53 protein-coding genes (1 of these 53 cut by a window edge) are annotated in these 57,671 nt (G+C 40.9%); 32 read left to right on the top strand and 21 right to left on the bottom strand.

Features of this window, described 5'->3' with window-relative positions; genetic code table 11:
* Positions 1-299 precede the first annotated feature (299 nt).
* Complete coding sequence (locus HPC67_RS02665) at positions 300-1,793, top strand: peptide MFS transporter (protein ID WP_217585879.1); 1,494 nt, start codon at positions 300-302, stop codon at positions 1,791-1,793.
* A 313-nt stretch (positions 1,794-2,106) separates the two neighbouring features.
* On the opposite strand, the gene HPC67_RS02660 is transcribed toward HPC67_RS02665, so the two are convergent.
* A complete protein-coding gene (locus HPC67_RS02660) occupies positions 2,107-3,687 on the bottom strand; it encodes an MFS transporter (protein WP_217585878.1) in 1,581 nt (526 codons plus the stop codon).
* Between the two features lie 426 nt (positions 3,688-4,113).
* Between HPC67_RS02660 and HPC67_RS02655 the strand changes: the two genes are divergently transcribed.
* The 3 genes from HPC67_RS02655 to HPC67_RS02645 all read left to right on the top strand — a co-directional run bounded on the left by HPC67_RS02655 (position 4,114) and on the right by HPC67_RS02645 (position 10,552).
* A complete protein-coding gene (locus tag HPC67_RS02655; RefSeq protein ID WP_217585877.1) occupies positions 4,114-5,454 on the top strand; it encodes a hemolysin family protein in 1,341 nt (446 codons plus the stop codon).
* A gap of 53 nt (positions 5,455-5,507) precedes the next feature.
* Positions 5,508-8,144, top strand: a complete 2,637-nt coding sequence (locus tag HPC67_RS02650; RefSeq protein ID WP_217585876.1) for a cation-translocating P-type ATPase — start codon at positions 5,508-5,510, stop codon at positions 8,142-8,144.
* A gap of 194 nt (positions 8,145-8,338) precedes the next feature.
* Positions 8,339-10,552: a YhgE/Pip domain-containing protein gene (locus tag HPC67_RS02645; RefSeq protein WP_217585875.1), complete on the top strand. Its 2,214-nt coding sequence runs from the start codon at positions 8,339-8,341 to the stop codon at positions 10,550-10,552.
* A 310-nt stretch (positions 10,553-10,862) separates the two neighbouring features.
* On the opposite strand, the gene pepT is transcribed toward HPC67_RS02645, so the two are convergent.
* A complete protein-coding gene (pepT, locus tag HPC67_RS02640; RefSeq protein WP_217585874.1) occupies positions 10,863-12,092 on the bottom strand; it encodes a peptidase T in 1,230 nt (409 codons plus the stop codon).
* Between the two features lie 172 nt (positions 12,093-12,264).
* Between pepT and HPC67_RS02635 the strand changes: the two genes are divergently transcribed.
* The 4 genes from HPC67_RS02635 (at position 12,265) to HPC67_RS02620 (ending at position 15,006) form a co-directional block, all read left to right on the top strand.
* Positions 12,265-12,969 carry a hypothetical protein gene (locus tag HPC67_RS02635; RefSeq protein ID WP_217585873.1) on the top strand — a complete coding sequence of 235 codons (705 nt, stop codon included), beginning with the start codon at positions 12,265-12,267 and terminating at the stop codon, positions 12,967-12,969.
* 175 nt (positions 12,970-13,144) lie between these two features.
* On the top strand, positions 13,145-13,774 hold the full coding sequence (locus tag HPC67_RS02630; protein ID WP_217585872.1) for a ribonuclease H1 domain-containing protein: 630 nt from the start codon (positions 13,145-13,147) through the stop codon (positions 13,772-13,774).
* 183 nt (positions 13,775-13,957) lie between these two features.
* Positions 13,958-14,494 carry a GNAT family N-acetyltransferase gene (locus HPC67_RS02625; protein ID WP_217586243.1) on the top strand — a complete coding sequence of 179 codons (537 nt, stop codon included), beginning with the start codon at positions 13,958-13,960 and terminating at the stop codon, positions 14,492-14,494.
* Between the two features lie 50 nt (positions 14,495-14,544).
* Entirely contained in the window at positions 14,545-15,006 is a 462-nt protein-coding gene (locus tag HPC67_RS02620) for a DUF4279 domain-containing protein (RefSeq protein ID WP_217585871.1), read from the top strand.
* A gap of 502 nt (positions 15,007-15,508) precedes the next feature.
* Here HPC67_RS02620 and splB read toward each other — a convergent pair.
* Together splB and HPC67_RS02610 are read right to left on the bottom strand one after the other, a co-directional pair.
* Complete coding sequence (splB, locus tag HPC67_RS02615; RefSeq protein ID WP_217585870.1) at positions 15,509-16,537, bottom strand: spore photoproduct lyase; 1,029 nt, start codon at positions 16,535-16,537, stop codon at positions 15,509-15,511.
* Positions 16,530-16,790, bottom strand: coding sequence for a transcriptional regulator SplA domain-containing protein (locus HPC67_RS02610; protein WP_217585869.1), 261 nt, complete (start codon positions 16,788-16,790; stop codon positions 16,530-16,532). Before HPC67_RS02610 ends, splB begins: the two co-directional genes overlap by 8 nt.
* Before the next feature lie 186 nt (positions 16,791-16,976).
* On the opposite strand from HPC67_RS02610, the gene HPC67_RS02605 reads away from it, so the two are divergent.
* On the top strand, positions 16,977-17,570 hold the full coding sequence (locus HPC67_RS02605) for a sugar O-acetyltransferase (protein ID WP_217585868.1): 594 nt from the start codon (positions 16,977-16,979) through the stop codon (positions 17,568-17,570).
* A gap of 76 nt (positions 17,571-17,646) precedes the next feature.
* On the opposite strand, the gene HPC67_RS02600 is transcribed toward HPC67_RS02605, so the two are convergent.
* The 5 genes from HPC67_RS02600 to HPC67_RS02580 all read right to left on the bottom strand — a co-directional run bounded on the left by HPC67_RS02600 (position 17,647) and on the right by HPC67_RS02580 (position 22,906).
* The gene (locus tag HPC67_RS02600; RefSeq protein ID WP_217585867.1) at positions 17,647-18,000 is read right to left on the bottom strand and encodes a DUF779 domain-containing protein; all 354 of its coding nucleotides are present in this window, start codon (positions 17,998-18,000) and stop codon (positions 17,647-17,649) included.
* 59 nt (positions 18,001-18,059) lie between these two features.
* Positions 18,060-19,580 (bottom strand): acetaldehyde dehydrogenase ExaC, encoded by a 1,521-nt coding sequence (gene exaC, locus HPC67_RS02595; RefSeq protein ID WP_217585866.1) that lies wholly within the window; start codon positions 19,578-19,580, stop codon positions 18,060-18,062.
* Between the two features lie 347 nt (positions 19,581-19,927).
* Complete coding sequence (locus HPC67_RS02590) at positions 19,928-21,052, bottom strand: M20 peptidase aminoacylase family protein (RefSeq protein WP_217585865.1); 1,125 nt, start codon at positions 21,050-21,052, stop codon at positions 19,928-19,930.
* 41 nt (positions 21,053-21,093) lie between these two features.
* Entirely contained in the window at positions 21,094-21,795 is a 702-nt protein-coding gene (locus HPC67_RS02585) for a GNAT family N-acetyltransferase (RefSeq protein WP_246569588.1), read from the bottom strand.
* Position 21,796: 1 nt separating this feature from the next.
* A complete protein-coding gene (locus HPC67_RS02580; protein ID WP_217585864.1) occupies positions 21,797-22,906 on the bottom strand; it encodes a mandelate racemase/muconate lactonizing enzyme family protein in 1,110 nt (369 codons plus the stop codon).
* 220 nt (positions 22,907-23,126) lie between these two features.
* On the opposite strand from HPC67_RS02580, the gene HPC67_RS02575 reads away from it, so the two are divergent.
* Complete coding sequence (locus HPC67_RS02575; protein WP_343327792.1) at positions 23,127-23,405, top strand: NUDIX hydrolase; 279 nt, start codon at positions 23,127-23,129, stop codon at positions 23,403-23,405.
* A gap of 162 nt (positions 23,406-23,567) precedes the next feature.
* Positions 23,568-24,029, top strand: coding sequence for a GNAT family N-acetyltransferase (locus tag HPC67_RS02570; protein WP_246569671.1), 462 nt, complete (start codon positions 23,568-23,570; stop codon positions 24,027-24,029).
* Between the two features lie 300 nt (positions 24,030-24,329).
* On the opposite strand, the gene HPC67_RS02565 is transcribed toward HPC67_RS02570, so the two are convergent.
* Positions 24,330-25,922 (bottom strand): esterase/lipase family protein, encoded by a 1,593-nt coding sequence (locus tag HPC67_RS02565; RefSeq protein WP_246569586.1) that lies wholly within the window; start codon positions 25,920-25,922, stop codon positions 24,330-24,332.
* A 267-nt stretch (positions 25,923-26,189) separates the two neighbouring features.
* Here HPC67_RS02565 and HPC67_RS02560 point away from each other — a divergent pair, with 267 nt between their 5' ends.
* The 10 genes from HPC67_RS02560 to HPC67_RS02515 all read left to right on the top strand — a co-directional run bounded on the left by HPC67_RS02560 (position 26,190) and on the right by HPC67_RS02515 (position 36,877).
* On the top strand, positions 26,190-26,723 hold the full coding sequence (locus tag HPC67_RS02560) for a hypothetical protein (RefSeq protein WP_217585863.1): 534 nt from the start codon (positions 26,190-26,192) through the stop codon (positions 26,721-26,723).
* Between the two features lie 262 nt (positions 26,724-26,985).
* On the top strand, positions 26,986-27,285 hold the full coding sequence (locus HPC67_RS02555; protein ID WP_217585862.1) for a hypothetical protein: 300 nt from the start codon (positions 26,986-26,988) through the stop codon (positions 27,283-27,285).
* A gap of 307 nt (positions 27,286-27,592) precedes the next feature.
* Positions 27,593-28,924, top strand: a complete 1,332-nt coding sequence (locus HPC67_RS02550) for a sodium/glutamate symporter (RefSeq protein ID WP_217585861.1) — start codon at positions 27,593-27,595, stop codon at positions 28,922-28,924.
* A 250-nt stretch (positions 28,925-29,174) separates the two neighbouring features.
* Positions 29,175-29,867, top strand: coding sequence for a response regulator transcription factor (locus tag HPC67_RS02545; protein ID WP_217585860.1), 693 nt, complete (start codon positions 29,175-29,177; stop codon positions 29,865-29,867).
* The gene (locus HPC67_RS02540; RefSeq protein ID WP_217585859.1) at positions 29,864-30,868 is read left to right on the top strand and encodes a sensor histidine kinase; all 1,005 of its coding nucleotides are present in this window, start codon (positions 29,864-29,866) and stop codon (positions 30,866-30,868) included. The genes HPC67_RS02545 and HPC67_RS02540 overlap by 4 nt, the downstream gene beginning before the upstream one ends.
* Positions 30,869-30,961: 93 nt before the next feature.
* On the top strand, positions 30,962-31,723 hold the full coding sequence (locus tag HPC67_RS02535) for an ABC transporter ATP-binding protein (RefSeq protein WP_217585858.1): 762 nt from the start codon (positions 30,962-30,964) through the stop codon (positions 31,721-31,723).
* Complete coding sequence (locus HPC67_RS02530) at positions 31,713-33,665, top strand: ABC transporter permease (RefSeq protein ID WP_217585857.1); 1,953 nt, start codon at positions 31,713-31,715, stop codon at positions 33,663-33,665. Before HPC67_RS02535 ends, HPC67_RS02530 begins: the two co-directional genes overlap by 11 nt.
* Positions 33,666-34,063: 398 nt before the next feature.
* On the top strand, positions 34,064-34,939 hold the full coding sequence (locus HPC67_RS02525; RefSeq protein WP_217585856.1) for a DMT family transporter: 876 nt from the start codon (positions 34,064-34,066) through the stop codon (positions 34,937-34,939).
* Between the two features lie 151 nt (positions 34,940-35,090).
* Complete coding sequence (locus HPC67_RS02520) at positions 35,091-35,609, top strand: hypothetical protein (protein WP_217585855.1); 519 nt, start codon at positions 35,091-35,093, stop codon at positions 35,607-35,609.
* Between the two features lie 170 nt (positions 35,610-35,779).
* A complete protein-coding gene (locus HPC67_RS02515) occupies positions 35,780-36,877 on the top strand; it encodes a nitric oxide synthase oxygenase (RefSeq protein WP_217585854.1) in 1,098 nt (365 codons plus the stop codon).
* 347 nt (positions 36,878-37,224) lie between these two features.
* Here HPC67_RS02515 and HPC67_RS02510 read toward each other — a convergent pair whose 3' ends face one another.
* The 4 genes from HPC67_RS02510 to HPC67_RS02495 all read right to left on the bottom strand — a co-directional run bounded on the left by HPC67_RS02510 (position 37,225) and on the right by HPC67_RS02495 (position 39,895).
* Positions 37,225-37,914, bottom strand: a complete 690-nt coding sequence (locus HPC67_RS02510) for an LrgB family protein (protein ID WP_217585853.1) — start codon at positions 37,912-37,914, stop codon at positions 37,225-37,227.
* Complete coding sequence (locus tag HPC67_RS02505) at positions 37,915-38,289, bottom strand: CidA/LrgA family holin-like protein (protein ID WP_217585852.1); 375 nt, start codon at positions 38,287-38,289, stop codon at positions 37,915-37,917.
* Between the two features lie 92 nt (positions 38,290-38,381).
* Positions 38,382-39,311, bottom strand: a complete 930-nt coding sequence (locus tag HPC67_RS02500) for a nucleoside hydrolase (RefSeq protein ID WP_217585851.1) — start codon at positions 39,309-39,311, stop codon at positions 38,382-38,384.
* 152 nt (positions 39,312-39,463) lie between these two features.
* The gene (locus HPC67_RS02495) at positions 39,464-39,895 is read right to left on the bottom strand and encodes a hypothetical protein (protein ID WP_217585850.1); all 432 of its coding nucleotides are present in this window, start codon (positions 39,893-39,895) and stop codon (positions 39,464-39,466) included.
* Positions 39,896-40,183: 288 nt separating this feature from the next.
* Here HPC67_RS02495 and codB point away from each other — a divergent pair, with 288 nt between their 5' ends.
* Both codB and HPC67_RS02485 read left to right on the top strand, forming a co-directional pair.
* Positions 40,184-41,461, top strand: coding sequence for a cytosine permease (gene codB, locus HPC67_RS02490; protein WP_217585849.1), 1,278 nt, complete (start codon positions 40,184-40,186; stop codon positions 41,459-41,461).
* The gene (locus HPC67_RS02485) at positions 41,462-42,727 is read left to right on the top strand and encodes a cytosine deaminase (RefSeq protein WP_217585848.1); all 1,266 of its coding nucleotides are present in this window, start codon (positions 41,462-41,464) and stop codon (positions 42,725-42,727) included. It abuts the gene before it with no gap.
* A 69-nt stretch (positions 42,728-42,796) separates the two neighbouring features.
* Here HPC67_RS02485 and HPC67_RS02480 read toward each other — a convergent pair whose 3' ends face one another.
* Genes HPC67_RS02480 through HPC67_RS02470 form a run of 3 tightly spaced genes read right to left on the bottom strand, consistent with a single transcriptional unit; the run spans position 42,797 to position 45,175 of the window.
* Positions 42,797-44,197, bottom strand: coding sequence for a nucleoside recognition domain-containing protein (locus HPC67_RS02480; protein WP_217585847.1), 1,401 nt, complete (start codon positions 44,195-44,197; stop codon positions 42,797-42,799).
* Positions 44,187-44,918 (bottom strand): FeoB small GTPase domain-containing protein, encoded by a 732-nt coding sequence (locus tag HPC67_RS02475; protein WP_217585846.1) that lies wholly within the window; start codon positions 44,916-44,918, stop codon positions 44,187-44,189. Before HPC67_RS02475 ends, HPC67_RS02480 begins: the two co-directional genes overlap by 11 nt.
* Positions 44,915-45,175 carry a FeoA family protein gene (locus HPC67_RS02470; protein WP_217585845.1) on the bottom strand — a complete coding sequence of 87 codons (261 nt, stop codon included), beginning with the start codon at positions 45,173-45,175 and terminating at the stop codon, positions 44,915-44,917. Before HPC67_RS02470 ends, HPC67_RS02475 begins: the two co-directional genes overlap by 4 nt.
* Before the next feature lie 316 nt (positions 45,176-45,491).
* On the opposite strand from HPC67_RS02470, the gene HPC67_RS02465 reads away from it, so the two are divergent.
* Positions 45,492-46,148, top strand: a complete 657-nt coding sequence (locus HPC67_RS02465) for a uridine kinase family protein (RefSeq protein ID WP_217585844.1) — start codon at positions 45,492-45,494, stop codon at positions 46,146-46,148.
* Between the two features lie 75 nt (positions 46,149-46,223).
* Here HPC67_RS02465 and HPC67_RS02460 read toward each other — a convergent pair whose 3' ends face one another.
* Entirely contained in the window at positions 46,224-47,180 is a 957-nt protein-coding gene (locus tag HPC67_RS02460; RefSeq protein ID WP_217585843.1) for an acetamidase/formamidase family protein, read from the bottom strand.
* Positions 47,181-47,423: 243 nt separating this feature from the next.
* Complete coding sequence (locus tag HPC67_RS02455) at positions 47,424-48,308, bottom strand: fructose bisphosphate aldolase (protein WP_217585842.1); 885 nt, start codon at positions 48,306-48,308, stop codon at positions 47,424-47,426.
* A gap of 472 nt (positions 48,309-48,780) precedes the next feature.
* Here HPC67_RS02455 and HPC67_RS02450 point away from each other — a divergent pair, with 472 nt between their 5' ends.
* The 5 genes from HPC67_RS02450 to HPC67_RS02430 all read left to right on the top strand — a co-directional run bounded on the left by HPC67_RS02450 (position 48,781) and on the right by HPC67_RS02430 (position 53,485).
* The gene (locus tag HPC67_RS02450) at positions 48,781-50,457 is read left to right on the top strand and encodes a SulP family inorganic anion transporter (RefSeq protein WP_217585841.1); all 1,677 of its coding nucleotides are present in this window, start codon (positions 48,781-48,783) and stop codon (positions 50,455-50,457) included.
* Positions 50,458-50,462: 5 nt separating this feature from the next.
* Positions 50,463-51,011, top strand: coding sequence for a carbonic anhydrase (locus HPC67_RS02445; RefSeq protein ID WP_217585840.1), 549 nt, complete (start codon positions 50,463-50,465; stop codon positions 51,009-51,011).
* 182 nt (positions 51,012-51,193) lie between these two features.
* Positions 51,194-51,763, top strand: a complete 570-nt coding sequence (locus HPC67_RS02440; RefSeq protein WP_217585839.1) for a sulfurtransferase TusA family protein — start codon at positions 51,194-51,196, stop codon at positions 51,761-51,763.
* A gap of 102 nt (positions 51,764-51,865) precedes the next feature.
* Positions 51,866-52,261 carry a DsrE/DsrF/DrsH-like family protein gene (locus HPC67_RS02435; protein ID WP_217585838.1) on the top strand — a complete coding sequence of 132 codons (396 nt, stop codon included), beginning with the start codon at positions 51,866-51,868 and terminating at the stop codon, positions 52,259-52,261.
* A 99-nt stretch (positions 52,262-52,360) separates the two neighbouring features.
* A complete protein-coding gene (locus tag HPC67_RS02430; protein WP_246569584.1) occupies positions 52,361-53,485 on the top strand; it encodes an MBL fold metallo-hydrolase in 1,125 nt (374 codons plus the stop codon).
* Between the two features lie 159 nt (positions 53,486-53,644).
* Here HPC67_RS02430 and HPC67_RS02425 read toward each other — a convergent pair whose 3' ends face one another.
* On the bottom strand, positions 53,645-53,842 hold the full coding sequence (locus HPC67_RS02425) for a YjzC family protein (RefSeq protein WP_217585837.1): 198 nt from the start codon (positions 53,840-53,842) through the stop codon (positions 53,645-53,647).
* Positions 53,843-53,980: 138 nt separating this feature from the next.
* On the opposite strand from HPC67_RS02425, the gene HPC67_RS02420 reads away from it, so the two are divergent.
* The 3 genes from HPC67_RS02420 to HPC67_RS02410 all read left to right on the top strand — a co-directional run bounded on the left by HPC67_RS02420 (position 53,981) and on the right by HPC67_RS02410 (position 57,363).
* Positions 53,981-55,168, top strand: a complete 1,188-nt coding sequence (locus tag HPC67_RS02420) for a phosphoenolpyruvate hydrolase family protein (protein WP_217585836.1) — start codon at positions 53,981-53,983, stop codon at positions 55,166-55,168.
* Between the two features lie 139 nt (positions 55,169-55,307).
* Positions 55,308-56,537: a Tm-1-like ATP-binding domain-containing protein gene (locus HPC67_RS02415; protein WP_217585835.1), complete on the top strand. Its 1,230-nt coding sequence runs from the start codon at positions 55,308-55,310 to the stop codon at positions 56,535-56,537.
* A 1-nt stretch (position 56,538) separates the two neighbouring features.
* The gene (locus HPC67_RS02410) at positions 56,539-57,363 is read left to right on the top strand and encodes a phosphoenolpyruvate hydrolase family protein (protein ID WP_217585834.1); all 825 of its coding nucleotides are present in this window, start codon (positions 56,539-56,541) and stop codon (positions 57,361-57,363) included.
* 102 nt (positions 57,364-57,465) lie between these two features.
* Here the strand turns inward: HPC67_RS02410 and HPC67_RS02405 are convergent, their stop codons facing one another.
* Positions 57,466-57,671 carry the final stretch of a vanadium-dependent haloperoxidase gene (locus HPC67_RS02405; RefSeq protein ID WP_246569582.1) on the bottom strand. It continues 679 nt past the right edge of the window, so 206 of the gene's 885 nt are visible here — the last part of the coding sequence; its start codon lies off the right edge, out of view; the stop codon is at positions 57,466-57,468.

Below are 57,671 nucleotides of genomic sequence, written 5' to 3'. Positions count from 1 at the left end.
TTATTTTCTAAACATTAAAACAGACAAATAACATTATAGCATATTGAATGTGGTTTTAAATGCGACTAAAGTCGGAAAAGTTAGCTGTACATAAAGTGACTCATGTATAGCTTTGTATAGTTTTTTTATAAGGATATGTCTTTTATACGAAAAACATCACAAGTTCTTATTGTTTTCATATGTATTTCATAAATAATGTGCATTAAATAGTGGAAAAATCTATTAATTGACATTATAAAAAATGAAGAATAGAATTGTCATAGATTTTCATGAAACTACATCCAGAGGAGACGTGTTCAATGACTAGCATGAGCAAAGACAAAATCGTGAACAGCGTCCCGCAGACAGGTTTCTTTGGACACCCTAAAGGATTGTTTACGTTATTCTTTACTGAGTTCTGGGAACGATTCTCTTATTACGGGATGCGCGCACTACTACTTTATTTTATGTATACCGAAGTTTCCTCAGGGGGACTTGGCATTGAAGATGGCACTGCAAAGTCTATCATGGCCATCTACGGGTCTCTCGTTTATATGTCAGGTATTATTGGTGGGTGGATCGCTGACCGCTTACTTGGCGCACAACGAACCGTGTTTCATGGTGGGGTACTCATCATGCTCGGGCATATTATTCTAGCTTTGCCAGCAGGAAAAACAGCACTATTTATATCGATGTTTCTTATTGTAATAGGGACAGGTTTATTAAAGCCTAATGTTTCTAATATTGTCGGGGATATGTACAGCCCGCAAGATAATCGCCGTGATTCTGGTTTCAGTATTTTTTATATGGGCATTAATATGGGCGCATTTATTGCACCATTTATTGTCGGAACGATTGGACAGGAATACAATTACCATCTTGGTTTTGGTACGGCTGCGATCGGTATGTTCCTCGGTTTAGTGATGTTTCTCATTACACAGAAAAAAAGCCTTGGCTTAGCTGGTACGTATGTGCCTAATCCACTCGCTCAAGATGAAAAAAAGAAAGTATTTGGCCGTTTTGCACTGGGAACTGTAGTTATTATGTTACTTGCAGCGATTACAGTTCCAACAGGTATTTTGACAATCAATCGCTTTACCTATCTCGTTAGTATTTTAGGTATTGTCATTCCGGCTTTATATTTTATTGTCATGTACAGAAGTCCGAAAACGAATGAAGATGAGAAATCAAGATTACTCGCTTATATTCCGCTTTTTGTTGCTGCTATGGTATTTTGGGCAATTGCGGAACAAGGGTCTATTATTTTGGCAGAATATGCGGATAAGCGTACGGACTTAAGTGTCTTTGGTATGACACTGCAGTCTTCATGGTTTCAATCATTGAATCCATTGTTTATTATTGCACTGGCACCTATTTTTGCTGGTATGTGGGTGAAATTAGGTGATCGTCAACCGTCAACATCTAAGAAGTTTTCTTATGGTCTGTTTTTTGCGGGACTATCATTTGTTGTTATGATCATTCCTGCATGGCTCGGTGGTGTGGATACGCTCGTGAGTCCAATATGGCTCGTATTGAGCTTCTTATTCGTTGTTATTGGTGAGCTGTGCTTGTCGCCTGTTGGTTTATCAGCGACAACGAAACTGGCACCGAGTGCTTTCTCAGCTCAGACGATGAGCTTATGGTTTATGTCAAATGCTTCAGCTCAAGCGATCAATGCGCAAATAGTAAAATTGTACACACCTGATACAGAAATTCTCTACTTTGGGATTATAGGCGGTGTTTCAATTTTACTCGGTGTCATCTTATATATGTCATCACCAAAGATTCAAAGCTTCATGAGAGGTGTCAAATAGATTTGTAATCAAAGACTGGGACAAAAGAGGTTTGACTAATCGAAAAAAGCGAACAGTACGACCGCTCCGGAAATATACTACGCTTTCCGCGGGCGGCTGGTAAGCCTCCTCGTGCTAATGCACTGCGGGGTCTAACCTATGCCTTCCTCCCGCAGGAGTCTTCGTATATTTCCGGAGCTAATGTTGAGCATTGATCGTCTTTTCGATTAAACTTTATTTTATGTACCTGCTTCTTTATAGTTAGGATTCTATCCTAATGTGTAGAACAATATATTTTTTAAATTGTGTTATTTAAGAAACGAGCCGTGTGATGTTATTCGTCACGGCTCGTTTCTACATCTTGATTAAATTGCTTGCGAAAGATAAGGACGATGATGATCATTGCGCTTGCCATCGCTGCGGCAAACAGATATATCGGTTCATAGGCGCTGTGAGCGGCAGTGGAAAACGCTTCTTGTAAGGCTGCTTTCACATCCGTGGACGGAATCTGATCGATCGTCTGCTGCATATTTCCATAGCTGCTAGATGACATGATTTGCTGTAACGTTTCTGCGGGTAGGTCTGTTTGAGCAACGGCATGTGCTTCGAGCTTTTCTGGAATGAGTGTATTGAGTTTGGAGAAGCCGTTTTGGATAAATGCCCCGAATATAGCTGGTGAGAGCGTTAATCCGATCTGCCTAGAAACACTGAGCGTACCGATTGCGGATCCTTTTTGTTCTCCAGCTGCATTAGACGTTAAAACAGTTAGTGGTGCGCCGAGTACAAAGCCAAAACCAATCCCTGCAATAACAGAAAACACGATAAATGTTAGCTTTGTTGCTGTTAGCAATGCCAATCCGCCAAATCCTACAATGGATATCAATCCGGCTAGGACGATTGTTTTAACGGGCCCCATTTTATCGACAAAATACCCGCCACCCCCGGCTCCGATTCCAGATGCCAGTGCTAAAGGTGTCATCCAATAGCCTGATTTTTCGGCTGAGATGCTGAGGATCTGCTGTGCAAATGAAGGTATGAAAATGACGGCTCCAATAAACGTTCCCGACAATAAAGCGAGTACCATTGTCATCGCAAAAGTCGGTTTTCTCAATAAGCTATAAGGAAGAATGGCATCGATCGCTCGGCGCTCCTGCCGTTTTTCGACAAACAGAAATGCCGTAAATACAACAATTCCACCAATAAGAAGGGCAAAAACGAGCCATTCAAGCGGTGTGCCGGTAGTTCTGCTAGCCCCGATATTAATCGCAAACATTACAGTTAAAATCGATAAGGACAATAACGTAATACCAAGAAAATCTATTCTGGAAAGAACAGCTTGTTTTGTTTCTGTTAACGATTTCCAACCGAAGATGAGTAAGCCAATACCGATCGGAACGTTTATTAAAAATAACCAATGCCAGCTTCCAGTGACATCAATTAAAAAACTGCCAACATTTGGTCCGATAACTGATGCAATCCCATTCATGCCACCGAGCATTCCGAGCATGCGGCCTTGACGTTGTTTGTCAAACGTACTAAGGACATGTGCACTTGCAATAATGAAAATACCGCCACCACCGAATGACTGGACGAGTCGTGATATTAGAAAAAGTGTAAAGTTTGGACTTAGGGCGACACCGAGTGAACCAATTGTAAAGATTGCAATTTCGATCAGGAAGAGCTTCTTGCGACCATAGCGGTCAGCTAATTTACCAACAATCGGTGTTGTTACCGCAAGTCCTAGCGTATAAATTGTAATGCCCCAAGATCCGAGAACGGGGGTAACTTCAAATGACGTGTTAATCGTCGTTAAAGCAGCACTTATAATCCCGTTGTCGAGCGCCGCCATAAAGACGCCAATTAAGAGAATTATAAATGCTAAATTGGTATTCGTTTGTTTTCTATGTGTCGCCATTATCTTCATCTCCCTAATGAACGCTAACATCCCTTTATATTAATGGGCGATTATGAACAGAGTGTGAATGGATGATAACGTGGGTATTGTTGTTATATATGAATGCATAAATTATAAAGAATATGTTTGCCATTGATAACATACCATTCAAACGTTTGATCGTCCATTCTTCAACGTTTGTCAGTTAGGCTTTTCAAAATACCTACATTCATCTAATCTTTTTTTGACATTTCTAATGCTTGTATGAGCACCAAGAAGGTTTCAAAAAAATTTCCGAATACGAAGGAATCATAATAGGATTCTGATCTATATTGTGGCAAAATGAAGATAGAACGTATTTGAGAGTCTACGATTACGTTTGCTAGCCTTATGCTTCATTCGATAGAACCTAGTGGACTAAAGAGAGATAAAAGGACAGGTGTAGACATGGATAGTTTAGCAGTATCGATTATTATTCTGCTCATTTTAATTGTTGCGAATGGTATTTTTGCGATGACGGAAATTGGAATTGTGACGTCAAGAAAGATACGATTGGAACAAAAAATTAAAGAAGGCGATACTCGGGCTAAAAAAGCCCTTTACTTAGCTGAAAACTCTAGTGAATTGCTGTCAACGATTCAAATTGGTATTACGTTAATTGGGATCATTTCTGGTGCTTTTGGTGGGGCCGCGATTGCGGATGATTTAAGTGTTTATTTAAGTAAGATTGCTTTTATCGCACCTTGGAGCACGGAAATCAGTATGGTGCTTGTCGTAACGCTAACGACATTTTTAACGTTAGTCATCGGAGAATTAACACCGAAGCAAATCGGTTTAACCAATCCAGAAAAGGTGGCGCTCGTCGTTGCCAAACCGATGTATTTTTTCTCGAAAATTGCGAAACCGCTCATATGGGTGTTAAACCATTCAACATCACTTACCTTAAAGGGATTAGGTGTAAAAACGAGTAATGAGCCAGATGTAACGGAAGAAGAAATCCAACAAATGATAGAACAAGGTGTCCATAGTGGAAGCATTGAGGAAATTGAACATGAAATGGTTAACCAGATTTTCTTTATGGGAGATCAACGTTTAAGTGATATTTTAACTCCTCGAACGCAACTAACGTGGATAGATATTGAAAGTAGCTTTGAAGAAAACATGCGGATTATTAGTGAAAGTGATTATTCGCGCTTCCCGGTCGGAAAAGGGAGCTTAGATCATTTTTTAGGTATCATCCATACTAAAAATGTATTTTCGAAGCTGTACGCTGGGGAAGAATTTACGATAGAAGATTGTATTGAACAAACATTAATGCTGCCGGAACATGTAAAGGTATTTCAATCGCTTGAAACGTTGAAGGAATCCGGATACCATCAAGCGGTTGTCGTTGATGAATATGGTGGTGTAGAAGGATTTGTCACATTAAATGACTTTATGCGAACGATCGTTGGTGAAATACAAAGCGATGATAAAAGAGAACGCGCAACGATTATGCAACGTGATGATCGATCCTGGTTGGCGGATGGGCAAGTCGGCTTTGATCTATTTATAAGATATTTTGATTTAGAGGATTTGGTAGATGAAGCGATTATAATCGATACTTCTTTTCAAACTTTGGGAGGTTTCATGACGAATGAAATAGGTAATATCCCTAAAGAAGGGAATAGTATTGATATAGCTGGATTAAAACTAGAAATTGTTGATATGGATCATGTGCTTGTCGATAAGGTGTTAGTAAGTCGTGTTGAAGATATCGAGAAAAATGACAAAGAAAATAACGCATAACACATTACATATGAAACAAGTTTACAAAACCGAACAAGCAAGGAGCTATGAATATGGAATTTTACCAAAAGAAAACCGAAGACGTTCTTGAAGCAGTCGATTCAACTGAACAAGGTTTATCTAAACAAGAGGTCACATCACGACTTGAGCGGGACGGGTATAATGAGTTAGAGGATAAAGAAAAAGTGCCAACGTGGAAGCTGTTTTTAGATACATTTAAAGATGCAATGGTTATTGTTCTTTTAGCTGCGGCAGGTATTCAAATCCTACTTGGGGAATGGGTGGAATCACTCATTATATTCCTAGTACTGATTATAAATGCCATTATTAGTGTCGTACAAACAAGAAAGGCAGAAAGCTCGTTAGAGGCGTTACGAGATATGTCGGCCCCCGAAGCGAACGTGATGCGTGATGGTATTAAACAGACGATTGCCGCAAAAGAGCTCGTTCAAGGCGATATCGTTTACTTAGAAGCGGGCGATTATATCCCTGCTGATGGACGGGTGTTGGAAAGTGGTTCTCTTAAAGTCAATGAAGGCATGCTTACGGGTGAATCAGAAGCCGTAGAAAAATCGACAGAGTCCATTGAGGAAGAGGCTGCTTTAGGTGATCGGCGTAATATGGTCTATAGTAGCTCATTAGTCGTTTATGGACGTGGAACCATTGTCGTCACCGGCACTGGAGCGGCAACAGAGGTTGGGAAAATTGCCGAGCTGCTCTCTACGGCAGAGCAAAAAGAAACACCATTACAGCAGAAACTCAATAGCTTTAGTAAAACATTAGGCGTCGGAATTCTGATTTTATGTATCATCATTTTTGCAGTTCAAGCTGCACGTATTTGGTTAGGTGATTCTGAAACAGATACGACAACAGCTCTTTTAAATGCGCTGATGTTCTCTGTGGCTGTTGCCGTTGCAGCAATTCCAGAAGCACTACAATCGATTGTTACGATTGTGTTATCTGTTGGAACGAATAAAATGGCCAAGCAGCATGCGATCATTCGTAAATTGCCTGCTGTAGAGACGTTAGGATCAACGCGGATCATATGTACGGATAAAACAGGCACACTAACTCAAAACAAGATGACTGTTACGGATCATTTTCTACCGTTTAAAGAGGGGAAGGACCTGCCCGATCATCTAGATGATTGGCAGAAAGAAGAGCGTTTACTCGTCTATATCGCAGCGCTTTGTAATGACTCTTATATAAATCAGGATGGTCAAGAGGTTGGTGATCCAACTGAGGTTGCATTAATTCAGTTTGCAAATAATCATGGCCATCCTTATGAAGAATTGCGCCAAACATATCCCCGAGAAGCTGAATTGCCGTTCGACTCGGATCGAAAATTAATGTCAACGGTCCATACGATTAATGGCACGAAAATGCTCTTGGCAAAAGGTGGACCTGATGTCATGTTTCACCGGTCCAGTTACGTATTTGTCAATGGCGAAGAACAGCCGATGACGGATGAGTTGCTCGAGCAATTTACAGAAAAGAACGAAGCGTTTTCCGACCAAGCGCTACGTGTGCTGGCATACGGTTATAAACGTTTGGCGGACGATAAAACAGATGTTTCTCATGACGATGAATATGATTTTGTACTTGTCGGATTAACAGCAATGATTGATCCGCCGAGAGAGGCAGTCTATGGTTCAATTGCTGAAGCGAAAGCAGCAGGCATTCGAACGGTCATGATAACAGGGGATCATAAAACAACAGCTCAAGCCATTGGTCGAGATATTGGATTGATGGAAGAACACGATATCGCCATTACGGGTAAAGAGCTCGATCGTATGTCAGATCAAGAATTAGATGAAAACATCGCCAACATCGCTGTTTATGCCCGTGTATCACCGGAGAATAAAATTAGGATTGTCCGAGCTTGGCAACGAAAAGGTGCCGTTACAGCTATGACAGGTGATGGTGTCAATGATGCCCCTGCATTAAAGCAAGCGGATATAGGTATTGCCATGGGGAGCGGCACGGATGTTTCTAAAGATGCGTCAGCGATGATTTTGACGGATGATAACTTTGTGTCGATTGTTAATGCAGTACAAGTAGGCAGGACGGTATTCGATAACATTAAAAAAGCGATTGGCTACTTGTTTGCCGGTAATTTAGGGGCAATCATTGCCATCTTGTATGCGGTTGTATTTAATTTACCAAATCCATTTACGGCATTGCAGTTGTTATTTATTAATTTAGTCAATGATTCGTTGCCTGCAATTGCATTAGGTATGGAAAAGTCAGAAGCAAATGTGATGAAACGCAAGCCACGTCCGACTGATGAAGGTATCTTTGCTGGTGGCACATTGAGAACAGTCCTCTCAAGAGGCACGTTAATTGCAATTGTTGTCATCATTTCCTTCTATATTGGATTATCTCATTCAAACGAAATGGGTGTGGCAATGGCATTTACAACTTTAATTATGTCACGGACATTGCAAACCTTTGCCGCACGTTCAAATACAGAAACATCGATCAAGATTGGATTTTTCTCTAATAAATATGTGATTGGCGCAGTGGGACTCGGATTTGTTTTATACGGTATAACGATCCTTCCATTTGCCCGGGACGTATTTAATATACCTGCTAGCTTCGGCTTTACAGATTGGGCGATTGCAACAGGCTTAGCTGTTGCTGCGGTCATTTGCATGGAGCTCGTTAAAAAACTGTATCGTCGAGCATAGAGCCTCAATAGAGAACTGTCGCAGCCTCAAGCATTCAACGATTCTAAAAAAGTGATTGTCCTTCTAGTTCAAAGGAAGGGCAATCGCTCTTTTGATTTGTACAATTTTATGGCTAATTGAAGCGGAGAGGTGTATCATACGAACATGGCATAGCACATTTGTAGTAACATGATTTAAGTGAAAGAAGGTACAACATGAAACAAAGCTGGAAGATTTATCGCAACGATGTCAAAAACATTACGACGAACTGGGTAGCATGCATTATTATAGGCGGCTTAATCTTACTCCCGTCATTGTATGCTTGGTTTAATATAGAAGCATCATGGGATCCATACGGTCAAACCGATCAAATTCCTGTCGGTATCGTCAATGAAGATATAGGCACAACCGTTCAAGGTGAAGAGATTAACGCAGGAGAGCGGCTGATTGAAACGCTGAAAGAAAATGAAGCACTCAACTGGCAGTTCACCGATCGAAGTCAGGCGATGGACAAGCTGGAGTATGGTGATTATTATGCAGTGATCGTCATTCCAGACAATTTTTCGGAAAAGCTGGCAACAGTCGTCAGTGGTTCGCCTGAGAAGTCTACAATGGAATACTATGTTAATGAAAAAATCAATGCAATTGCGCCGAAAATAACGGATAAAGGCGCTAGTGTGATCGTTGAAGAGCTTAGCAGTCAATTCATTTCGACTGTTAATGGGGTTATTTTTGAACTGTTTAATGAGCTCGGGATAGAACTGGAACAACAATTGCCTGATATAAAGACATTTGAACAGTACGTGTTTACAATGGAAGAAGAACTCCCGAACGTTTACAAGCTGATTAACGGTGCACTTGATGAATCACACTCAGCACTAGATATCATTAATAGTGTGCAAATGAAAATACCCGAAGCCGAACGAGCAACCGAGGATGGATTGAAAACAATTAATGATACAACAGCTATGCTTACGAAGGCAGAGGAAAAGCTTGATGAGCTTGCCCCACAGATTGAAGCGGATTTGAAAAAGGCCCAAACTGTCGCACAGGACATTCATACATTTTTGAATGAACTCAATGATGCCGAAGTCGATTTAGGTCAAGGAGACGCTTTAAAAGGACAACTCGATGCGAATTTAACGGAAGCGATTCAATACCTGAATGATGTTGAACACGCACTAGAAAAATTAAGCGACTTAAATAATAAGGGTGAGAATGAATCTGATCAAAACGAAGTCCCTCAGGAACCGAATGCTCCTAAGGACGACGCTCAGATTATCATCGACCAAGCCGCAGAAGAAACGGCCAATTTAAAGCGAACTTTAACCGATATTCAAGCAAACGCAGCGGATTTAGACCAGTTTATTGATGATAAACAAACTGAGATCAATGAACGTATTAACCATTTGCAGACGTTATCGGCCAATGTCGATGAACGTGTCGGGGCATTTTTAACAGAATATCAAGAAACGATTGCGCCTGTTGTGCATGCAAAGCTTCAATCAGCCAAAACGACACTAACTACGGGTCGAGATATTTTGTCAGACATTCAAACAACGATTCCAGGAATCGTAGCTGTTTTGAATAAGGCAGAAGCGACATTATCTGATGGGGAAAACATGCTTGAAGGAATCGAAAGCCAATACCCGTATGTGAATGAAAAAATTAATGAACTGGCCGATCGTATTCGTGCGATTCAAGGTGAAACGGATTTAAATGAGATCATTGACTTATTACGCAATGATCCAGAAGCGGAGCGTGGATTTTTCGAAGAGCCTGTTCAGTTGAATAAAAATGAGCTGTTTCCAATTGCCAATTACGGTTCAGGGATGACGCCTTTTTACACGGTTCTTGCAATTTGGGTTGGTGGATTACTGCTTATCTCGCTATTAGCAACAGATGTTCATAACAAATCTGCTTATACGGTCAAGGAAAGATATTTCGGTAAAATGTTTACGTTTTTAACGCTCGGTTTAATGCAAACGACGATTGTCGTATTGGGCGACTTGTTTCTATTAGGTGTTGATGTTGCTGCGCCGGGGTGGTTTCTTCTGTTCGGCTTATTAATCAGCCTTGTGTTCATAACGATCATTTATACGGTTGTAACCATTTTCGGCGATGTTGGAAAAGCGGTAGCGATCGTTATGCTCGTTCTGCAAATTGCTGGAGCAGGAGGCACTTTCCCAGTCGTACTCTTACCAAAGTTTTTCCAAGCGATCAGTCCATTCCTTCCCTTTACGTATGCAATTGACTTAATGCGGGAAGCGTTAGGCGGTGTTGTTTGGGAAAGAGCCCTTCATGATATCTTGTTTTTGATATTGTTTGGATTGGTGTTTTTAGTAATAGGTACGTGGCTGAAAAAGCCAATTAACAAACATACGGATAAACTTGTCGAGAAGTCACAACAAGCAGGCGTGTTTCATTGATCGAAAGTGAATGAAGCGGTGTTGTTTATGTAATATAAGGAATAAGCAAAGAGGGTGCACGATCTTGGTGCATCTTTTTTTGTGAAATGATTGGGTCGTTATCGTTAATGACGAGTATTTAATTAAAAGGTAGTCTTACTGATGTGAGGGACGTTCCAACTGGGACTAGTCTCTCATACATGTAATCATCAGTGTTGTAATGGAGACCGTTCTTCTAAATGGAAAAGTGTGCGACGGCAGGAGGAGAGTCCTTGCCGTCACATTTACTTTACAGTGCTGCTATGAACACTGTCATTGCAAATCTCATTCTTTATTGCTTAGCAAATAATCTACATATCTCCACGATCGTCTCGGTTGCTTTTTCCATATTATCAACTGAAACATATTCATATTTGCCGTGATAATTTTCCCCACCGGTAAAGAGGTTAGGTGTTGGAAGGCCCATGTATGAAAGCTGTGACCCATCTGTACCACCTCGGACAGGTTTTATGAGTGGCTTAATGTTGAGATTTTCCATCGCTTGATGGGCGATATGTACAATGTCCATAACAGGTTCAATTTTTTCGCGCATGTTGTAATATTGGTCTGCCATGTCTAATTGTGCGCGATCTGCACCATATACGGAATTGATTTCTTCTACAAAGCGGCGTACCGTTTCTTTACGGGCTTCAAATTGGTCTCGGTCAAAGTCCCGGATTATATAGTAGACGGTTGTCTTCTCGACATCATCATTCATAGAAAGCAAATGATAGAACCCTTCATATTCCTCTGTATGCTCTGGTGATTCTTCAGCTGGAAACTTACGAATGAATTCTGCTGCCATTTTTCCGGCGTTAACCATTTTATTTTTAGCTGTGCCTGGGTGGACATTATTACCGATAAACGTCACTTTAGCAGCAGCGGCGTTGAAGCTTTCATATTGCAGCTCACCTAAAGGTCCACCGTCTACGGTATAGGCGAAATCCGCATTAAAACGTTCGACGTCAAACTTGTGAGGACCTCGTCCGATTTCTTCATCAGGTGTAAAGGCGACACGGATTTTCCCGTGAGGAATGTCAGGGTTGTTAATTAAATAAGTCATGGCCGTCATGATCTCGGCAATTCCTGCTTTATTATCAGCACCTAACAGTGTTGTTCCGTTCGTTGTCATCAACGTATGCCCTTTGTAAAGAGCGAGTTCCGGGAAGTCGTCAGGGGATAACACGACGTTAAGATCGGCATTCAAGACGATCGCTTCACCGTCATAGTTTTCCACTAATTGAGGTTTAACATCTTTTCCAGTGAAATCAGTGGCCGTGTCGACGTGCGCAAGAAAACCAATTGTCGGTATGTCTTTATCCGTATTGGCTGGTAGTGTCGCCATCACATAAGCATTGTCATCAATGGTGACATCTGTCATGCCGATTGACTTCAATTCGTCAACGAGCAAGTTTGCAAGTGTCCACTGTTTTTCTGTTGAAGGTGTTGTGTCGCTGTTCTCATCAGATTGCGTGTCGATTTTTACATAGGTTTCTAGGCGGTTCATTAACTCTTGTTTCATAATTCAGTTCCTTTCTTAATGCGTTTATATATAGTATACACCTATTAGAGCGTGATCAAAGTGAAAGAAGGTATAAATATTTTCCGTAACTTTCTATCAATATTAACGACAAATCATTATAGGAAACAAGTGGAATTTTAATATCCTACATCCGACGGTTTGGAGTGATCATATGAATAAGGGGTCGACTGTTATTATGTTAGTTGCTTTATTGTTTATCGCTGGTTGCGAAGGTACACTTCCCCAAAAAGGACATACCATTATTGACTGGGTTGATTTTGTGAAAATAAACGATATTCAATATCATGCATCCTATTCGGCAGTCATTGCGGACGAAACATTTATTGGTGAAAAGATTGGTGAAGTCGCGTTTAATGTAGACGATAACATAACGAATCCCAGCTATGACATTAAAAATGGAGATGCTGCCTATTTGGAAGAAGGTACAAATTTATATCTCGTAAAGGCCATGCCTGGTTACATTGCAGTAAAAGACCCATATAAGATCAATGGTTACAAGCTTTATCTCAATAAAGATTATGTATCGCGCGACGTGCCATTACATTTTAAAAATATAGATATGACAACAGTGACCAAAATTGAAATATATGACGGGGCAAGAGAACCGCAATTGCTAAATGCGTTATCTGATCAAGAGGACGTCTCAGCCTTGGTGGACATTCTTGCTAATGGTGAAGTAACATCTCGTTATACACCTAATACGTCTAAGGGTGATCCGGACAGGTACCAGATTATCTTCTACCATAGTATGCCAATTGCTTATTACAATACTTTATTCAATGATGGGGAAGAGTGGTATGGGTATGATTCGGACACAGCTATTTTGTCAGATGACATTAGTAAATTTGTTGAATAGCATCAGTGTAAGGATATCAGATGATCTCACCTGCAAACGCTTGGCAGACCCACCTCGATAAATTATGTACAAAAAAGGACTCACGTATTATGATAGTTAAAAGTGAATGATCGTTTGTCCGGTTAAGAATTAAAGTGCGTGATTAGCGATTAAGTAGATTGTAAGAGGTGAAGGTATGGCAAAGGTTTATGCAGTTCGTGCAGGAAGAAAAACAGGTGTGTTCAAAACATGGGCAGAGTGCGAGGCTCAAGTGAAGGGCTTTAAAGGCGCTCAGTATAAAAGCTTTTCAACAAAAGAAGAGGCCAATGACTATTTAGGAACTATTTCCAGTTCGGGCAAGCGTGGAAAAACAGAAGATGTGTCGGCACCAATAAATGTTACCACAGCTAACCCCACTCAAGAAGGCCTCGATGTATACGTTGACGGTAGTTTTTCAAAGGGACGTTACAGTTGGGCATTTGCCGTATACGAAAACGGTACACTGATTCATAGTGACGCTGGAATTGGAGATAATGAGGCAGCAGCATCGATGAATAATGTAGCTGGTGAACTAGCTGCTGCGATGAGAGCGGCAAAATGGGCCCAAGAACACGGGCAGTCAATTGTGATTCATCACGATTATCAAGGCATTTCAAGCTGGGTAGATGGCTCATGGCGCGCTAAAAACAGTATGACACAAGCTTATAAAACGTTTATGTCTCATTATCGGGATATCGTATCGTTTAATAAAGTGGCTGGCCATACAGGCGTCGAGGGAAACGAACTAGCCGATCAACTCGCGCGGGAAGCATTGGGCTTAAGTTAATTGTCAAAAGAAGTAATCGTCACTATAAGAGGCGATTACTTTTTTTGTGTTAATAGTCATGATTATATAATTAATTATTGTAAAATTTTTAAAAAAATAGTATCATATATTTTCGAATAATTATATTTACATTCTGAATCAAGAAGTGAGAATGTTATTCAGGGGGGAGTGAATAATGATTTAATGTGTCAAAAAACGATCACAACGAATAGATTAACACTTAGGTTATTTCAGCAATCCGATGCCCCGGCTGTTGCGCATCTGTGTAACAACTATAATCTTTATAAAAGTACCTTGCATCTACCGTACCCATATTCAGTAGACGATGCTTTAGCGTGGATTGAACATCACGAAGATCACTTTAACGAAAATAAATCCTATACGTTTGCGATAACAGATAAGGAAAGTGGACAGTTGTATGGCACAATAGGCCTTTCTTATAAGCAGAATTCGAATAACGGCGAATTGGGATACTGGATTGGTGAACCGTTTTGGGGTAACGGATATGCAACAGAAGCCGTTGAGGCTATCATTCAATTTGCTTTTAGCGACAAACAGTACCATAGAGTCTATGCATTTTGTTTCAATTCCAACCCGGCATCTGGGCGTGTCTTAGAAAAAGTAGGGATGACACAAGAAGGTATATTAATCGACCACGTAAAAAAAGAAAATCAATACAAGGACCTCCTCTGTTACGGCTTAATCCATCCATCATTATAATCGTTTGTAAGTGTATGTGCGTTAAAATGATTATTACGAAGAGGTGACTTATGGAAAAGACGAGCAGTTACACGTATTTCGCAATTTCAAGTCATGCAGAATTAGGTAAAACCGGCTATGTAGCATATGAAAGTGGCATTTTCAATCCAGACGACATTACGAATGCTCTTGGAATAGAACCGTTTGATACGAATAATTACGGAGATAAAAAAAGCAATGGGATGTCGTGGTTAACGTCTGGATGGTGCGCAGAAAAATCCAATAAAGATAGATTGGATGTAGAAGCCCAATGTCTTGATACAATCAAAAACCTCAAACATAAAATACCCATATTAAATGAAATAAAAAAATTATATGATGTGCATTTTGGACTCATAATTGTACCGACTATTTATAACGGTGAAACACCGATCTTGACTTTTAATAAAGAAATCGTTGAATTTTGCTATTTAACAGGGACCGAAATAGATGTAGATATGTATGTGTATCCGTTTGATGAAGAAGGTGAGTAGAAAATTGAGTGTTGGTTTTAAACTGGTGTTAATGACTGATTGTTGCAGAAAAAATCGACGAGCGCGAAAAGAATCGGCGAGCTCGGGTTAGGAATCGGCGAGTCCGGGTTAGGAATCGGCAAGTTCGGGCTAGGAATCGGCGAGCTCGGGCTAAGAATCGGCGAGTCCGCGTTAAGAATCGGTAAGCTCGGGCTAAGACTCGGCAAGCCCGGGGTAGAAATCGACGAGCTCGGGTAAAGAATCGACGATCGCGAGAAGAATCGGCAAGTCCGGGCTAAGAATCGGCAAGTTCGGGTAAAGAATCGGCGAACCCGCGAGAAGATCAACCTAAAAAAGCAACGGTCTCGTTAAATTAGCGCCCGATTCTAGATGAAACGTTAGAGGTACGCACTCATCTGAAGTTTCAGCAAAGAAATCCGCGCAAAAATACAACCAGCTTCCTCGTTATGAGAGAGCTGGTTGTATTTTTGCATGGGACAAGACTTCTTATCCCTATGTGCGTTCAAGTGAAATACTCAATTTTAGCGTCTGGGAAGTAGGTGTTAATATAGCCCCCAAGTGTGTCTTTAATGTCTTCCTGTTGCTCATTTTGGTATACATACTTCCCAATGCCGTAGCGGCCCCACTTCCATTTACGCTTTGATTCATCAAGCTCGAGCTTCGTCATCGGATAATTTTCTTGTATGACGCGTTTGGCTGGTTTTGTGAATCGGTGCTGAATAAGTTCAAACGTTAAATCCTTCGTCGCTTTTTTCGGTAGTGCGGCTTCTAGCTTTTCAAACATTTCTTTATAGCCTTCCTGCCAGCCATCATGAATATAAATCGGTGCGACAATAAAACCGAGTGGATAGCCGGCTTCAGCAACTTTTACAGCAGCTTCAATCCGTTCATGCAATCGGGATGTGCCCGGTTCAAAGTATTTAATGATATATTCATCATTAACACTGAAGCGGAACCGTGTCCGACCGTTATGCTTGGCGTCCAGTAAATGATCAACATGGGCAAATTTCGTCACAAAGCGGAGCTGACCAAAATCCGATTCACCGAAATATTCAATTGCCCGTTTTAATGTATGGGTCAGATGATCAATCCCGACGATGTCAGAGGTACAGGACGCCTCAAATCGTGTTAATTCAGGCATTCGTTCGTTCATATATTCTTCAGCTGCATCAAAGATTTCATCGACGTTGACGTAAGTCCGGATATACGGTTTACTGCCCATCGTCGTTTGCAAATAACAATAATGACAATGGCCCATACATCCGGTAGCAAACGGAATTGCATATTCGGCGGATGGCTTTGACGTGTCGAATTTTAACGTCTTACGAAGTCCGACAACGAGCGTTGATTTAGCCGTTCGGTATTTTTGAAAGTGATTGTCGCCGGGAAGATTTCTGATTTGATTGTGGGAGGTTGTTTGCCGAATTTCCACCCCCATATCTTCAAATTTATTGACAAGCTGCTTGCCAAGTGGATATTCCATTGCTTTAGGCTCGACATATACGAGCTGTGGTACAAACGGTTTAACCATAGTATGTCTCCCCAGCATCGGGTGAACCGAACGCTGCCTGATACGCCTGCTCCGCTTCTTCCTCTGTTTGATACACAGCATAGTCCTCCGTCAGTGGAAAATATGTTTCATGCATAAATAAAGAAAGCCCTGTTTGACTCTCGGGATCTTGAACGACTGCGGCTTGCTGCACATGAGCAACGCCTTGAGCATGCGGATTGCGTATAATGATATAGACGACTTCTCCAGGCTGAAATGACTGATTCATATCCATTTTTTCCATAACCTCCTCATATTTTCCTTAGTTATGTGTAAGCATTTGGAAAATATACGGGCTAAGCTAAATCCGATTTGGTCTTAATTTTCATGAAAATGTGGAAGGAGGGTGTTAAAATAAAAGCATTACGTGCATGCTTATCTTTTTTACCAAAGGGCTAATATGAATAAAGGAGATCAACCAATGACAGAAAAAGAGAAGATGATACAAGGAAAACCGTATAAAGCAAATGATGAACAATTGTTTCAAGAACGCCAGTATGCTAAGGAAGTTCTTTATACGTGGAATGCTTTACCTCCAACAGAATTAACGAAGCGTCATGACGTATTGAAAGATTTATTGGGACACGTTGAAGACAATTTTTTCATTGAACCACCGTTTCGCTGCGATTATGGCTACAACATATCTGTAGGCGACAACTTTTACGCAAACTACAATTGTACAATATTAGATTGTGCTCCGGTTACAATCGGCAACAACGTGATGTTGGCACCGAATGTGTGTTTATTTACGGCCGGTCACCCGATCCATGCTGCACCAAGAATTGAAGGGTGGGAACATGCATGTCCGATCACTATCGGAGATAATGTCTGGATCGGTGGTGGTGCGATTATAAATCCCGGTGTATCAATTGGCGACAATACTGTTATCGGTGCAGGAAGTGTTGTCACAAAAGACATTCCTGCTAATGTTGTAGCTGTTGGGAATCCGTGCCGTGTTATGAGAGATATTACAGATGACGATCGGACGACGTATTTTCGTAGCCTTACTTTTTAAAGCTGTTTAGATACACGTTCAAAAAAAAACATCCCTCAGCGCTCTGGGAGATGTTTTTTACTAAAGACGACAGATATTATCTTAATTGCGCGCGCTCTTCTTCTGTAAATACGCGAGACCTTGTTAAAAAACGCTTACCTTCAGGGCCTTCAAGTGAGAACATGCCACCTCGTCCGTTAACCGCATCAATAATGAGCTGGGTGTGCTTCCAATAGTTATATTGGTCTTTGGACATGTAAAAAGGGGTGTCACCAATCTCACCAAGCAGGACGTCTGATTCACCAACGCGAAATTCCCCTCGTGGGTAACACATAGGTGAACTGCCATCACAGCACCCACCTGACTGATGGAACATTAATGGACCATGTGTCTCTATTAAGGTGTTAATCAGCTTCAACGCCTCATCGGTAGCTGTTACACGTTTGACCATTTGTCACATCCTTTTCACGCTTTTTTACACAATATGCGAAACGAAACACATTATTTCCTTTAAAATAGTCCGGCTGCATGTTCACTGTAACTCACTAAAAGGTTTTTCGTCTGCTGATAATGATTGAGCATCATCAAGTGGTTTTCACGACCGATGCCAGACTTTTTATACCCACCAAATGCAGCATGTGCTGGATACTGATGATAACAATTTGTCCATACACGACCGGCTTCAATACCGCGCCCAAATCGGTACGCCTTATTGATGTTTCGTGTCCATACGCCCGCACCAAGTCCATACAATGTATCATTAGCAATGGCCATCGCTTCTTCGTCATCTTTAAATGTCGTTACCGCCAGTACTGGTCCGAAAATTTCCTCCTGGAATATGCGCATGTGGTTGTTTCCGCGAAAAATCGTTGGCTGAACATAGTAACCGTCTGTCATATCACCGTCTAGTGCATTGACATTCCCACCAACAAGAACGTCTGCACCTTCTTGTTTTCCAATATCCAAATAAGACTTGATTTTTTCTAATTGTTCTTCTGATGCCTGTGCACCCATCATTGTATCGGTATCGAGTGGATGACCGATCTTAATGGCGTTCACCCGCTCGATCGCCCGCTCGATAAATGCATCATAAATTGATTCATGGACGAGTGCGCGTGATGGACATGTACATACTTCCCCTTGATTAAGTGCAAACATGACGAGACCTTCCACCGCTTTATCTAAATAAGCATCTTCCTGATCCATCACATCAGGGAAAAAGATATTAGGTGATTTCCCACCGAGTTCGAGCGTTACAGGAATAATATTCTCAGACGCATACTGCATAATGAGCCGTCCGGTCGTCGTTTCACCTGTGAAGGCAATTTTAGCGATACGCCGATTCGATGCGAGTGGCTTTCCAGCTTCAACGCCAAAACCGTTGACCACGTTTAGAACACCAGCTGGGAGAAGGTCCTTAATGATATCAAGCAGCACATGAATCGAAGCTGGTGTTTGCTCGGCTGGTTTCAATACGACACAGTTACCCGCAGCTAAAGCTGGAGCGAGCTTCCATGTTGCCATTAGAATCGGGAAATTCCACGGGATAATTTGTCCAACGACCCCAAGCGGTTCATGGAAGTGGTAAGCGACCGTGTCCTGGTCAATTTGACTAATGCCACCTTCCTGCGCCCGAATTGCCCCAGCGAAATACCGGAAGTGATCGACGGCAAGAGGGAGATCGGCAGCAAGTGTTTCTCTAACGGCTTTTCCGTTATCCCACGTTTCCGCAACAGCAAGCATCTCCAAATTTTCTTCAATTCTGTCTGCAATTTTATTTAATATATTAGCGCGTTCTGTAACAGATGTGTTTGTCCACATGTCTTTTGCGGCATAGGCTGCATCTATGGCCGCTTCAACGTCCTCTTTGGTGGACCTAGCAATCTCACAAAAAACATGTCCTGTGACCGGGCTTGCATTCTCAAAGTACTTGCCATTCGCTGGAGGACGATACGTACCCCCGATGTAATTATCATACCGCTTAGCAAAATGAACGAGAGCACCGTCCGTGTTTGGATTTGCATACTTCATATTCAATTCCTCCTCATAACTTCTCTCTTATAAAATAGTGAGCTATTACATAACTATGATGCTTGTCCTTGAAATAGAAGAGATCGATATGATGAGAATGTTAAAAGGTGTTTTTGTTGGAACAGTCGCTTTTAATATGGAGAGCATTAAAGTGTTACCGCATGAGTGGTTATTTATCCCTTTTGGTTAAGGTATACAGGTGGTTTTGAGGCTTGGAGGTTGAAGAATAGGACGTGTTAGAAGCATATATATATGGCGAATAATTTTAACTTGGGGATTTTGATCCATAATCCCCAAGTTAAATAAATAGAACGATTTTGAAAAACTCAGCTAGGAATATACTTCACTTAAGCAATGCCGTATACCTCTTTAACGGCTTCATATAAAATAGTCACACCATCCATTAAAGCGTCCTGATTAAATGTCATATTCGGGTGGTGAAGACCAGGCGTTAAGTCACACCCTAGACCAAGCATCGTTGCTTTTAATGCTGGACGTTCTATCGTATAAAAGTGAAAATCATCTCCACCTGAAGTAACGAGTGAGGCATCAACATGATCTGCGCCAAGCACAGTGGACACGGCCTTTGTCATAATTTGAATGGCCTCATCGTTTAATTCAGCAGCAGGGACGTATTCAACATCTTTAATGTTAATGTCGACGTTGTAGAGGCGTTCCATCGCTGTGAAAATATCCTTGACCTTCTCGGTGAGCGTGTTCATCGTGTGATTATCCTGTGTACGCATATCAATCGCAAAGGATGCACTGCCCGGAATAATATTCGTGCTTTTGCCTCCAGCCGTCATACTCGTCATTTTAACGGAATGGGGGACACGAGGGTCAAGGTGAATATTGCCGAGCAGATTGACAATCTCAGCAACAACCTCAATGGCATTGACGTTTAAATGTGGTCGGGCTGCATGTGCATCCTCACCTTTGATGTCTGCGATATATGTCGTGTTCGCACCGTGCACGATGACCGGTGCGGCATGACCCAAAATGGTTTCTTCTTTAGGGCGCAGGTGGATACCGAATAAGTAATCGACATTGTCAACGACTCCTTTTTCCACCATCTTTAAAGCGCCTGCTCCGGTTTCTTCTGCTGGTTGAAAGATGAATTTCAGAGCAACCTGTTGCTTGAGTGTTGGGTCTGCTATGATTTTTGCGATCAATCCTAGAACGATTGCCATATGTGCGTCATGGCCACACGAGTGATTCGCTCGAAATGCGCCGTTCACTTCCTGCCAAAGTGCGTCCATATCTGCACGAATCGCAACGACAGGTAGGTTGCTGTTAAAATTGCCGTATTCACCGACGACACCTGTACAATCTGCAAACGTCGTCACGTTACAGCCAAAATCCTTTAAAAGCGAGGCGATATAGGCTGTTGTTTCTGTTTCCTCCCAGCTGATTTCCGCGTGGTCATGTAAGTATTGAAATGTGCGTTTTACTCGACTTTCAAGCTCAGTCATTGAGCGTGTCACCATCCTTTATGGCTTTGTAAGACCAGACTTCATTTTTGATAGGTTACAGCAAATGTCCCGTCAACCTTTTGGATGGACACCCCTTTGTAGCCATCCTTCAAAAGCTGTTGTTGGCGTTCTGTCTCTTCCATTGCGACGGTTTTGGTATCTGTGACAGATTTCTGAATGTCATCTGTTGCAAAATCACGGAAAAGAACGTAACGCAGTTTGCCGTTATATTTCTCCTTTAATGCAATGATTTCCATTCCGAGGGCTAGCTTATCCTTCAGGCTAGGAATGTTGAACGGGGCAACAGTCGTTGCAACATAGCGAAAACGGTTCCGATCAACATGCGCCATAACGATTTTGCCCATATATGTTTGCAATCTATTGCCGCGGTAGTCTGGATGCACGACAGAGATTTCCGAATACATCACTTGGGACAAGTTCTGTTTTTCAATGCCAGCATCTGTCCCCAAATGCTCAGGATCATCGATTGGGGGCACAAGCATAGCACGAAAGGCAATCATACGATCATCGACAAAGGTCCCAACCATATAGCCATGTCCAGATAACATATGGTGTGCCTCCTGAGAGGTAAGTGGCTGTAACTGTTTAGGGTTGTCTAGCGTTTGTTTGACGGCATCTTGTAACGTTAATATAGCCTCAAGGTCGTCTAACTCAAGCTGTCTCACTTTGAAAGCTGCACCTGTTGTTTTTAATTGTCCCTCTGCGGTCATCGATCCCCCCATGCTACTTGACCTCCTCTGAATAGACGGTTAACGCTTGGAGCATAGCGTCGTCGACATCAACGCCAAGTCCCGGACGTTCGTTCAGCTCGATAAAGGGTACATCATAACGTAGATTTCCGACATCTTTAGAAAATTTAAGTGGGCCAGTTAGTTCAACACTCGTTATCACTTTTTTAGAAAAAGCGACATGAAATCCTGCAGCAGATCCAATTGACGATTCAACCATCGAACCGACCTGACAATCCATGCCAGCCATCTCTGCCATCGCCGCAAGCTTAGAAGCCGGGTACATGCCACCGCATTTCATGAGTTTAATATTGACTTTGTCAGCCGCACGCTTTGCAATAATTTCCCGCATAGATTTAAATCCCGTGAGTGCTTCATCAGCCATGATCGGTAGCGTTGCTTTTGCTTTCACGTCACTCAACGCATCAATATCACTCGCAACAACCGGTTGTTCCAGCCAATCTATCGTCACACCTTTCAAGCCTTCCAGCGCCTGTAGCGTCTTTGCTGAGGACTGCCAACCTTGATTGACATCAACACGAATCGCAGCCTGCTTGCCGACACGTGCATGAACAGCTTTTATACGTGCAACATCTTCGGCCACATCATAGCCGACTTTTAACTTAAATGACGTGAAGCCCTTTGCGACATGCTTTTCCGCGCTGTCAGCCATACGTTCAGGCGTATCGATGCTTAGAACGTGTGTGATCGGAAATTTCTCATGATAACGTCCACCAAGGAGCGTATAGGCTGGAACGCCAAGTGCCTTTCCAGCAAGGTCATAGCAGGCAATATCTAAGGCGGCCTTAGCTGTCGGCGCACCAAGAATTTCTTGATTCATAATATCGTGGATACGCTCGATATTCATCGGATCTTGACCAATCAGACGTGGTGCAAGGGTTTTCGTAATGATATGATACACACTTTCCACCGATTCACCTGTCACGTGTTCATCGGCAACACCTTCTCCATAGCCTGTCTGTCCATCATCGGTCGTTATTTTTACAATAACAGACGCCATTGAATCATAAGAAGCGTAACTAATTGTGAATGGCTCAATTAATGGTAGTTCAATGACAAATGCTTCAATTGCAGTTATTTTCATAAATGATCACCTTCAATATGTTGTTTTCATGCTGCGTGAGCAGTCTTTAATTTTACATGATTAATCCTATTTTGCTTGTCTTTGTACTTTTTTGCAATGCTAAATTTGTTTCACGCTTAAATATTAACATGATTTATTTTGTTGAATTTTCAGCAATATGTTAGTGTTAGGGTGTGCTTGAGCTGATGATCCGTGATTAAAGGGGGAAGGTGGGTAACAGATGAAAAAATGGTTCGGTTCTGCAGCAGTCTGTGTCAATGACAAGCAAGAGTTGCTCATGGTTAAGCAAGGGACTCCTGATGAAGACAAATGCTGGTCGATTCCTTCAGGTGGTAAGGAAGCGGACGAGACCTTCGAAGAGTGTTGTATACGGGAAGTGAAAGAAGAAACAGGCTATGACGTACATATCATTCGACCATTATTCACCAAGACGGGTACGCAAGAAGGGTTTACCGTTGTCGTTCAATACTTCGAGGTGGCCATTCATGGTGGCGAATAGCGCATACAAGATCCAGATGGTCTTATTTATGACATTGATTGGAAAACAGAAGAAGATATCAAACACCTCGCGTTAACATATCCAGATGAAAGACAGTTACTCATTGACTTTGTACGGAAAGAGAATGACTTTAAGCACGCTACGATGCGCACAAATAGATGTATGATACAACCTACTCATTCATCTGATATCGACAATATTGTAAGGCTATATACAGATGAACGTGTCCGTCAGTATCTCGGTGGCCCTCGTCATGTGGATGATGTGAAGAATCGCTTTAAAGAGGTTGTTCAAACGGAAGAAGAGATGAGCCATTGGACAGTCATATCCAATGAAACGAATGAGTTCCTAGGACTTGTTACTATAGATAAGCACCATTCCGGAAAAGATTATGAGATTTCTTTTCAATTTTTGCCAAAATGGTGGGGGCAAGGGTTAGCCAAGGAAGCTGTCAATGCGGTTATTTCCTATTCGTTTACACATTTAAAGCGGTCTCATCTCATGGCAGAAACGCAATCCGCCAATACACGTTCACGCAATCTCCTAGAAAGACTAGGCATGACACAGGTTGATCGATTTACAAGATTTGGTGCAGAACAGGTACTGTATAAAATTGAGCAGTAATGGAGGAATACGATGACTGGGGAAATCCGGTACAACAAGAGCTGTTTAAAGGACTATTACGTATTGTACATGATTGTTCTGGATATGTGATCGGGTAGGGGGCACTATCCGGTACGGCAACTACAGACCGGATAACTCATATGTTGATATTTTGAATAGAAGTAATCGCCATGATTGGTTGTGGGGCGGTTACTTCTTTTTGTTTACAACGACGACAATAGAAATGATCAGAGAAAAAATTAAAGATGTCTTCAACCACTCATTAAAGATTCGTCAAAGACATCTCCATTAATGCTTAAATTACCGACCGATCATAACTGACTCAATGATTGTTCGTTTAAAAGGGTGGCCTGATTGTGTTTTTCCGTCTATATCGATTGTGATATTGTAGACGGTATTTGTGTTACTGAATGTCAGGCTTTTCGATAGATCCGCCGTGCCCTTTACTGTATAAGTCTTACTGTTTCTTGGATCTTTAGTATCTGTAACTCGGTATGTCGCTGTTAAAGACTGTTCCTCAACTTGGGACGACTCCATTTCTAATTGATATGTCATTCCGTGAGAATAATCGATGCTCTCATTCCGTGCAATAAGTGAACGAGAATCATAATCGGCAGTGAGAAGGTAAGCACCATTATTTTTATTCGTGATGTTTATCTCCCATTGTCCTGACATCGGTTTGTCAATGGTCAAGGCATGATTCGTCGAGCCGGCAAAAACGCCTTCTTCATTTTGGGTGGACTGTATAGTTGGGGAGAGTGTTCTTCCACTTGGATCGATTAATCTCACTTCAGAAATGTCTCCTGATGTCATTAAATGCACGTCAACGCTTGCTACATCATTCTCAATCACCAATGGAATCGTTTCTGTGTCATGTTCCTTTAATGGTCCGCCGTGGAGCCAGCGATTTGTAGTGGCATGAGTGCTGTCATTTTTTCCTCGAGAGCTGTTTGGGTGGCCCGTTAATTGATCGCCTGATAGTTGGTTTGCAAATACTGGGAACGTAACGCCTGTTCGGATTGTTGTGTGTGTCCAATCTCCAATGGCGACCTCACTACCGCCGGGAAGCCTGCTACTAGCTGTTGTGACAACACCGTCATTTTGCCCGTACTGCCGGAGATACATCCCTCCGTACCAAGTGGATGAAAAAGCCGACCCCCAGGCTGTACCGCCTAGTGTGTAATAATCGTTATAATATGCCAATGGCTGTGTATCAATATTTGACCGAAAATTAGCCATATAACCTGTTTGCATCGCATATGTGCCATCACCCTTAGCGCCGATTAAGTCAGCAAGCCAAGATGACCATGAACTATACGCCAAATCAGCGAGCTGTGATCCGTGGTGTGGGCTGGATAGTGTGATGACATTGTCGACATAAGTCGCTGCCCCGTAATATGTGAGGGCGGTTTGTGTATCGACACCGCCTTTACTATAGGCGATTACGGTGATTGGTTTATTAAAGTGGTTCGAGATTTCTTGGATTTTATCAGCGAGCAAAGCTCCGTTATTCCACATGTCAGCTGAGGCGCCACCAGCGTCATACAATTGTATAAAAGCTGTTTGATAGCCGGCATCAACAGCTGTCTGATACATATCGTTATTTTCCCAAAAGATTTGCGCCACATTATTCAGCCCTGGTACAAACAACAACACAGGTGCATTTGGAACGGGATTTGTCGGTGTATTGCCAATGTACCATTCTCCGGGCGTTTCATTATTGCCATTGTCAACTTTTCCTGTTAGGGATATGGAATCTGATTTTTTGCCTATCACTGGTTCGGGGGGATCAATTTCGTTTGGAGAAGAGGCTATGACTGGAGAGACCATACTAAAAATAGTGAGCGTGCACACCATAAATACACATAAGCGTTTAAACGTTTTTCGCCACATTTTTCTCACTCCTTTGTCAGATGTGATATATACTTATTCGTTATATTCAATAATATGAAATTTTAATCAATGTTAAGTCAAAAGTCCCTTGACTCAGATCGTTAATGACCAATAAGATTTATTGAGAGAGTTAAATGGTAATTATTGTAAACTAAAATGGTGGTGTACATAAAAGAAGTGTTAGAGGATTAAATCCGTAAACAGAGAATGTGTTTTTTGACGGCGGTCATATGTATGAAATGACAATACAAACAAGGGGGAGCCAAATTGAAAGTAGCACGATTACTTTTAACATTAATACCGTTTATGTTGCTGGTCGCTTGTGGTAATAAGGATGTGGAGGTGACGATACCAACATTATTAGCAAAATCGGACGCTACAGATATTGACAAATTTAATTCTATGGTCCAAAAAGATGGGATTGAAGTCACTCAAAACAACAACGGAAGCTTGACGTATACGATGACAAAGGAAACGCATGCCGAAATTATGACCGAACTAGGTACGCAGGTTGATGGTATTATGGCAGATATGACATCTGGGAATGAATTTCCATCAATTCAAGATATCTCGTCGAACGAAACGTACTCTGAGTTTGTTATGTCTGTAGACCGTGAACGGTTTGAAAGTAGTTTCGATCAGCTTGGGTTACTGGGATTAGCGATGAGTGGTTTAATTTATCAACTGTTCGATGGTGCCTCTCTCGAAGAGTATCAAGTGGTTGTTAATCTGGAGGACGCAAACACTGGTGATGTATTTAATGCGATCACTTATCCTGACGCATTGAATCCGTTTAAATAATTGAGTTGAACTGTATGACATGCTGTAAGGGCTGATCTGATTGTATTTTACCGTCTACATTGATGTAGGCGGTATTTGTGTTATTGGCTTTCAGGCTTCTCGATAAGCTGGATGTGACATACATATACTAGTTGAAATTATATATTTCAATTCATTCTTTAAAAGTCACTTAGGTGATTAGCAAGCTGTGATAGAATATATAATATAATCTAAAAATAAAGCTATTGAACAAGATTTTTCTGTAATAGAGGGGGAGTAGAAAATGAATTATGTATTATTAATTGTTGCTGCAATTGCTTTGTTGTTCGCCTTGAGAAAAATATCTTTAATAAAATATTCGAAGAACACTTCCTTTTTAAGAGATGCAAAACATAATGTAATGTCGTTGTTGTGGGGGATACCGGTATTCATAGCAATAATGTTGATTCCTTATCAAGTTTGGATATTAACTGGAAGTTCTCGTTATTGGGATGGCGTTTATATCATAGGAGGTACTGCAATTTTAACGATCGCTGTTAGTTTTGTTTTCTATTATAAGTGTTCAGTGAAATATAACAGATAGACAACTTTGATTGAATAACCATAAATATATTAAGTAGAAAATGCAGAGGTACTAATCCTTTGCTTTTTTGATGTAAACAGTGTCTTTACTACCACATTTCACAACAGAGTAACAGTGATGTTGCTATGTCTTTTTCATCGAAAGGGATTATTTTAAAAATGAACTGAACAGGATAGTCTATGAAGACAGACGACACTTAAATAGTGGTGGAATCAATTTCATATGGCTTATTCTTCGGGTTTCGTATATAATAAAAGTCTCTTTTGCCCAATTTTGCTATGGAATTACAAAGATTGGAGATGAATTTATGACATTATGGGATGTGTTAATTGATGTAGGTTTTATTTCAATGTTACTTTTAGTTGGAACATTACTTAGAGCGAAAGTGAAATTTATTCAAAAACTGTTTTTACCTGCGAGTTTAATCGCCGGTTTTCTTGGGTTAATCCTTGGTCCAAATGCACTAGGGGTTATTCCATTTTCTGAGCATATATCGACATATGCAAGTATTCTGATTGCGATTATTTTCGGTGCGTTACCATTTACATCTAAAATCGTGTCGTTTAAAAAGATTATAAAGAGTGCGCGCAATATGTGGGCATTCTCTCAAGTGCTAACGATACTGGAATGGGCCGCAGGGATGCTTTTTGCATTGTTGATTCTCAACTTCTTTTGGAGTGGTTTACCAGATGGATTCGGTTTAATGCTTGCAGCAGGCTTGTTGGGCGGACATGGGACAGCTGCTGCAATTGCAACTGGATTTGGTCCTGAATGGGAAGGTGCTTTATCAGTCGGTATGACATCAGCCACCGTTGGCATTGTTGCCTCGATTGTCGGTGGAATTTTAATTATTAAAAGAGAAACGCGACGTGGTAGAACGTCGTTTATTAATGATTTCAACGATTTGCCTAATGAGTTACGAACGGGTTTAGTTGAAGAAAATAAACGTCACCCATTTGGGTTTAATACCGTTTCGTCTGCATCGATTGATCCGTTGATGTATCATAGTGGGCTCCTTCTCATGGTTGCGATGATCGGTTACTACTTAAGTCAATTTATTAACGATCTAATCCCACAAATTAGTGTACCGGTGTTTTCTACTTCATTCATTGTCGGATATATTGTGTTATTTATTTTGCGGGCGTTTAATGCGGATTATTTTTTTGATAAAAACATTTTCGAACGCACTTCTGGTACCGCGACTGATCTTTTAGTTGCATTTGGTATTGCGTCTATTAAACTGTCGGTTGTTGTAGACTATGCATTACCATTGGCCATCCTCCTCATATTTGGTATTGCCTTTGTTTATTTCATGTATGCTTTTGTTGCTCCGAAGTTTTTCCATCAGTATCCTTTTGAAAAGTCAATTTTCTGTTGGGGTTGGGGGACAGGAACCGTTGCAATGGGAATGGCGTTGCTCCGTATTGTCGATCCAGAACTGAAAAGTAAGACGCTTGACGAATATGGTCTTGCCTATATACCGATTGGGTTTATGGATATATTAATTATTGCTTTGGCTCCAATGTTAATAATAAGTGGCCAACATTGGCTATTTACTTTTGGCACCCTCAGTATCGGCTTAGCGATTTTAGTTGGTACGTACGCATTGGGCTGGTGGGGCAAGACTCAGCAAGAATAATTTTTAATGCGAGGTATCGATGCAACTGGACAAGCTGCCAGTTGCAATACTTTGCTCTACTCGATTCCTGTATTAAAATAAAGTCCATAGCATAGGGGAAAATAACAGTGTCTACACACCATTGATTGAATCATGGTTGTGTAGCATTTTTTATTTGTTTTGGAAGTCCAAATGACAGAAATAGTGTACTTGTATATACCTTTCATATTAATATAAGGGGAGACAATTATTTACAAAAGTGGTGAACCTCTTGTTTAAAATTATGTTAATTGAGGATGACGATACGTTATTTCAAGAAGTACAGGCACGCCTAGCCCAATGGTCTTATAACGTTGTCGGGGTGACGGATTTTGCGAACGTTTTAGAAGAATTTACAGTAGAGCAGCCTGATTTAGTCATTATTGATATTCAGTTACCGAAGTTTGATGGGTTTCATTGGTGTCGGTTGATTCGCTCACATTCGAATGTGCCCATTATATTTCTGTCGTCGCGTGATCATCCGACCGATATGGTCATGTCCATGCAGCTAGGGGCGGATGATTTTGTTCAGAAGCCGTTTCATTTTGACGTACTGATCGCAAAAATCCAGGCGACGCTCAGACGGGTGTATAATTACAATGCAGATACTCAGCTCGAGCTGAAAACGTGGTATGGGGCAACGGTTGATGTTGTGAAAGGTACGGTTTCTAATAACACTGGCACAATCGAGTTAACAAAGAACGAGATGTATATTTTAAAAGAATTGATTCAACGAAAAAATGAGATTGTGACGCGTCAGGAGCTCATAACAAGTCTTTGGGATGATGAACGATTTGTAAGCGACAATACGTTAACTGTTAATGTTAATCGATTGCGAAAAAAATTGGCTGACCTTGGTTTAGGTGAGGCAATCGAAACAAAGGTGGGACAAGGGTATATTGCTAAGGAAGTGACGCCAGGATGATTAAACCATTTTTAAAAGAACGCTTAAGTTGGATTGGTTTTTTTATCTTCACTCAATTTTTTGTCCTTTTGGTTGGGTATTTGGACGCAAGCATTCCGTTTAAGTCAATGCTTTATATTGTGTTTTTAACATCGCTGTTTTTTATCATGTTTATCATTGTCCGTTATCATCAGGAAACACGATTTTATCGCGAACTCAAACACCATAGTCATTCTTTTGATTTAACAACTGTTCCTGAAGCAAAGTATGCCTTTGAACGGATTTCGACGGATATGATTCACCAGCAGAACGATACATATAAACGTCAGCTTGATGAATTACATACGCGTGTGGAGCGGGATATGGATGATACACTTAGCTGGATTCATGAGGTGAAAACACCGTTGACAACGATGCAGTTGATCATTGATCGGGTAGAGGATACAGAGCTTAGGGCACAGCTGATGTATGAATGGCTCCGAATTCATTTGCTCTTGGATCAACAGCTTCATCAAAGGCGAATGCCTTTTATACGCAATGACCTTTATATTGAAAAGACAAATCTTGAGTCGTTATTGTTTCAGGAGATTAAGGCACTAAAGCTGTGGTGCATGCAAAAGGGGATTGGCTTTGATGTGAACCTTCAAGAGACAGAGGTGCTTACAGATGCGAAGTGGTTCGCTTTTATGGTCAGACAAATATTAACGAATGCGGTTAAATATAGTGAGGCCTCTGATATTGTGATTGAAGGCTGTAGCGAGAATGAGCGATGTGTTTTGATAATTGAGGATCATGGGCGTGGCATTGATGCAAAGGACCTTCCGCGTATATTTGATCAAGGATTTACGAATACAAGTGCCCATCATGACAAAGCTGCGACAGGAATGGGACTGTATTTAACGAAGCAGGTGGCTGATTCGCTCCATATTGATATACAGGTGGCGTCCACATTAGGGAAAGGAACGACATTTAAGTTGACGTTTCCGAAAGAAAATGATTTTGTCCATATTACTAGCATGTGACGAAACTGTCACATGCTTTTTAACGATTGTAATGTAAGACGAAGGAGAAAGACGCGCGACGCCGGTATGATAGGGTCATAAGGAGTGAATGACATGGCAATTCTTGAAGCAACGAAAATTTATAAGACGTATGGGAACAAATTTAATAAACAAGAGGTGCTACGTGCACTTGACTTGCAGGTGGAAAAGGGCGAATTTGTGACCATTATGGGTGCTTCTGGCTCAGGTAAAACGACATTATTGAATGTTTTATCCTCGATTGATCGTGTGAGCCAGGGGACGATTACAATTGAAAGTCAAAATTTCAATCGCCTGAAGGATAAAGCACTTGCGGAATTTAGGAAACATCATTTGGGGTTTATTTTTCAAGAGTATAATTTACTCGACACCTTGACGGTCAAAGAAAACATTTTATTGCCGCTATCGATTAAAAAAGTTTCAAAACAAAAGGCTAATGAGGCGTTTGCGGCTGTAGCAAAAGAATTGGGGATCGCAGACATTGCGAATAAATACCCTAATGAAATCTCTGGGGGACAAAAACAACGGACATCTGCGGCGCGGGCCTTTATTCATGAGCCGAGTATTATCTTTGCTGATGAACCAACAGGAGCGCTTGATTCGAAAGCCGCATCTGATTTGTTAAATAAGCTTAGTGATTTAAACGAAAAACGCCATGTCTCGATTGTAATGGTGACACATGATCCGGTGGCAGCAAGCTTTAGTCAGCGTGTTGTTTTTATAAAAGATGGACAAATTTATACCCAATTAAATAAAGGTGATCAAACACGCGACGCCTTCTTTAAAGACATTATTAAAACGCAAGCTGTCTTAGGTGGGGTTCAGCATGACCATTAATCAGATCATCTATCGCAATTTAAAAAAGAACCTTAAACATTACTATTTGTATATTTTTGCTTTGGTGTTTAGTGTTGGGCTTTACTTTGCCTTTGTCACCTTGCAGTATGACCCGGCACTGGATCAAACAACAGGAACAATCAAAGGCGCGGCGGGATTGAAAGCGAGCTCTGTTTTGTTAGTTGGGATTGTGTCAGTATTTCTGTTGTATGCCAACAACTTGTTCATTAAGCGACGCAGTAAGGAAATAGGGTTATTTCAACTTATTGGACTTACGAAGGGTGCCATTTTTCGGATATTAAGTGTGGAAAACTTAATTCTATATTTTGGTTCAATGTTAGTTGGGATATTTCTTGGATTCTCTGTTTCGCGTTTTATAATGCTGATCTTATTTAAATTGACGAGAGTTGAAGCTGTTGCAACACTGCGGTTTTCACCGGAAGCCTTGGTTCAAACGGTTATTGTATTTTCTGCCATCTATGGTCTCATCATGTTGATGAATGGTCTTTTCATTAAAAGGCAGAGCATTTTATCTCTGTTTCATGTGCAGTCAACTGCTCAACAACGCGTGAAAAAAATGACACCATTCCAGGCTGTTATCGGATTATTTGGCATTGGGCTCATTCTATTTGGCTATTATTTATCTTCTAAACTGTTTAGCAGTGAATTTCTAGGCAATCAGTTAGCTGTGGCAATGCTGACAATTTTAGCATCTGTTATATTAGGGTCGTATTTGTTTTATAAAGGATCGGTCAGTTTTATTTTCAACATGATCCGAAAACAAAAAGGCGGTTATTTGAATGTGAACGATGTCTTGTCATTGTCATCAATCATGTTCAGAATGAAATCAAATTCATTCCTGCTTACGGTTATCACAACGTTATCTGCACTTGCAATTGGGTTATTGTCGCTCAGTTATATATCCTATTATTCTGCGGAAAAAACGGCAGAGGACAACATCCCCCACCATTTTGCAATCCCGAATTCCGAAGATGCACAGTTGTTTACGGATGCATTGGCTGAAGCGGATATTGAATATACGATGACGCATGTTGATTTGTTGGAAAGTAAAGCTTACTTATCCAATATACTATCAGTGCCAGAGTTTGATGGAGATATTCAAGTGAAATTCTCTCCTGATGACGTAAAGATAATGGTGCTTAGTGAGGATGAGATAGAAGGTTTAGATCTCATGTACTCAGAAATGGTTTTCGTCAATCGCGTTGAAATGCTTGAAAAAATAATTTCCTTCAAAGATAGCGGCCAAGTGACGCTCTACGGAGAAAAGTCATCATTAAATCTGACATATAACGGTTTTAAAGATATTACGGCTATATCGACACGACTAACGGGGGCTTTTCCTGTCGCTGTTGTTGATCAGAAGGTCTATGAGGAGTTGGCGCTTGATAAAGACCCAGAAATCGAACAACAGTTCACGGAGTATGTAGGGATTAATATTAAAGATGGTAAAAACGTGAAAGCGGCTGATGAGGTTTTTCACGAATTGGATTTAAATCAAAGGGCTGGATATGAATCAAGGTATGCAGAAGGTATGTATCAAAAACAACTGCATGGTCTGACGATGTTTATAGTTGGGTTTCTAGGATTGGCATTTCTCATAACTTCAGGATGTATTCTTTACTTTAAGCAAATGGATGAAAGTGAAGATGAAAAACCAAGCTATACAATTCTTCGAAAGCTCGGCTTTACCCAGCCTGATTTGATAAAAGGGATCAGAATTAAGCAACTCTTTAACTTCGGAATCCCATTGATTCTTGGCTTGAGCCATAGTTATTTTGCGGTCAAGTCTGGCTGGTTCTTTTTCGGTTCGGAGATGGTCACACCAATGGTGATCGTCATGTTAATTTATACAGGATTGTACTCTGTATTTGGTGTGTTGTCCGTGTTGTATTACAAACGTGTTATCAAGGACGCGTTGTAAAATGGAAGATGGCTGGGACAAAGGAGATATAGTAATCAAATGAAAGTCCCAATAATATGCCACGCTCCGGAAATATACTACGCTTTCCGTGGGCGGCTGGTGAGCCTCCTCGTGCTAACGCACTGCGGGGTCTCACCTATGCCTTCCTCCCACAGGAGTCTACGTATATTTCCGGAGCTAATGTTGAGCATTGCTCGTCTTTTTGACTAAACTAATAACCTCACTATAACTTAAAAAAGAAATAGTGGGTAAGGTCACTCATTGATGGTCTTATCCACTAACCTTAGTATGTTTTTTATGGTGTGAAAATAAATGGATAACCCCTGTTTTTTCCTATGTTCACATGAGATAATGTGAGTTAATCATTTTCGAGATATTGGTAATGGGGGAACGGTTTTATGAGAGGTAAAGTGGCCTTTATAGTCGTGATGCTGACGTTTGGGAGTATTGGACTTTTTGTAACGCATATTGATCTCGCTTCGAGTCAGATTGCCCTTTTTAGGGGGGCGATAGGAAGTGTGTTTCTAATCGGTGCCAGTTTTTTTGTGAAACAGACCTTGAACTTAAAAATATCTAAACGAAATTTGCTAATGCTCGTATTATCAGGTGCAGCATTGGGATTTAACTGGATTTTTTTGTTTGAAGCGTATCAGTATACAACGATTTCCAATGCGACGTTGAGCTACTATTTTACGCCGGTGTTTGTGATGGTGCTAGCTCCTTTTATACTAAAGGAGAAGTGGACAGGGAAAAAAGGGCTTAGCATTGTTATTGCCCTTATTGGTTTGTTTTTAGTTGTTCAACCGGACGCTGGACTGGATGGTGGTGACTATCTCCATACAGTTGGTATTGGGTATGGGTTGTTAGCGGCAGGGTTTTACGCCAGTGTTATTTTAATCAATAAGTTTATCAACGGGTTATCTGATTTTGAGACGACGGTGATGCAATTGTCGATCGCTTCGATTGTTTTGTTACCGTACGTATGGCTGACAGAAGGTATGAATGTTTCAGGTCTAGATATGCAATCACTCATCTTACTCGCTATATTGGGCGTCATACATACAGGCGTTGCCTATATACTATACTTCTCAGCAATTAAACAATTAAAAGGACAGACGATTGGAGTACTGAGTTATATTGATCCGATTTCAGCTGTCTTTATGGCAGCAATCATTTTGAGTGAAAGTATGAGTTGGATTCAAGTTGTTGGTGGCATTTGTATATTAGGTTCGACATTTTTAAGTGAAATGAAAGTTGATGAGGAACATGCATAGACTGTGCGTCCTGCAAGCTGCCATATAGGTCGAAATTCATATAAAAAGAAACTTTTTAGATATACATATTATTACGCCCCCTTTTGTGGTAAAATTAGACTTTGTTGGCTGCCGATTGAGGTATGCCATTTAATTTAAGGGGGAAACAGATATGAAAAAGCTATTATTTTTAGTAGTGCCGTTTTTATTTTTAGTTGCGTGTGGCGATGAAGATGTCGAAATTAAAATACCAGCAACTTTTCTTGAATCAGAAATGACGGACTTGGATGAAACGATTGCAAGTGCTGAAGAGGAAGGCATTGAGGTTACTCAAAACGACGATGGCAGCTTGACATATACGATGTCTAAATCTAAGCATGATGAAATGATGGATGAGTTGAAAACAGAACTCGATAACACGATAGCTGAAATGACATCTAGTGATGAGGCATCATCAATTCGAGACGTTAAGATAGACAAGACGTATTCAGAGTTTACGATGATTGTAGATCGAGAAGCGTATGAAAATAGTTTTGATGGATTTGCAATCTATGGTCTTGGCATGTATGGTGTGATGTATCAAGTGTTCGACGGATCTAATGCGGATGATCAACAGGTTACGATTAACGTTGAGGACGAAGCAACAGGCGAGGTTTTCCACACGGTCAACTATCCAGAAGATATGGAATGATTTTAAATAAATAGTTTGGCAAAAATGCCAGTTTCTGATTTCATATGCGTATTGTGAATCGGGACTGGCTTTTTGTATGGTGATCATTTTGTTCATGAAGCTGACAAGGATTTGTCATATTTCCCCTTTGTGTTCATGATAAACTTGGACATTGGGAGAGGATTATATTGATGAAACAGCACACACAACAAGAGCTGTGGGAAGAAGCACGAGTGTTCATTCAGCAATGTTATGCTGAACTTGGTCGAACTGACATAGAAATAGAGGCTCGGTTAGATGATATTAAGCACGATATTCAAGAAACAGGGACGTACGTTCATACAAAAACCGAACTCATACATGGCGCTAAAATGGCTTGGCGTAATAGTAACCGATGTATTGGGCGTCTATTTTGGGAAAATCTCCATGTGATTGACGCCCGTCACGTAGACAATGCGGAAGAAGCAAAGGCAACACTTTTTGATCATATTGAATACGCTACAAATGGTGGGAAAATCAGAACGACAATTACTGTATTTCCACCGCGACGACATGAACATGTTCCACTCCAAATTTGGAATCACCAACTGATTCGTTACGCAGGTTATGAAGCTGGCAATGACATTATTGGTGATCCGGCATCGGTTGAGTTTACGAAGCAATGTGAAGCGTACGGTTGGAAAGGACAGGGAGGACCATTTGATGTGCTACCACTCGTTCTTCAAGAAAGTGGTGGAGCGCCTCAGCTTTTTGACATTCCGAGCAGGCTCATTTTAGAAGTGCCAATCGTGCATCCAGAGATACGTGGTTTTGCAGAGCTAGGGTTGAAGTGGTATGCAGTTCCGATGATATCAGATATGCGTCTGGAAATAGGAGGCATTGATTATCCAACTGCACCGTTTAATGGATGGTATATGGGAACTGAAATTGGTGCGCGCAATTTTGCGGATGTTAATCGTTATAATGTGCTGCCAAAAGTTGCTGAGTTGATGGGCTTAAATACGCGTTCCGCCAGGTCTTTATGGCAGGATCGAGCACTTGTTGAACTGAATGCAGCGGTATTACACTCTTATCATGAAGCAGGGGTGACCATAGTGGACCACCATACCGCGGCAAAGCAATTTAATAGCTTTGAGAAAATAGAAGCAGCGAACGATCGACTGGTGACTGGGAATTGGACATGGTTGATTCCGCCTGTATCACCTGCTACAACCCATATGTTTCATAAGCCATATGCAAATAAAGTGGTGAAGCCGAATTATTTTTATCAAGACAAGCCGTGGGAATAGTGATAGATGTAGGTCATAAACATAAAATAGCGTTTGAAAAAGAGGCTGGGACAAAAGAGGGGTTTATTCAAATGAAGACCCGAACAATACGACCGCTCCGGAAATATACTTCGCTTTCCGCGGGCGGCTGGTTAGCCTCGGGCCAACAGGACGTTGGTCATGAAGGCGTTGCGACAGGACGTCGCGGTCTTAGCCTTCCTTCCCCTAACGCACTGTGGGGTCTAACCTATGCCTTCCTCCCGCAGGAGTCTGCGTATCTTTCCGGAGCTAATGGTGAGCATTGTTCGTCTTTTGAGTTAAACTTTAAGTTATGTCCCAACCTCTTTTGTTGGATACACTCATGTTATTTAATAAAATATCATCGCTGCGATCGGTCCAAGAAATGATCCGAATAGCGCTGACAATGTCATTGCGATAGAGCTCATTGATGCGTCTTGTTCACCATACTCAATGGCTTTTGATGTCCCGATCGCATGTGATGCTGCTCCCAAACCGATGCCGCGACCGATAGCCGTATCGATGTGAAAGGGTTTATACAAAATGTCTGCAAACATTGCACCTGTTAGACCAGCAATGATAACAAATACTGCGGCTAGACTAGGGATGCCTCCTATTTCAGACGTGATTTGCATCGCGATCGGTGTCGTAATTGATTTTGGCAGAAATGTAAGCACGATTTGTTTTGAAAAGCCGAACAGCTGTGTGAATAATATGCCACTAGACATTGCTGTAACACTTCCTACGAAAATACCACCGATAATAGGAATCAGATTGTTTTTTAATAAATCCCGTTGCTTATAAAGTGGAATTGCTAATGCGACGACGGCTGGTCCAAGTAAAGCGTCAATCCATTTTCCACCAAGCATGTATGTGTCATACGAAATATCAAAAGTTAGAAGTAATACAATAATAGCAATGGTTGTTGTTAATATCGGAAGTAGAAAGACAGCTCTATACCTGGCATATATACGAGCCATAAACTTATATGTGACAAACGTAAGCACAATAAAAAACAGGGAAAGTCCAATCTGTGTCATTTAACGTGTCCCCCGTTTCTGCCTGGCCTGTTTTGTAAGCCATTGACTCACCCAGCCGCCAGCGGCCATGGTCATAAGTGTACTTATAACCGTGATCGGTATTAATAACAGCCCTTTACCAGCGAAAAATTCCCCGTAATTGACCACACCAATCAAAGCTGGTATGAAAAAGAGTGGTAGCACCCCTAAAAACATATACGCACCAGATTCTACCCATTTTAAAGGTATGATATTTAAGGTTAATGCAACCAACAGCAGTAATAAGCCAATAATACTCCCTGATAAAGGGAGGTCTAACAGTTCTTTAAGCCACGCTCCAACTAGAAAAAATCCAAAAAGTAGGAGCGCTTGGAGTAGTTTTTTTACGTATAACATGGTGTCTCCTTTTGTTGTACAGTTCAATTAAAGTTAAATGCTCTCGATGTCTCAATCATTAATATGGACATAATTTAAGCTATAGCACCTTATTATGAATAAGATGCTATAGCGTTTCGGAATAATGACCAGAATTTCTCATGGTCAAGACCAGAAGCAAAATGAACATTTGGTTCATTTTCTCCAACTCCAAGGCGATCGATGATGGTCATGCCGTATGTCAGATCTCCTTTTGTTTCAACGTCCACATGAACATGCTCAAAGGTAAAAATTGAAGGGTCTATTAAATGGGCAACCGTACATGCGTCATGAACAGCACCGCCTGGAAAATCAAAATGGTCTTTGTATGATTGAATGAAAAAGGCCAATAACTCAGACACGAACGCTGCAACAGGGTTATCGATTTGTTTGAGATCATTAACGGTTTCGTCAGTTGCCAACACTGTATGGGTGACATTTAAACCGAACATTTTAATCGGGACGCCACTATTAAAGACCGTTTTAGCAGCCTCTGGATCGACGTAAATATTAAACTCAGCAGCAGGCGTCCAGTTTCCGTAGGTGCCGCCGCCCATGAGCACGATTTCTTTTATGTTTTTTTTGATCGCTGGTTCTTTCACAAGTGCCATCCCAATATTTGTTAATGGGCCGGTTGGAACGAGTGTGATTGGCTCAGTCGTATGTGTAAGTTGTTCAATGATAAAATCAACAGCGTGTTGATCAATTTGTTTTGTATGTGGATTTTCTGGTAAGTCAGGCCCGTCCAATCCTGTTTCGCCATGAATTGCCTCTGCGCTTTTGACTTCTCTATACATTGGTCTGGGCATCCCTTGGGCAACGGGAACGTCGGTTAACCCGACAACATCACAAATTTTTAAAGCGTTCAACGTGTTTTTTTCTACGCTTACGTTCCCGGATACCGTCGTAATTCCGACAATTTCTAGTGGACTTATTTTTGAAGCGGCTAAAATGATGGCAATCGCATCATCATGGCCTGGATCACAATCTAATATTACGCGCATGCTTGTCACCTCTCGTTTGAATTTATGTTCTTAATTGTATGAATCGGTACTGGGCTGTTAACGTCCTCATCTATATATAAATTTATCAGTAGGCTTTACTTTAGGCAAGAAAAGCCCAGTTGGGATAAATTGCTATTTAGGTGTGAGTGTTGTTAGGTGGAGGAGGTAAGCACGGGTATTAGAATCGGCGTGGGCGCCAGAGAAATCGGCGGAAGCACGTGAGAAGTCGGCGAGAGCGTGCGATAAATCGGCGAGAACGCGAGAGGAATCGGCGAGAGCGTGTGAGGAATCGGCGAGAGCGCGCGCAGAATCGGCGAGAGCGTGTGAGGAATCGGCGGGAGCGTGCGATAAATCGGCGAGAACGCGAGAGGAATCGGCGAGAGCGTGGGAGGAATCGGCGAGAGCGCGCACAGAATCGGCGAGAGCGTGTGAAGAATCGGCGAGAACGCGAGAGGAATCGGCGAGAGCGTGCAAAGAATCGGCGAGAACGCGCGAAGAATCAGCGAGAGCGTGTGAGGAATCGGCGAGAACGCACTAAGAATCGACCAGCAGCCAAAAACGCCGAGCACCTGAAACTTGATCATTTTTTCACAAATTCTAAAATATCATCTTGACATCCAAAAACCGATCTGTCATACTAATATCAATCAAATATGGTACCTTTAATTCAGTCCTGTGAGGCTGACAAGGAAAGCGGATATGGTAGAAGGATGTGGCGTGCGCTAATGAGCGTGCGTGCTGCTTTGAGTAATCATCTCAAAGTGGATCACACCTTTATACCAGTAGTAGGCTTCTTGTCGGATACGACGGGGAGCCTTTTTTATGCTGGTCTATCGCTCTTGGTATGGTACCAAAACCAGGAGGAATGAAGAATGAAAAAAATGGATACAGAATTTTCACTGGAAGCAGTTCCATCATCACATCGAAAAGGTTTTTGGAATACGTTAGTCGTTATGCTCGGTTTAACGTTTTTCTCGGCAAGTATGTGGTCAGGTGGCGAATTAGGTCAAGGTCTATCTTTCCTACAATTTATGGCAATCGTCCTTGCAGGTAACTTAATCCTTGGTGCTTACACAGGTGCACTTGCTTATATGGCCTCTAAAACAGGATTATCAACACACTTGCTTGCACGTTATGCATTTGGTGAAAAAGGATCTTATTTATCTTCATTTATGCTCGCATTCACCCAAATCGGGTGGTTCGGTGTCGGGACAGCGATGTTTGCAGTACCTGTACAAAAGGTGACAGGTATTGACATTTACATTTTAATTGCCATTGCAGGTATATTGATGACATTTACAGCGTTTTTTGGAATGAAGGCTTTAGCAATCATTAGTTTTATCGCAGTCCCATTAATCTCAATACTCGGTGGCACATCTGTTTTAAAAGCAACTGAAACACTTGGTGGGTTAGAAGGACTTCTAAGCTATGAGCCAACGGAAGCAATTAGCTTGGCGGCAGCTCTAACAATTTGTATCGGCTCATTTATTAGTGCTGGAACGTTAACACCCGATTTTACAAGATTTGCTCGCAAAAAGCGTTCAGCTGTTGTAGCAACTGTTATTGCATTTTTCATCGGAAATACGTTAATGTTTGTCTTTGGAGCAATTGGCTCTATTGCCACAGGCCAATCAGATATTTCTGAAGTAATGTTCTTACAAAACTTAATTGTACCTGCGATCATTGTACTGGGATTAAACATTTGGACGACGAATGACAATGCATTGTATGCGTCTGGTCTTGGCCTGTCCAACATTACGAAAATCGCCAAGCATAAAATTGTTATTTTTAACGGTATTATCGGTACAATTGGTGCGATGTGGTTGTATAATAACTTTGTTGGGTTCTTAACGCTTCTTGGTTCTGCACTTCCACCAATCGGTGCGATTATTTTAGCTGATTTCTTTATCCTAAATCGTGGAAATTACAAAGCGTTTAAGGAAATGTCCTTTAAATCGTTTAATTGGATTGCGATCGTGGCCTGGGGTGCTGGTGTTGCAGCAGCGTTATGGATACCTGGCATTCCGCCAATTAACGCATTGATCAGCTCAGCAATTGTTCACGTAGCTGTTACTAAGCTAGTCGACCAAGTTTCAGAAAAAGAAATCGTATTACCAAACACAGCTCATACAGAGAAGGTGAGTCAGTAAATGTTTATTAAAAATGCCGCATTACGCGGTCGTGAAGGATTATGGGATATTACTATTCTTGAAGGAAAAATATCCGCTATTACCCCGGCGCAGAACGAAGCGCAGGACGGGGAGACCTTGGACGTCAACGGATTACTCGTCCTAGCTCCTTTTGTCGAGCCGCATATTCATCTTGATACGACGTTGACAGCCGGAGAACCGGAGTGGAACAAGAGTGGTACGCTTTTTGAAGGCATTCAGCGCTGGAGTCAACGTAAAGAGACGCTTACACATGAAGATGTGAAAACACGTGCTAAAAAAGCGTTGACCTGGCAAATTGCTCAAGGCATCCAGCACGTCCGAACACATGTCGATGTGACGGATCCGAAGCTGACGGCACTACAGGCCATGCTTGAAGTGAAAAAAGAGATGGCATCTTATGTTGACCTTCAGCTTGTCGCATTTCCACAAGAAGGCATATTGTCTTATCCAAATGGAAAGGCATTGCTTGAGGAAGCGTTAAAAATGGGCGCAGACGTGGTTGGTGGGATTCCGCATTTTGAATTCACACGCGAATATGGCGTCCAATCGATGGAGCTCGCATTTGATTTAGCAGAGAAATACGACCGTCTCGTCGACATTCACTGTGATGAAATCGATGATGAGCAGTCACGTTTTGTTGAAGTCGTCGCGAAGGAAGCGTATGAACGTGGCTTCGGTTCTCGTGTTACGGCGAGCCATACGACTGCCATGGGCTCATACAATGACGCGTATGCGTATAAGCTATTTCGTCTGCTCGGCATGTCAGAGATTAATTTTGTCGCCAATCCGCTCGTCAACATTCACCTTCAAGGGCGCTTTGATACGTATCCGAAACGTCGCGGCCTGACCCGTGTTAAAGAATTATTAGAAGCAGATATGAATGTCTGCTTCGGTCATGATGACATATTTGATCCGTGGTATCCACTTGGAACGGGTAATATGCTTCAGGTGCTTCATATGGGTATTCACGCGTCACAGCTGATGGGCTATGATCAAATTACAAACGCCATAGATCTGATCACAACGAACAGTGCGAAAACGATGCACATCGAAAAAGACTATGGCATAGAAATCGGTAAACCAGCGAATATGATTGTACTTGATGCGGTGAATGAATATGAAGCCATTCGCAAGCAAGCAGCTGTTCGCTATTCAATTCGTCACGGTCACATAATCGCCGAAACAAAGCCGAGCGAAACGACGGTGACATTTAACACAGTCGAAACGGTTGATTTTTCAAGATAACATTTAATAAGACATTTAAGCAGTAAAAACTCATGCGTGTTCAATCCAACGCATGAGTTTTTTGTTATATTATACCCAGCCGAAGCCTGTTACAACTTGAGCGATGATAAAGGTGACAATGATGGCAATGGCTGATGGTAATAAGAAAGCCATAAATGTCCATTTCCAGCTTTTCGTTTCTTTATAAATGTTAAACATGGTTGTACCACAAGGGTAGTGTAATAAAGAAAATAACATCATGTTTAATGCTGTAAGCCACGTCCAGCCGTGATCCAAGAAGATCAGCTTTAGCTCGGAAAGATTTGTGACTTCGATAAGAGATCCAGTTGATAAATAACTCATCAGTAAAATCGGCAAGACAATTTCATTAGCTGGAAAGCCAAGAATAAAGGCCATTAAAATATAACCATCTAATCCAAGTGCCTGTGCAAAAGGATCAAAAAATCCAGCAATATGTTCAAGAACACTCACATCTCCAACAAAAACATTTGCCAAAATCCACGTTACAAGTGATGCTGGTGCGGCAATAATGACAGCTCTCTTCAAAACAAACCAAGATTTATCAAGCGTTGCCCGAACGATTGTGTTCCAGATTTTTGGCTTTCGATATGGCGGAAGCTCTAAGGTGAAATGGGTTGGCACCCCTCTTAACAGTGTTTTAGACAATGCCCAGGACACGACAAGTGTTGTAGCGATTCCAAATAAAACAATGCCAACGACAACTCCAGTCGAAACCAACGTATTCATGCCACCCGTAAATCCAGCAGCCATAAACAATCCTGCCATTAAAATCAATAAAGGCCAGCGCCCATTACAAGGGACGAAGTTATTCGTTAAAATGGCAATCATTCGCTCGCGTGGGGATTCTACGATACGTGATGCCATAACCGCAGCAGCATTACAGCCGAAGCCCATAGCCATTGTTAATGATTGCTTTCCGTGAGCACCGGCATTTTTAAACATCCTGTCCATATTAAATGCAACACGAGGTAAATAGCCGAAGTTCTCTAATAAGGCAAACATTGGGAAGAAAATAGCCATTGGTGGCAGCATAACACTGACGACCCAAGATGTTCCTCTGTAAAAGCCTTCTACTAAAATGCCATATAGCCAATCAGGTGCGTGCATCCACGTGAACAAGACTGCTAGCCAATCTTCACCCTTTGCAAAGGCGGATGCAATCATTTCACTTGGGACGTTTGCGCCAGCAATTGTTAAATAAATGACGACCCCTAACATTAAAAACATTATTGGGAAGCCGAATGTTTTAGAGGTAACGATTTTATCAAGATTTTCATCAATCCATGATATCTTCTTATTGGATCTTTCAACGGCTGTGTTTGTCAATTCCTGTGATGATTGATAGATACGTGTAACGATATGATCGCGAACCTCATCGGATGACTGACGTGCGTGGTCATGAAACAATTGATCTAATTGTGAAAGCTTTTCACTAGTATTAAGCGCCATGACTCACACCGCCTTGTTTCAATTCCAAATCAGATTTTATTTGAGAACTCCTTTGAATATATGCTTTTAACGCATCAAGTAAATGTTGATCACCGTCAATTAATCTCAAAGCGATCCATCTGGAGGGGAAGTGATCGCCAAATAATTGTTTGATTTTAGGCTCCAATGCCTCAATTTCTGTTTCAACAGTATTGTCATAAGCAATTTGATAGGGACACGTCTCGATTGTTCCATCTGCCATTTGATCAATCGTTTTCAGTAATTCAATAACCCCGACCTTTTCTCTAGCCGATATTAAAACAACGGGTACGCCGAGTTGTTCTGATAGCTTCTTTTGATCTACTGTAATTCCTTTACGTCTTGCTTCATCGATTAAATTCACACAAATGATCACGTTAGAGGTCATTTCTAACACCTGCAGGGCTAGATTCAAGTTTCGTTCAAGTGAAGTGGCGTCGACAACAACTAATGTGATATCCGGCTTTTCAAAAATAATGTAGTCTCGTGCGACTTCTTCATCAGCTGAGTTGGAATATAAAGAATATGTCCCTGGTAAATCAATGACCTTGTATGAGTGCCGGTCTGTCTCAAATTGACCTTCAGCTCTTACAACGGTTTTACCAGGCCAATTCCCTGTATGCTGCTTTAACCCTGTTAAAAAGTTAAAAAGTGTACTCTTTCCGGTATTGGGATTTCCTGCTAATGCGATGTTTTTAGTCATGATGATCGTCTCTCCTCAGCAGATCGTTTCTTTCCAGTTATTAAGACACTTTCTTCTTGTCTTAGTGCCACTTGAGTTCCGCATACTTTATACGCAATCGGATCTCCTAATGGACTTTTTTGATTAAGCTCAACAACCGCACCTGGTACAAATCCTAAATCTAACAATCTTCTACGCATAACGCCTGTTAATTGAATAGAGGTTATTTCTATGTGATCGCCAGCTTGAAATTGATTAATTGGTTTAGCTTTCTCCATCGTGCTCTCTCCTTTGATCTAGGTGTAAAGAGTTGCATTAAGGCAAAATTGCAACAAAAAAATATCTATCATTTTATTCAAGGATATAATTGTTTCAGGTTACTATATATGTTAAGTATAAAACAAAAAGATGGTCTAGGGCAAACTATTTTCTGTGAACAAATTTTGAAGTGTAATAGTAGGGGGAGTAGAGTTGCCGTTATCGTTAGGGTAAAATAGAATTAGTTTCCTGAATCATTTTGTTTGTGTATCATAACAATCATTATGTTTTGTGTTTAAATCGTTTGGAAGCAGCAAAGGGGGAAGGGGAGAAATGATGGAACAGCTGATCAATGATATTAAAAATTGGATTCAAGCGACAGAGGATCGAATCATTATTGGCATATCGGGGCATGGAGCTGCGGGAAAAACGACTTTTGCACATCAGTTGATTTCTCAGTTAAATGCGTACAGCGTTAATTATCTTAATACAGACCCTTATATTGTGAGTTCAGGCATTCGAAAACAAACAAATTTGTCTTATACATATGAGGGAGATCGGCATCATTATAAAATGACAGCGTGTCATCCAGCAGCACATCAACTATCCTCGTTAGAACGCGATATTCAAATGGTTAGATCGGGTTTGGATTTCTTTACGATTGATACAGATTATTTGGAGCGTCAATTAATATCTGGGGAAAATCAATTGACCTTAATAGAAGGCATGTGTGCAGCTTTTATCGATCCGGATATGTTTGATTTAACGATTTATTTTTATACAGATGACGACACTGAATTAATGAGACGATCTAACCGTGATACAAATGAAAGAGGAGCGGATCTTGCTGATGTCCAGCAGTCACATAATGAACGACGCATTCAATATAAATTGTTTATGCATCCATATCGTAATAGGTTTGATGTCATTATAAAAACGTCCCATGAAGAAGTGTCAATTGAAAAATATGCTTTTAATTTTGACAGATATTAATAGGTTAAATTGTGCCAGACGTCCGGTTAGTTGTTCAAGGCTCTTGAATCAACGAGCGAATGTCTGGCACAACTTTTATTTAAAGATGGAATTTGGTAAGAACGCAGACACGAGCCAGTTTGGTGCATCAACAATTTCGTTTATACGGAGATCAACTGCAACACTACAGAGCATGTATGCCTCTTCGTCAGTTACCCGATATGTGTCAACAATGTGTTCTATCATATAACGAATCGCATTTTGTGATGCAGCATATAGATCGGGACCGTGTCCGGTTGTGACGTAATACCCTTGACTATCCGCTTCTGGTGTTGGTGGACCAGGTATTTCATAACGTGGTTCTGCGATGGTTTTACCTTTATGGAGCTTGAAACGGATGGTGGTCTCCATAGACGCTTCAATTGCCGTGCCACATACTTCACCATCGCCTTGAGCTGCGTGTGTATCTCCAATCGAGAAAAGAGCACCCTCCACCCAAACAGGTAAATAAAGCTTCGTTCCTCTTGTTAAATGACGAATATCCATATTGCCGCCATTTTTACGTGGAGGTACGACACTAAAATTGCCTTCCTCAGGTAATGCAACTCCGATTGTTCCGGGAAATGGCTTAATGGCTAAATTGATGCCTGGCAAAAATTCAGCTTTATGTCTATCGGCCAGATTGAATGTTTTAATCGCTGGTTGCTTAAAATCATCTGCGAGCAAACCAAACCCAGGTATAATGGCTGTCCATCCCCAGTCTAACTGTTTGAAGTCAATCATTTCAATTTCAAGTGTGTCACCTGGCTGTGCGCCCTTTACGTACACGGGCCCTGCAACTGGATTGACCTTTTCAAAATCAATGTTCAGAACATCGGCAGCAGTAGACTGTCGTGAGAATTGACCGCCTGACGACTCGGTAATTTCATAACTGACAGTTTGGCCAGAATCAACTTCCGCAATTGGCTTGAAATCCCTATCCCATCCGTAATGCTTATGGGCGTTGAAATCATGAATGGTCATATGCGTATGCTTATGATGGTGAATTGACATGGCAACACCACTCCTTTTTTATGATGATGTTAATCTAGCATTAGAGCTTAACATAGGCTGTAATGGTTAAAATATAACAATATTTCTAAAAATAAGCAAATCACCTTTGGGACAGCTATGGTATTTTTTGAAATAACCTTGGTGGGTATCCGTGGAAAACAATTTGTTATTCCCAAAATAGGGTATGTACTAAAAAACAAGTAGGCACTCATCTGAGTGAAAGCCTACTTGTTCTTAGCGTGTTTAAACTGAAGCCTCATAAATAGATTTGACTGCTTGTTCCAAGGTAGCATTAAATTGTTGGTCGGTTTGATTGACGTTTAAATCTTGAGCTAATGCTCGGGAAAAGCTGGCGATGAGACCGTTATTTGCTTTTAGTTTTTCGTTCGCTTCTTTTGTAGAATATCCTCCAGAGAGCGCAACAACTCGAACGACATTCGGATGAATGATGAGTTCCTTATAAAGGTTTGTTTGAGTTGGTATTGTTAATTTCAGCATAACGTGTTCATGATCGTTTAACGCATTTAGCTGGTCTAAGATTTCGGCTTTGAGCGTGTCTTCACAGGCTTCTTTTTCGGGGCTGTGAATGTCGACCTCTGGTTCAATAATAGGAAGTAGATCAGCGGCAATAATGCGTTTACCTATTTCAAATTGTTGATCGACAACAGCTTTAATGCCGTCTTGATTGGCGTGTTTAATAACCGATCGCATTTTTGTACCAAATATATGCCTGTCGTTGGCGCGCTGCAATGTGTTCTCAAGGTTTGGAATCTGCTTCATAAGTTGAACGCCATTTTTTTCTTCTGCCAACCCTTTATCAACCTTTAAAAATGGTACGATGCCTTTTTTTTCGGCTAAGTAATCACCAGTGTATAATCCTTCTATTTTACGATCCATTGTTTGTTCAAATAAGATAGCACCTATAATATAGTTAGAGTCAAAAGCCGGGGAGGTCATAATTCTTGTTCGCATGTCATGAACCAAGTCGAACATCTCTTCTTCGTTCGTATAAGCATGTTTCGGAATACCATAAGCGGCAAGGGCTTTTGGTGTACTACCACCGCTTTGATCAAGGGCTGCGATAAAACCGTTCGCCATTTTTACCTTTTCAAGTTGATTATGTTGCATAACACCACTCCTCTGCTTTAGTATAGTTTTTAGAAAGTGATACATATAATTTAATTGTAGCATTACTTAGAAAATAGTTACACCCTTCAAATTAGAACAGTGTTTTAAAGCCGAAAGAGATGGTTGGACCTAAACATATATCTATGTCCACACCCCATGTAGAATGTTTTTTTAGTAAGGGGGTTGACAACATAAACATAGTGTTTATATAATATACCCATACGGGTATTGAGAAAGAGATTTTGTTATTACGATTACAAGTATCCGTCATGTAAGTTAGGGGTTGTGAAAAACATTGTCCAGGGTCTTTATGGTTTAAAGATCATACAACTTTGTAAAAAATACATAGTTGTTCAATGAGCACAATTGTCCTAAAGGGCCATATAAATAATGCTTAATTTCAAGGTGCATCATTTTTTTTACAACTTTACATACCCCCTTAGGTATAATGGAAGATGAAAGGTGTGGAAATATGTTTTTAAAAAGATTCATTCCTGCATTAGATTGGATACCAAATTATAAGAGAACAGATTTAAAAGGTGATTTATCAGCAGGGTTGATTGTTGCGATTATGCTGATTCCGCAAGGGATGGCATATGCAATGCTAGCAGGTTTATCGCCGGTCATTGGATTGTATGCCTCAACAATTCCATTAATAATATATGCGTTATTTGGTACGTCACGGCAGCTAGCTGTAGGGCCTGTCGCAATGGTATCGTTACTCGTATTTACCGGGGTAACGGCATTAGCTGAACCAGGGACAAGTGAGTATTTGACCTTAGTCTTACTCTTAATGTTAATGGTAGGTGTGATTCAATTCCTACTTGGTGTACTGAGACTAGGGTTCCTGGTGAATTTCCTATCTCACGCCGTTATTAGTGCATTTACATCAGCAGCAGCGCTCATTATTGGCTTTAGTCAGTTGAAAGATTTAACGGGTGTGCAATATGAATCGGGTAATAAAATCTTTAGCTTAATAATAGAAGCAGTAGCTAAGGTGTCAGAAATTAATGTTGTCACTTTAGCAATCGGTGTTGGAAGTATTGTGTTGCTCGTTGTATTTAAGAAATTTATTCCGAAAATACCTGGTCCAATTGTGGTTGTCTCACTAAGTATCCTAACGGTTTTCGGACTGAAGCTCCAAAATCAAGGTGTAACCATTGTAGGTGAAGTTCCAAGTGGACTTCCAGGGTTATCGTTGCCAGCGATATCAATTGATTCCATCATGATATTATTACCAATTGCTTTAACAATATCATTTGTTGGATTTATGGAATCTGTAGCGATGGCAAAAGCAATTGCATCAAAGGAAAAATATAAAATTGATGCGAACCAAGAGCTTATTGGTCTAGGCTTAGCGAATGTTGGTGGTTCATTCTTTTCAGGATACCCAGTTACAGGTGGATTTTCCCGCTCAGCCGTGAACTATCAATCTGGCGCGAGAACACCACTTGCATCTCTTATTACAGCCGTGTTGATTTTACTAACGCTAATGTTTTTCACAGATTTCTTCTATTATTTGCCGAAAGCAGTACTTGCAGCCATTATTATGGTGGCAGTTTACGGGCTAATAGACGTGAAGGAAGCGAAGTATCTGTTTAAAGTGCGTCCGTTAGATGGTTGGACTTGGGTGATTACATTTATCGCAACACTCACATTAGGCATTATTGAAGGGATTTTAGTCGGGCTTGGTTTTTCTTTAGTGCTCTTTATTGCCCGTAGTGCGTACCCTCATGTTGCCGAGTTAGGATATTTAAAAGATAAGAATGTGTATCGTAACATTGTGCGATATCCTGATGCAGAAGTGAGTCCAGATTACTTGATTTTTAGAATAGATGCATCATTGTACTTTGCTAATATGTCCTTTTTGGAAAATAAATTAACTGAGAAAATGAATGAGCGACCAGAGATTAAACATATTTTATTAGATTTTAGTGGTGTCAACTCAATTGATGGGGTTTCTATTTATTCTTTAGAAGAGTTGATGGAAGCAATCCGAAATAATGATATTGACATTTCGTTAATTGGGGTCAAGGGACCTGTTCGTGATTTGTTGAAAAAAGCAGGTTGGGATGATAAATACCCAGGTCAATTTGACTATCATTCCCTTCACGATGCTGTGAAAAGCATAGAAGGAAAAGGAGCGTGACGCGTATGAACGAGGCTCAGTTAAAGCATAAAAACGAGGAGTTTATTCATAAGATCAAACGTGAAAATCCGAATTTTTTTGATGGGCTAAAAGAGGGGCAATCACCAGAATTTTTCATGCTTGCGTGCAGTGATTCCCGTGTGAGTCCTTCTGTCATCACACAAATGCCCCTCGGGGAAATGTTTGTACATCGTAATATTGCTAATCAAGTTGATCAAGAGGATGAGAGTTTTTCAGCGAGTCTCTATTACGCACTCGTTCATCTTAATATAAAAAAAATCATTATCAAAGGACACACTGACTGTGGTGGCGTAAAAGCCGCCTGGTCAGATGGTGTAGATGAAGCATTAAGTGGCTGGATCGGGAAAGTGAAACAAAGCTTACCCGATAAAACAAATGCAAATGACGTTCATATCGATGAATTAACGAAAATGAATGTGCAGAAGCAAGTGGCGCGCATAAAAGATCATCCCGTTTTTAAGGCGTATGGTGAAGGTGTTCAAGTTACGGGCTATTTATATCACGTCGCTACTGGTGAGTTAGAGAAATTATGATAAAAAAGTAATTGTTCGATGTAAAACACTATAAATAGGCATTCAAGTGCTGTTAATAAGCTGAGTGTTTTCTAACGTGAGCATATTACTTTATATATTTTGTCATTTATAATACCCTATGGGGTATACGAGGTTACGAACATGTTTATGTTATAAATTTAAAAATAGATGGAGGTAATCAGATGATTAAAACAGATAAGGTGTTAGATGCGAAAGGATTGGCTTGTCCAATGCCGATTGTTAAAACGAAGAAAGGATTTGAAGAGCTTGAGCCAGGTCAGGTGATCGAAATACAAGCAACTGATCAAGGATCAACGACAGATCTCAAAGCTTGGGCTGAAGCACGGGGTCATGAGTATTTGGGAACGATTGAAGACGATGGTGTCTTGAAGCATTATTTAAGAAAAGCAAGTGATGAAGAGGCGAAAGAAGCTACAAAGCATCAACATGTGATTGATAATGCTGCTCTCCAGCAGAAGTTAACGGAAGGTAAGATCACATTAATTGATGTCCGTGAACAAGCAGAGTATGCATTCAACCATATACCTGGTGCCGTATCAATACCGATGGGCGAACTAGAAGCTCGATTAAATGAACTTAATGCAGAGGATGACATTTACGTCATTTGTCGCACTGGAAACAGAAGTGATATGGCTGCACAGCTACTAGCTCAAAATGGCTTTAACGCTGTTACCAATGTCGTTCCTGGTATGAGTGAATGGAACGGTGATCTGACTAAAACTGTTGAATAAGTTAAGGGGGGATGTATACAACCTTACTTGGTGAACGAAAGCTTGTTTTGAAACAATAAAAATATAATTCAAAAATAATTTAATTTATAGGAGGAATTTAGAATGGCGAACAAAGTAGCAATTATTGCAAGTAATGGTGGAATGTTTGATGCATATAAGGTGTTTAACATTGCCACAGCCGCAGCAGCATCAGATAAAGAGGTAGCCATATTCTTTACGTTTGAAGGGTTGAATTTAATTCATAAGGAAGCCCACAAACAGCTACCAATGCCAGAAGGAAAAGAGCATTTTGCAGAGGGATTTGAAAAAGCAAACGTCCCAGCAATCTCTGAGTTAATTGAAATGTCTCAAGAAATGGGCGTTACATTCATCGCATGTCAAATGACAATGGACGTTATGGGTCTTGAGAAAGAAGCATTCGTTGATGGAATTGAAGTTGGCGGCGCTGTAACATTCTTAGAGTTTGCTAAAGATGCAGAAGTATCACTAACGTTTTAATTAGGATGAACGAGGGTATTCCAGCTGATGGGAAAGATCAGCTGGACACCCCATTGAAAAGAAAAATTTAACAATTATTTATTTCGGAGGGGTTTATTTATGATGAAAGCTATGGAAGCAAAAGAAGTCGCAAAGAAAGTTGTCAATAAAGAAGAATTATTTATTCTCGATGTTCGTAATACGGATGATTTTGAAGACTGGAAAATCGATGGGGACCGTTTTGAATATTTAAATGTGCCTTATTTTGATTTGATTGACGGCGTGGATGGCATTGTTGATCAATTGCCAAAGGATAAAGACATTCTTGTTGTCTGTGCTAAAGAAGGATCATCGGTCATGGTTGCTGAAATGCTATCAGATGAAGGATACGATGTTTCATATTTAAAAGGTGGCATGAAGGCTTGGAGTGAACATTTAGAGCCTGTGAAATTAGGGGATTTGAAATCAGGTGGAGAGATTTATCAGTTTGTCCGCCTTGGTAAAGGCTGCTTATCTTATATGGTTGTATCGAATAACGAAGCAGCTGTGATTGATGCGACACGTATGACAGACGTGTTCGTTGATTTTGCTAAAGAGCTAGGTGTTACAATTACACATGCACTCGATACGCATTTGCATGCTGATCACATCTCTGGTGGCCGAAGCATTGCTCAAGCAACTGGCGCAACTTACTGGCTACCACCTAAAGATGCAGAAGAAGTTGTTTTTGAATATGAACGATTAGAAGATGGTAATGTCATTAAAGTTGGTCATACAACAATTGATATTAATGCATTATACTCACCAGGGCATACGATTGGTTCAACATCGTTTGTCGTTGATGAACAATACCTTTTAACAGGTGATATTTTGTTCGTTGATTCAATTGGCCGTCCTGACTTGGCAGGTAAAGCAGAGGATTGGGTTGCTGATTTAAGAGAAACACTTTACGACCGCTATCGTAAGCTATCTGAGGAATTAATCGTCGCACCAGCTCACTTCATGATTATAGAAGAGTTGAATGATAACGGTAGTGTTGCTAAAAAACTAGGTGACTTATTTGCTGAAAACCACGGCTTAAATATTAACGATGAAAATGAGTTCCGTAGAATTGTAACTGAGAACTTGCCACCACAGCCAAACGCATATCAAGATATTCGTCAAACAAACATGGGTAAAATTACACCAAATGATGATGAACAACGTGAAATGGAAATCGGACCAAATCGTTGTGCCGTTAGATAATTTTATCGCTTATTACGGGCTGGAAAACGCCCAGTGATTGAGTTTTACTTTATGGTTAAGTAAAAAATAAACAATCAGCTGTCTCACAAGATCAAGGAAGTTGATCAATGTGAGACAGCTTTTTTGTTTTGGTATTCGTTACAGTAGATTGTGCATGCGTTACTGTGGATTAGGTCGGGATAAATGGTGCTTGTTTTTCCAAACGCGATCTTGATTAGATGGCTCTGGAAAATGGTCACCCGCTTTAAGTTCAATTTGTTGTGGATCTTCTACACCACTTCCAGTTTCGCCAATTTCAATATAGATACCGTTATTTGGGGCTTTATCGCCTGCTCTGAATTGACTTTGTTCACCCATGTCAATTTCCTCCTTACGTTGGTGATATCGTTAGTATGGAAGTATCGCATATGATTTATTAGAAATTCTTTAGAGACTTTACAATTTGCTTCGTTTAACCTATATTTTGTTTTATAACTTAAAGTGGAGGAATTGTCGTTGAACAATAGAGAAGCAATTAGGGTTGCTTTACATCATCAATTAAAAATCAGTCATCATCTCATTGGTGTTGCAGCCGGAACAGGAGCAACTGCGAAATATGCACAGCAAGGTGGCGCAGACTTTATTCTCGCATTAAGCTCGGGACGCTTTCGCCAAATGGGCGTCAGTTCGTTAGCAGGCTTTATGCCTTACGCCAATAGCAATGAGCTGGTGCTGGATTTTGCATACAAAGAAATGATTCCTATTGTGCGTGACATTCCGATTATATTCGGCTTCAATGCAACCGATCCAACGATTGATATGATGCAGTATTTACAACAGATTAAAGAGAAGGGATTTGCGGGAATTAATAATTTCCCTAGTGTTGGTCTTTTCGATGGGCAATTTCGTGAAGCGTTAGAGGAAAGTGGTCTATCGTATGAACAAGAAGTCAAGGCAATTCATATGGCGCATAAGCTGGATTTGTTTACAGTCGCATTTGTATTTAATGCTGAACAAGCTCAGCAAATGGCAGAGGCTGGTGCAGATGTAATATGTGCTCATTTAGGTTTGACAACAGGTGGTGCTTTAGGCGCGCGGAAAATCGTATCGTTACAAACAGCAAAACAAATGGCTCAAGACATTTTTGCTTGCTGCACTGGTCCTAACTCACATGTGATCAAAATGATATATGGTGGCCCAGTGAATAAACCGATTGATGTCCAATTTATGTATGATGGTTTAAATATTGATGGCTACATTGGTGGGTCAGCTTTCGAGCGTATCCCCGCTGAACAAACTGTGGTAGAGGTAACACGTTCATTTAAGAAAACAGGCGATTTTGATTATGATCATCTAATTGAGAAAATAATTGCAGGAATTGGTGGAAAGCGTGATTATATCGATTTCGTGAAGCAATATGTACGACTGAATTATATGAACGATATGTCACTGGAGGATATTGCGAGCATACTCAAGTTGTCACGCCCATATGTGAGTCAATTATTTAAAAAAGAGACAGGCCTGTCGTTTACATCTTATGTTATCGAATTCAGGATCGGACGAGCGATTGATTTAATGAGAAATGATTCTCTTACACTCCATCAAATTGCAGATATGGTTGGTTACCATAACTACGAGCAATTTAGTAAGATATTCAAAAGGTATAAAGGTGTATCTCCTAGGACGTATCGCGAACATACATAACGACAATAAAATCTAACATAAACACATTCCTTAATTCCAATGATAGCGTTATCATTGAGGTGTAGATCGTTTATAGTGGGATAAAAGGAAGTTAGTATAAAAGTTAATATAAATACGAGTGCGACAGGAGGAGATTTTTTTGAAAACGATTGCTTTAGCGGGAACGCTTGACACGAAAGGGAAGGAATTTTTGTTTGTTAAAGAAACACTTGAATCATTAGGCGTGAAAGTCTTAACCATTCATACAGGAGTATTTGAACCGGCGTTTACACCTGATATATCAAATGCCAAGCTTGCCGAAGCGGCTGGAGAAACGATTGCTTCTATCGTAGAAAAGCGCGATCGTGCTCATGCCACTGCAGTACTCTCTAAAGGGATGGAAGCATTACTCCCAGAGCTTTATGAAGCAGGTCACTTTGACGGTGTCTTGTCGTTTGGAGGAACGGGTGGAACGTCACTTGTCACACCAGGTATGCGTGCATTGCCCCTTGGTGTACCAAAAATTATGGTTTCTACTGTTGCATCTGGTAACACAGAACCTTATATCGGTACGAGTGATTTAATCATGATGCCGTCTGTCGTGGATGTATCAGGATTAAATGAAATTTCAACACGAATTTTTACGAATGCGTGTTTAGCGATTACCGGAATGGTGAACTTTGAAGAACCGAAGACAGAGCATATAGACAAAAAGCCTTTAATTGCCGCAACGATGTTTGGCTTGACGACACCTGCTGTGAACCATGCAAAAGCGTACTTGGAAGCACGTGGTTTTGAAGTGCTTGTGTTTCATGCTACTGGTGTAGGTGGGCGCACGATGGAAAAGCTAATTTCTGAAGGCTATATTGATGGTGTGCTCGACTTAACGACGACCGAATGGGCAGATGAAATCGTCGGAGGTGTATTGGCGGCAGGTCCATATCGCCTCGAAGCTGCAGGAAAACGTGGCATTCCGCAAGTTGTTTCACTTGGTGCAATGGATATGGTGAATTTTGGACCATTTGATTCTGTGCCGTCAGAATTTAGCGGTCGTAATTTTTACAAGCACAATCCAACTGTAACGCTTATGCGAACGACGAAAGAAGAGAATGAACAAATTGGATACAAGATTGCTGAAAAGCTTAATATGTCACAAGGTAAAACAGCAATTGTTTATCCACTGAAAGGATTATCAGGTCTTGATGTTGAGGGACAGGCATTTTACGGGCCAGAAGAGGATGCGGTGTTATTTGAAACCGTTAAAAAGCATCTGAAATCTTCAGCTATTGAACAAATTGAGGTCGATGCAGATATTAATGATGAACGTGTTGCAGAGGCGGCCGCACAGAAATTGGTGGACTTTATGACATCTCAAAAAGGAGCGAACTAATATGCAATCAAGACAAACCATTTTAAAACGGTTCAGAGAAGAAATTGAAAAGGGTCATATTTTACTTGGTGTTGGAGCGGGAACAGGTATTACGGCCAAAAGCAGTGAAGCTGGCGGAGCCGATATGCTAATCATTTATAATTCTGGTCGCTATCGTATGGCGGGCCGAGGATCATTGGCGGGGTTGTTATCCTACGGGGATGCGAACAAAATTGTTGTAGAAATGGCGAGTGAAGTACTACCAGTCGTAAAAGATACACCTGTACTAGCTGGTGTTAATGGAACAGATCCATTCCGTGTGATGGATGTTTTCCTTAAAGAATTAAAGAATATGGGCTTTGCCGGTGTTCAAAACTTCCCTACAGTTGGATTGATTGATGGTAATTTCCGTGCAAACCTTGAAGAAACGGGTATGGGGTATGACCTTGAGGTAGACATGATCCGAAAAGCACATGAATTAGATATGCTGACGACACCATACGTGTTTGATGAAGAGCAAGCGAAGAAAATGACAGAAGCGGGTGCTGATCTACTCGTCGCTCATATGGGGTTAACGACGAAAGGGACTATTGGTGCTAAGACAGCATTAACGTTAGATGATTGTGTCGAACGTATCCAAGGTATCGTCAATGTTAGTAAAGCAATCAATCCTGATGTCATGGTTATTTGTCATGGGGGGCCAATTGCAGAACCAGAAGATGCAGCCTATGTTATTGAAAAAGTGGACGGAATTGTCGGGTTCTTCGGTGCATCAAGTATCGAACGCTTTGCCGCGGAAAAAGGCATTAAGGAACAGTCCGAGCGCTTCAAAGACATTAAACAGTAAAAATCATTCATATAAAAAGTGTCAACGGGTGTAGCCTGTTGACACTTTTTTAGTGTGATTGAGGTATGTCTTGAGCGGCCCTTATTGTTACTGTGTATGTGATTATAAATATAATTTAGGCTTTGGAACGTATTTAGAATGCTTGCCATCATGGATGGATGTAATGGTATTCGACGTGCAATCATTATCAAAATCAAAAGGAATGACTTGCTCATATGGTTGAGGCGAAATATCAGCTCGAAGATTTTTACGATAGAAAACATCAACCTGTTGCCCTTTTTCGTTGTGTTCTTTGCTTAATGTCTTTA

Source organism: Lentibacillus saliphilus (assembly GCF_019093865.1).
GTDB classification, from domain to species: domain Bacteria; phylum Bacillota; class Bacilli; order Bacillales; family Amphibacillaceae; genus Lentibacillus_B; species Lentibacillus_B saliphilus.
This window is presented reverse-complemented; position numbering and strand designations above follow the sequence as displayed.

Excerpts from the sequence above, each read along its gene's own strand:
- HPC67_RS02665 (WP_217585879.1), top strand. The coding sequence starts at position 300 with ATGACTAGCATGAGCAAAGACAAAATCGTGAACAGCGTCCCGCAGACA.
- HPC67_RS02660 (WP_217585878.1), bottom strand. The coding sequence starts at position 3,687 with ATGGCGACACATAGAAAACAAACGAATACCAATTTAGCATTTATAATT.
- HPC67_RS02655 (WP_217585877.1), top strand. The coding sequence starts at position 4,114 with ATGGATAGTTTAGCAGTATCGATTATTATTCTGCTCATTTTAATTGTT.
- HPC67_RS02650 (WP_217585876.1), top strand. The coding sequence starts at position 5,508 with ATGGAATTTTACCAAAAGAAAACCGAAGACGTTCTTGAAGCAGTCGAT.
- HPC67_RS02645 (WP_217585875.1), top strand. The coding sequence starts at position 8,339 with ATGAAACAAAGCTGGAAGATTTATCGCAACGATGTCAAAAACATTACG.
- pepT (WP_217585874.1), bottom strand. The coding sequence starts at position 12,092 with ATGAAACAAGAGTTAATGAACCGCCTAGAAACCTATGTAAAAATCGAC.
- HPC67_RS02635 (WP_217585873.1), top strand. The coding sequence starts at position 12,265 with ATGAATAAGGGGTCGACTGTTATTATGTTAGTTGCTTTATTGTTTATC.
- HPC67_RS02630 (WP_217585872.1), top strand. The coding sequence starts at position 13,145 with ATGGCAAAGGTTTATGCAGTTCGTGCAGGAAGAAAAACAGGTGTGTTC.
- HPC67_RS02625 (WP_217586243.1), top strand. The coding sequence starts at position 13,958 with ATGTGTCAAAAAACGATCACAACGAATAGATTAACACTTAGGTTATTT.
- HPC67_RS02620 (WP_217585871.1), top strand. The coding sequence starts at position 14,545 with ATGGAAAAGACGAGCAGTTACACGTATTTCGCAATTTCAAGTCATGCA.
- splB (WP_217585870.1), bottom strand. The coding sequence starts at position 16,537 with ATGGTTAAACCGTTTGTACCACAGCTCGTATATGTCGAGCCTAAAGCA.
- HPC67_RS02610 (WP_217585869.1), bottom strand. The coding sequence starts at position 16,790 with ATGGATATGAATCAGTCATTTCAGCCTGGAGAAGTCGTCTATATCATT.
- HPC67_RS02605 (WP_217585868.1), top strand. The coding sequence starts at position 16,977 with ATGACAGAAAAAGAGAAGATGATACAAGGAAAACCGTATAAAGCAAAT.
- HPC67_RS02600 (WP_217585867.1), bottom strand. The coding sequence starts at position 18,000 with ATGGTCAAACGTGTAACAGCTACCGATGAGGCGTTGAAGCTGATTAAC.
- exaC (WP_217585866.1), bottom strand. The coding sequence starts at position 19,580 with ATGAAGTATGCAAATCCAAACACGGACGGTGCTCTCGTTCATTTTGCT.
- HPC67_RS02590 (WP_217585865.1), bottom strand. The coding sequence starts at position 21,052 with ATGACTGAGCTTGAAAGTCGAGTAAAACGCACATTTCAATACTTACAT.
- HPC67_RS02585 (WP_246569588.1), bottom strand. The coding sequence starts at position 21,795 with ATGGGGGGATCGATGACCGCAGAGGGACAATTAAAAACAACAGGTGCA.
- HPC67_RS02580 (WP_217585864.1), bottom strand. The coding sequence starts at position 22,906 with ATGAAAATAACTGCAATTGAAGCATTTGTCATTGAACTACCATTAATT.
- HPC67_RS02575 (WP_343327792.1), top strand. The coding sequence starts at position 23,127 with ATGAAAAAATGGTTCGGTTCTGCAGCAGTCTGTGTCAATGACAAGCAA.
- HPC67_RS02570 (WP_246569671.1), top strand. The coding sequence starts at position 23,568 with ATGATACAACCTACTCATTCATCTGATATCGACAATATTGTAAGGCTA.
- HPC67_RS02565 (WP_246569586.1), bottom strand. The coding sequence starts at position 25,922 with ATGTGGCGAAAAACGTTTAAACGCTTATGTGTATTTATGGTGTGCACG.
- HPC67_RS02555 (WP_217585862.1), top strand. The coding sequence starts at position 26,986 with ATGAATTATGTATTATTAATTGTTGCTGCAATTGCTTTGTTGTTCGCC.
- HPC67_RS02550 (WP_217585861.1), top strand. The coding sequence starts at position 27,593 with ATGACATTATGGGATGTGTTAATTGATGTAGGTTTTATTTCAATGTTA.
- HPC67_RS02540 (WP_217585859.1), top strand. The coding sequence starts at position 29,864 with ATGATTAAACCATTTTTAAAAGAACGCTTAAGTTGGATTGGTTTTTTT.
- HPC67_RS02535 (WP_217585858.1), top strand. The coding sequence starts at position 30,962 with ATGGCAATTCTTGAAGCAACGAAAATTTATAAGACGTATGGGAACAAA.
- HPC67_RS02530 (WP_217585857.1), top strand. The coding sequence starts at position 31,713 with ATGACCATTAATCAGATCATCTATCGCAATTTAAAAAAGAACCTTAAA.
- HPC67_RS02525 (WP_217585856.1), top strand. The coding sequence starts at position 34,064 with ATGAGAGGTAAAGTGGCCTTTATAGTCGTGATGCTGACGTTTGGGAGT.
- HPC67_RS02520 (WP_217585855.1), top strand. The coding sequence starts at position 35,091 with ATGAAAAAGCTATTATTTTTAGTAGTGCCGTTTTTATTTTTAGTTGCG.
- HPC67_RS02515 (WP_217585854.1), top strand. The coding sequence starts at position 35,780 with ATGAAACAGCACACACAACAAGAGCTGTGGGAAGAAGCACGAGTGTTC.
- HPC67_RS02510 (WP_217585853.1), bottom strand. The coding sequence starts at position 37,914 with ATGACACAGATTGGACTTTCCCTGTTTTTTATTGTGCTTACGTTTGTC.
- HPC67_RS02505 (WP_217585852.1), bottom strand. The coding sequence starts at position 38,289 with ATGTTATACGTAAAAAAACTACTCCAAGCGCTCCTACTTTTTGGATTT.
- HPC67_RS02500 (WP_217585851.1), bottom strand. The coding sequence starts at position 39,311 with ATGCGCGTAATATTAGATTGTGATCCAGGCCATGATGATGCGATTGCC.
- HPC67_RS02495 (WP_217585850.1), bottom strand. The coding sequence starts at position 39,895 with ATGATCAAGTTTCAGGTGCTCGGCGTTTTTGGCTGCTGGTCGATTCTT.
- codB (WP_217585849.1), top strand. The coding sequence starts at position 40,184 with ATGAAAAAAATGGATACAGAATTTTCACTGGAAGCAGTTCCATCATCA.
- HPC67_RS02485 (WP_217585848.1), top strand. The coding sequence starts at position 41,462 with ATGTTTATTAAAAATGCCGCATTACGCGGTCGTGAAGGATTATGGGAT.
- HPC67_RS02480 (WP_217585847.1), bottom strand. The coding sequence starts at position 44,197 with ATGGCGCTTAATACTAGTGAAAAGCTTTCACAATTAGATCAATTGTTT.
- HPC67_RS02475 (WP_217585846.1), bottom strand. The coding sequence starts at position 44,918 with ATGACTAAAAACATCGCATTAGCAGGAAATCCCAATACCGGAAAGAGT.
- HPC67_RS02470 (WP_217585845.1), bottom strand. The coding sequence starts at position 45,175 with ATGGAGAAAGCTAAACCAATTAATCAATTTCAAGCTGGCGATCACATA.
- HPC67_RS02465 (WP_217585844.1), top strand. The coding sequence starts at position 45,492 with ATGGAACAGCTGATCAATGATATTAAAAATTGGATTCAAGCGACAGAG.
- HPC67_RS02460 (WP_217585843.1), bottom strand. The coding sequence starts at position 47,180 with ATGTCAATTCACCATCATAAGCATACGCATATGACCATTCATGATTTC.
- HPC67_RS02455 (WP_217585842.1), bottom strand. The coding sequence starts at position 48,308 with ATGCAACATAATCAACTTGAAAAGGTAAAAATGGCGAACGGTTTTATC.
- HPC67_RS02450 (WP_217585841.1), top strand. The coding sequence starts at position 48,781 with ATGTTTTTAAAAAGATTCATTCCTGCATTAGATTGGATACCAAATTAT.
- HPC67_RS02445 (WP_217585840.1), top strand. The coding sequence starts at position 50,463 with ATGAACGAGGCTCAGTTAAAGCATAAAAACGAGGAGTTTATTCATAAG.
- HPC67_RS02440 (WP_217585839.1), top strand. The coding sequence starts at position 51,194 with ATGATTAAAACAGATAAGGTGTTAGATGCGAAAGGATTGGCTTGTCCA.
- HPC67_RS02435 (WP_217585838.1), top strand. The coding sequence starts at position 51,866 with ATGGCGAACAAAGTAGCAATTATTGCAAGTAATGGTGGAATGTTTGAT.
- HPC67_RS02430 (WP_246569584.1), top strand. The coding sequence starts at position 52,361 with ATGATGAAAGCTATGGAAGCAAAAGAAGTCGCAAAGAAAGTTGTCAAT.
- HPC67_RS02425 (WP_217585837.1), bottom strand. The coding sequence starts at position 53,842 with ATGGGTGAACAAAGTCAATTCAGAGCAGGCGATAAAGCCCCAAATAAC.
- HPC67_RS02410 (WP_217585834.1), top strand. The coding sequence starts at position 56,539 with ATGCAATCAAGACAAACCATTTTAAAACGGTTCAGAGAAGAAATTGAA.